At 65.7% G+C, this 57,133-nt stretch carries 56 protein-coding genes (2 of these 56 cut by a window edge); 44 read left to right on the top strand and 12 right to left on the bottom strand.

From position 1 onward, the window contains the following. Window positions 1-606, top strand: partial view of a DNA adenine methylase gene (locus tag BM357_RS04425; protein WP_074950040.1) — the 3' portion only. 219 nt of this gene lie to the left of the window's left edge; 606 of the gene's 825 nt are visible here — the last part of the coding sequence; its start codon lies beyond the left edge, outside the window; it ends in the stop codon at window positions 604-606. Window positions 607-712: 106 nt separating this feature from the next. Further along, entirely contained in the window at window positions 713-1,906 is a 1,194-nt protein-coding gene (locus BM357_RS04420) for an iron-containing alcohol dehydrogenase (RefSeq protein WP_074950039.1), read from the top strand. Window positions 1,907-2,015: 109 nt separating this feature from the next. On the opposite strand, the gene BM357_RS04415 is transcribed toward BM357_RS04420, so the two are convergent. The 6 genes from BM357_RS04415 to BM357_RS04390 all read right to left on the bottom strand — a co-directional run bounded on the left by BM357_RS04415 (window position 2,016) and on the right by BM357_RS04390 (window position 7,826). Further along, complete coding sequence (locus BM357_RS04415; RefSeq protein WP_074950038.1) at window positions 2,016-2,456, bottom strand: DinB family protein; 441 nt, start codon at window positions 2,454-2,456, stop codon at window positions 2,016-2,018. Between the two features lie 124 nt (window positions 2,457-2,580). Continuing rightward, entirely contained in the window at window positions 2,581-3,483 is a 903-nt protein-coding gene (locus BM357_RS04410; protein ID WP_083430174.1) for a fumarylacetoacetate hydrolase family protein, read from the bottom strand. Window positions 3,484-3,558: 75 nt separating this feature from the next. Further along, complete coding sequence (locus BM357_RS04405) at window positions 3,559-4,995, bottom strand: aldehyde dehydrogenase family protein (protein ID WP_074950037.1); 1,437 nt, start codon at window positions 4,993-4,995, stop codon at window positions 3,559-3,561. A gap of 332 nt (window positions 4,996-5,327) precedes the next feature. Further along, entirely contained in the window at window positions 5,328-6,263 is a 936-nt protein-coding gene (locus tag BM357_RS04400) for a UxaA family hydrolase (RefSeq protein ID WP_074950036.1), read from the bottom strand. Next, window positions 6,260-6,607 carry a UxaA family hydrolase gene (locus tag BM357_RS04395; protein WP_074950035.1) on the bottom strand — a complete coding sequence of 116 codons (348 nt, stop codon included), beginning with the start codon at window positions 6,605-6,607 and terminating at the stop codon, window positions 6,260-6,262. The genes BM357_RS04400 and BM357_RS04395 overlap by 4 nt, the downstream gene beginning before the upstream one ends. Before the next feature lie 61 nt (window positions 6,608-6,668). Further along, window positions 6,669-7,826 (bottom strand): UxaA family hydrolase, encoded by a 1,158-nt coding sequence (locus BM357_RS04390; protein ID WP_074950034.1) that lies wholly within the window; start codon window positions 7,824-7,826, stop codon window positions 6,669-6,671. Window positions 7,827-7,979: 153 nt separating this feature from the next. On the opposite strand from BM357_RS04390, the gene BM357_RS04385 reads away from it, so the two are divergent. From BM357_RS04385 to BM357_RS19210, 33 genes are all read left to right on the top strand, one after another. Beyond that, window positions 7,980-9,926 carry a sigma 54-interacting transcriptional regulator gene (locus tag BM357_RS04385; protein ID WP_074950032.1) on the top strand — a complete coding sequence of 649 codons (1,947 nt, stop codon included), beginning with the start codon at window positions 7,980-7,982 and terminating at the stop codon, window positions 9,924-9,926. Between the two features lie 66 nt (window positions 9,927-9,992). Further along, window positions 9,993-10,766, top strand: coding sequence for an SDR family NAD(P)-dependent oxidoreductase (locus BM357_RS04380; RefSeq protein WP_074950030.1), 774 nt, complete (start codon window positions 9,993-9,995; stop codon window positions 10,764-10,766). Between the two features lie 14 nt (window positions 10,767-10,780). Next, a complete protein-coding gene (locus tag BM357_RS04375) occupies window positions 10,781-12,097 on the top strand; it encodes a nickel pincer cofactor-dependent isomerase, group 22 (RefSeq protein ID WP_074950028.1) in 1,317 nt (438 codons plus the stop codon). Continuing rightward, window positions 12,094-12,981 carry a fumarylacetoacetate hydrolase family protein gene (locus tag BM357_RS04370; protein ID WP_074950026.1) on the top strand — a complete coding sequence of 296 codons (888 nt, stop codon included), beginning with the start codon at window positions 12,094-12,096 and terminating at the stop codon, window positions 12,979-12,981. The genes BM357_RS04375 and BM357_RS04370 overlap by 4 nt, the downstream gene beginning before the upstream one ends. 12 nt (window positions 12,982-12,993) lie before the next feature. Continuing rightward, window positions 12,994-14,001 carry a zinc-dependent alcohol dehydrogenase gene (locus BM357_RS04365; RefSeq protein WP_074950024.1) on the top strand — a complete coding sequence of 336 codons (1,008 nt, stop codon included), beginning with the start codon at window positions 12,994-12,996 and terminating at the stop codon, window positions 13,999-14,001. 478 nt (window positions 14,002-14,479) lie between these two features. Next, entirely contained in the window at window positions 14,480-15,691 is a 1,212-nt protein-coding gene (locus tag BM357_RS04360; RefSeq protein ID WP_217647665.1) for an ABC transporter substrate-binding protein, read from the top strand. 136 nt (window positions 15,692-15,827) lie between these two features. Continuing rightward, window positions 15,828-16,706: a branched-chain amino acid ABC transporter permease gene (locus tag BM357_RS04355; protein WP_074950022.1), complete on the top strand. Its 879-nt coding sequence runs from the start codon at window positions 15,828-15,830 to the stop codon at window positions 16,704-16,706. A gap of 36 nt (window positions 16,707-16,742) precedes the next feature. After that, window positions 16,743-18,554, top strand: coding sequence for a branched-chain amino acid ABC transporter ATP-binding protein/permease (locus BM357_RS04350; protein WP_074950020.1), 1,812 nt, complete (start codon window positions 16,743-16,745; stop codon window positions 18,552-18,554). After that, entirely contained in the window at window positions 18,547-19,266 is a 720-nt protein-coding gene (locus BM357_RS04345) for an ABC transporter ATP-binding protein (RefSeq protein WP_074950018.1), read from the top strand. The genes BM357_RS04350 and BM357_RS04345 overlap by 8 nt, the downstream gene beginning before the upstream one ends. Before the next feature lie 47 nt (window positions 19,267-19,313). Beyond that, the gene (locus BM357_RS04340; RefSeq protein ID WP_245783831.1) at window positions 19,314-20,669 is read left to right on the top strand and encodes an MFS transporter; all 1,356 of its coding nucleotides are present in this window, start codon (window positions 19,314-19,316) and stop codon (window positions 20,667-20,669) included. After that, complete coding sequence (locus tag BM357_RS04335) at window positions 20,666-21,442, top strand: SDR family NAD(P)-dependent oxidoreductase (RefSeq protein ID WP_074950016.1); 777 nt, start codon at window positions 20,666-20,668, stop codon at window positions 21,440-21,442. The genes BM357_RS04340 and BM357_RS04335 overlap by 4 nt, the downstream gene beginning before the upstream one ends. Window positions 21,443-21,484: 42 nt before the next feature. Next, on the top strand, window positions 21,485-22,429 hold the full coding sequence (locus tag BM357_RS04330; RefSeq protein WP_074950014.1) for an alpha/beta hydrolase: 945 nt from the start codon (window positions 21,485-21,487) through the stop codon (window positions 22,427-22,429). 625 nt (window positions 22,430-23,054) lie between these two features. Further along, complete coding sequence (locus tag BM357_RS04325; RefSeq protein WP_074950012.1) at window positions 23,055-24,548, top strand: solute symporter family protein; 1,494 nt, start codon at window positions 23,055-23,057, stop codon at window positions 24,546-24,548. 1 nt (window position 24,549) lies between these two features. Further along, on the top strand, window positions 24,550-26,304 hold the full coding sequence (locus BM357_RS04320) for a histidine kinase (protein WP_074950010.1): 1,755 nt from the start codon (window positions 24,550-24,552) through the stop codon (window positions 26,302-26,304). Continuing rightward, entirely contained in the window at window positions 26,301-27,146 is an 846-nt protein-coding gene (locus BM357_RS04315) for a LytR/AlgR family response regulator transcription factor (protein WP_074950008.1), read from the top strand. Before BM357_RS04320 ends, BM357_RS04315 begins: the two co-directional genes overlap by 4 nt. 207 nt (window positions 27,147-27,353) lie before the next feature. Further along, window positions 27,354-27,581: a hypothetical protein gene (locus tag BM357_RS20175; protein ID WP_245783830.1), complete on the top strand. Its 228-nt coding sequence runs from the start codon at window positions 27,354-27,356 to the stop codon at window positions 27,579-27,581. Next, a complete protein-coding gene (gene acs / locus BM357_RS04310; RefSeq protein ID WP_074950006.1) occupies window positions 27,529-29,481 on the top strand; it encodes an acetate--CoA ligase in 1,953 nt (650 codons plus the stop codon). The genes BM357_RS20175 and acs overlap by 53 nt, the downstream gene beginning before the upstream one ends. 58 nt (window positions 29,482-29,539) lie before the next feature. Beyond that, window positions 29,540-30,124, top strand: a complete 585-nt coding sequence (locus BM357_RS04305) for an acetate uptake transporter (RefSeq protein WP_074950004.1) — start codon at window positions 29,540-29,542, stop codon at window positions 30,122-30,124. Between the two features lie 156 nt (window positions 30,125-30,280). Beyond that, window positions 30,281-31,138: a BglG family transcription antiterminator gene (locus BM357_RS04300; RefSeq protein WP_074950002.1), complete on the top strand. Its 858-nt coding sequence runs from the start codon at window positions 30,281-30,283 to the stop codon at window positions 31,136-31,138. Between the two features lie 188 nt (window positions 31,139-31,326). Continuing rightward, complete coding sequence (gene nagE, locus BM357_RS04295) at window positions 31,327-32,787, top strand: N-acetylglucosamine-specific PTS transporter subunit IIBC (RefSeq protein WP_074950000.1); 1,461 nt, start codon at window positions 31,327-31,329, stop codon at window positions 32,785-32,787. Window positions 32,788-32,859: 72 nt separating this feature from the next. Then, the gene (locus BM357_RS04290; RefSeq protein WP_074949998.1) at window positions 32,860-33,774 is read left to right on the top strand and encodes a DUF7916 family protein; all 915 of its coding nucleotides are present in this window, start codon (window positions 32,860-32,862) and stop codon (window positions 33,772-33,774) included. Window positions 33,775-33,885: 111 nt separating this feature from the next. After that, window positions 33,886-34,152 (top strand): HPr family phosphocarrier protein, encoded by a 267-nt coding sequence (locus BM357_RS04285; protein WP_074949996.1) that lies wholly within the window; start codon window positions 33,886-33,888, stop codon window positions 34,150-34,152. Beyond that, window positions 34,152-35,858, top strand: coding sequence for a phosphoenolpyruvate--protein phosphotransferase (gene ptsP / locus BM357_RS04280; protein ID WP_074949994.1), 1,707 nt, complete (start codon window positions 34,152-34,154; stop codon window positions 35,856-35,858). The genes BM357_RS04285 and ptsP overlap by 1 nt, the downstream gene beginning before the upstream one ends. A gap of 18 nt (window positions 35,859-35,876) precedes the next feature. Further along, the gene (locus BM357_RS04275; protein WP_074949992.1) at window positions 35,877-36,407 is read left to right on the top strand and encodes a PTS sugar transporter subunit IIA; all 531 of its coding nucleotides are present in this window, start codon (window positions 35,877-35,879) and stop codon (window positions 36,405-36,407) included. Next, window positions 36,404-37,594, top strand: coding sequence for an N-acetylglucosamine-6-phosphate deacetylase (gene nagA, locus BM357_RS04270; RefSeq protein WP_083430169.1), 1,191 nt, complete (start codon window positions 36,404-36,406; stop codon window positions 37,592-37,594). Before BM357_RS04275 ends, nagA begins: the two co-directional genes overlap by 4 nt. A gap of 808 nt (window positions 37,595-38,402) precedes the next feature. Continuing rightward, a complete protein-coding gene (locus BM357_RS04265) occupies window positions 38,403-39,332 on the top strand; it encodes a PhzF family phenazine biosynthesis protein (protein WP_074949990.1) in 930 nt (309 codons plus the stop codon). A 168-nt stretch (window positions 39,333-39,500) separates the two neighbouring features. Continuing rightward, the gene (locus BM357_RS04260) at window positions 39,501-41,123 is read left to right on the top strand and encodes a long-chain fatty acid--CoA ligase (RefSeq protein WP_074949988.1); all 1,623 of its coding nucleotides are present in this window, start codon (window positions 39,501-39,503) and stop codon (window positions 41,121-41,123) included. Between the two features lie 37 nt (window positions 41,124-41,160). Further along, window positions 41,161-41,595, top strand: coding sequence for a MaoC family dehydratase N-terminal domain-containing protein (locus tag BM357_RS04255; RefSeq protein WP_074949986.1), 435 nt, complete (start codon window positions 41,161-41,163; stop codon window positions 41,593-41,595). Next, window positions 41,595-42,053, top strand: a complete 459-nt coding sequence (locus tag BM357_RS04250; protein ID WP_074949984.1) for a MaoC/PaaZ C-terminal domain-containing protein — start codon at window positions 41,595-41,597, stop codon at window positions 42,051-42,053. Before BM357_RS04255 ends, BM357_RS04250 begins: the two co-directional genes overlap by 1 nt. Further along, window positions 42,050-42,823, top strand: coding sequence for an SDR family oxidoreductase (locus BM357_RS04245; RefSeq protein WP_074949982.1), 774 nt, complete (start codon window positions 42,050-42,052; stop codon window positions 42,821-42,823). The genes BM357_RS04250 and BM357_RS04245 overlap by 4 nt, the downstream gene beginning before the upstream one ends. 145 nt (window positions 42,824-42,968) lie before the next feature. Next, on the top strand, window positions 42,969-43,700 hold the full coding sequence (locus BM357_RS04240) for a beta-ketoacyl-ACP reductase (RefSeq protein WP_245783836.1): 732 nt from the start codon (window positions 42,969-42,971) through the stop codon (window positions 43,698-43,700). A gap of 252 nt (window positions 43,701-43,952) precedes the next feature. Next, on the top strand, window positions 43,953-44,228 hold the full coding sequence (locus tag BM357_RS04235; protein ID WP_074949977.1) for an ATP-binding cassette domain-containing protein: 276 nt from the start codon (window positions 43,953-43,955) through the stop codon (window positions 44,226-44,228). A 315-nt stretch (window positions 44,229-44,543) separates the two neighbouring features. After that, window positions 44,544-44,780 carry a hypothetical protein gene (locus tag BM357_RS19210; RefSeq protein WP_139234555.1) on the top strand — a complete coding sequence of 79 codons (237 nt, stop codon included), beginning with the start codon at window positions 44,544-44,546 and terminating at the stop codon, window positions 44,778-44,780. On the opposite strand, the gene BM357_RS20635 is transcribed toward BM357_RS19210, so the two are convergent. From BM357_RS20635 to tenA, 4 genes are read right to left on the bottom strand one after another with little or no spacing between them, the layout of a single operon-like run. Then, the gene (locus tag BM357_RS20635; protein WP_425426510.1) at window positions 44,763-44,972 is read right to left on the bottom strand and encodes a Spo0B domain-containing protein; all 210 of its coding nucleotides are present in this window, start codon (window positions 44,970-44,972) and stop codon (window positions 44,763-44,765) included. The genes BM357_RS19210 and BM357_RS20635 overlap by 18 nt on opposite strands. Window positions 44,973-44,976: 4 nt before the next feature. Continuing rightward, window positions 44,977-45,498 carry a sensor histidine kinase gene (locus BM357_RS04225; protein ID WP_074949973.1) on the bottom strand — a complete coding sequence of 174 codons (522 nt, stop codon included), beginning with the start codon at window positions 45,496-45,498 and terminating at the stop codon, window positions 44,977-44,979. A 4-nt stretch (window positions 45,499-45,502) separates the two neighbouring features. Next, a complete protein-coding gene (locus BM357_RS04220; RefSeq protein WP_083430167.1) occupies window positions 45,503-46,486 on the bottom strand; it encodes a DMT family transporter in 984 nt (327 codons plus the stop codon). Window positions 46,487-46,492: 6 nt separating this feature from the next. Beyond that, window positions 46,493-47,161, bottom strand: a complete 669-nt coding sequence (gene tenA, locus BM357_RS04215; protein WP_074949971.1) for a thiaminase II — start codon at window positions 47,159-47,161, stop codon at window positions 46,493-46,495. 239 nt (window positions 47,162-47,400) lie between these two features. Between tenA and BM357_RS04210 the strand changes: the two genes are divergently transcribed. The 6 genes from BM357_RS04210 to BM357_RS04185 all read left to right on the top strand — a co-directional run bounded on the left by BM357_RS04210 (window position 47,401) and on the right by BM357_RS04185 (window position 52,088). Then, complete coding sequence (locus tag BM357_RS04210) at window positions 47,401-48,480, top strand: class I SAM-dependent methyltransferase (RefSeq protein WP_074950107.1); 1,080 nt, start codon at window positions 47,401-47,403, stop codon at window positions 48,478-48,480. A 454-nt stretch (window positions 48,481-48,934) separates the two neighbouring features. Next, window positions 48,935-49,525 (top strand): TetR/AcrR family transcriptional regulator, encoded by a 591-nt coding sequence (locus BM357_RS04205; RefSeq protein WP_074949968.1) that lies wholly within the window; start codon window positions 48,935-48,937, stop codon window positions 49,523-49,525. Window positions 49,526-49,593: 68 nt separating this feature from the next. Further along, the gene (locus BM357_RS04200) at window positions 49,594-50,268 is read left to right on the top strand and encodes a DUF2306 domain-containing protein (protein ID WP_074949967.1); all 675 of its coding nucleotides are present in this window, start codon (window positions 49,594-49,596) and stop codon (window positions 50,266-50,268) included. Between the two features lie 27 nt (window positions 50,269-50,295). Next, the gene (locus BM357_RS04195) at window positions 50,296-50,910 is read left to right on the top strand and encodes a VC0807 family protein (protein ID WP_074949965.1); all 615 of its coding nucleotides are present in this window, start codon (window positions 50,296-50,298) and stop codon (window positions 50,908-50,910) included. Between the two features lie 14 nt (window positions 50,911-50,924). Beyond that, window positions 50,925-51,428: a GNAT family N-acetyltransferase gene (locus tag BM357_RS04190; protein WP_074949963.1), complete on the top strand. Its 504-nt coding sequence runs from the start codon at window positions 50,925-50,927 to the stop codon at window positions 51,426-51,428. Between the two features lie 231 nt (window positions 51,429-51,659). Next, the gene (locus BM357_RS04185; RefSeq protein ID WP_074949961.1) at window positions 51,660-52,088 is read left to right on the top strand and encodes a hypothetical protein; all 429 of its coding nucleotides are present in this window, start codon (window positions 51,660-51,662) and stop codon (window positions 52,086-52,088) included. 205 nt (window positions 52,089-52,293) lie between these two features. Here BM357_RS04185 and BM357_RS04180 read toward each other — a convergent pair whose 3' ends face one another. Further along, window positions 52,294-53,559, bottom strand: a complete 1,266-nt coding sequence (locus BM357_RS04180; RefSeq protein WP_074949959.1) for an adenylosuccinate synthase — start codon at window positions 53,557-53,559, stop codon at window positions 52,294-52,296. 163 nt (window positions 53,560-53,722) lie between these two features. Here BM357_RS04180 and BM357_RS04175 point away from each other — a divergent pair, with 163 nt between their 5' ends. From BM357_RS04175 to BM357_RS04165, 3 genes are all read left to right on the top strand, one after another. Beyond that, a complete protein-coding gene (locus tag BM357_RS04175) occupies window positions 53,723-54,649 on the top strand; it encodes a LysR family transcriptional regulator (RefSeq protein ID WP_175511437.1) in 927 nt (308 codons plus the stop codon). An 89-nt stretch (window positions 54,650-54,738) separates the two neighbouring features. After that, window positions 54,739-55,713, top strand: coding sequence for a threonine ammonia-lyase (locus BM357_RS04170; RefSeq protein WP_074949955.1), 975 nt, complete (start codon window positions 54,739-54,741; stop codon window positions 55,711-55,713). Window positions 55,714-55,782: 69 nt separating this feature from the next. Next, complete coding sequence (locus BM357_RS04165; protein WP_245783829.1) at window positions 55,783-56,577, top strand: lipoate--protein ligase family protein; 795 nt, start codon at window positions 55,783-55,785, stop codon at window positions 56,575-56,577. Window positions 56,578-56,606: 29 nt separating this feature from the next. On the opposite strand, the gene BM357_RS04160 is transcribed toward BM357_RS04165, so the two are convergent. Beyond that, a protein-coding gene (locus BM357_RS04160; protein WP_074949953.1) for a sensor histidine kinase crosses the window boundary here: on the bottom strand, window positions 56,607-57,133 show its end. 706 nt of this gene lie beyond the right edge of the window; only the last 527 of its 1,233 coding nucleotides appear in the window; its start codon lies off the right edge, out of view; its stop codon occupies window positions 56,607-56,609.

Genomic DNA, 57,133 nt, shown 5'->3' with positions numbered 1-57,133 from the left:
GAACACGTGGTGCACTTCCACGACTGGGTGCGGCGCGGCCTGCGGATCGTCATCGAGATGGAGAACGACGCGGAATTGTACTACCGGCACCGGGATCGGTTCAACGCGCTCATCGCCGAAGGGCGGCAGGACAGCGCGGAGGCCGCGTCCCTCTTCTATTATCTCAATCGTACGGGGTACAACGGGCTGTGCCGGTTCAACCGCGACGGGTTGTTCAACGTGCCGTTCGGGCGCTACAAGACCATCGGGTACCGCCGGACGTTCGAGGAGTACCAGCCGGTGCTGGCGGACTGGACGTTCACGAGCGGGGACTTCGCGGCCATGACGGTGCGACCGGGAGACTTCGTCTACGCCGACCCGCCCTACGACGTGGAGTTCCGCCAGTACTCGGCAGGCGGATTCACGTGGGCGGATCAGGTCCGTCTCGCCGAATGGCTGGCGGAGCTCGACGGCCCCGTGGTCGCGTCCAACCAAGCCACCGACCGAATCGTCCACCTCTACCGTTCTCTCGGCTTCCGCATCGTGTTCGTCGACGCGCCGCGCCGCATCAGTTGCACGGGGGACCGTCGTCCGGCCCGGGAGATGCTCGCGTACAAAGGATTGTAAATCGTCCATCGTGGCGTCGCAGCTCCGGGCTCGGGAGCGACATCGGGGTGAAATCCGGTTCGCTTTGCATTATTCTGATTCATAGGGAAGAGAGGAGGAGAACCGGGTGAACCCATTTGCCACGTTTCGGTTGCCGCAGGTGGTGCACTACGGGCGGGACGCGTTTCAGAAGGCCGGCGAAGAGGCGGCTGTGCGCGGAAAGAAAGCGCTTGTGGTGAGCGACAGCGTGATGGAGAAGCTGGGGAATGTGGCGCGCTGCCAGGCCATCTTGAGCGACGCTGGCGTCTCGAGCGTGGTCTATTCGCGCGTCGACACCGAGCCCACGGACACGTACGTCGCCGAGGCGCTGGCGGTGCTGCAGGAGGAAGGATGCGATCTTCTCGTGGCCATCGGCGGGGGGAGCTGCATCGACACGGCCAAGGCGGTCGCCGTGGTCGCCACCAACGGGGGATACATCGGCGATTACATGGGCGGCCGGAAGCCGATCCCGCATGCGCCGATCCCCGTGATCGCCATCCCCACCACGGCCGGGACCGGGTCCGAGGTGACGGATGCGACCGTGATTACGAACACGGCCGAGGACATCAAGATGATGATCAAGCATCCGGCGTTCCTGCCGGCGGTCGCCGTCGTCGATCCGCTGCTGACCCTGTCCTCGCCGCCCAGCGTGACGGCCGCGACGGGGGTGGACGCGCTCTGCCACGCCATCGAGGCGTACATCTCACGCCGGGCGCAGCCCATGACCGATACCCTGGCGCTCACCGCGATCGACGACATCGTGAAACACCTGCGGCGGGCATACCAGGACGGGCAGGATGTGGAGGCCCGCGAACGGATGGCCGTGGCGGCGATGCTGGCCGGGGCGGCCTTCTCGAACGCATCGGTCTGCTTGGTGCACGGCATGTCGCGCCCCATCGGGGCGGTGTTCCACGTCCCGCACGGGGTCTCGAACGCGATGCTGTTGCCCGCGGTGTTGGAGTACACGCTGGACGCCGCTGTCGGGCGCTTGGCGGTGATCGCCCGCATCGTCAACCCGACATTGGCGGACGTGTCCGACCGGGACGCGGCGGTGGCGCTGGTGGCCGACGTGAAACGCCTGTGCCGGGAGTTGAACATCCCCAACCTGCGTGGATGGGGCATCGACAAGACGGCGTTCGACGAGGTGGTGGCGAAGATGGCCCGTGACGCCATCGCCAGCGGAAGCCCGGGGAACAACCCCCGCGTGCCCACCGCCGAGGAGATTGAGGCGCTGTATCAGGTGGCGTACGATTACGATTTCTCGGCTGAGGTGAAGGCGTAGGGGGCAGGGACGGGGGCCTATGCAAAGAAAGGAGGGGCACCGCAGCGCCGATGGCCGCCGCGGTGCCCCTGGTTTTGGTCACGCACCGACCCGGATCCGCCTGCTCGGGTCAGGCCTGGATCAGCCGCTTCAAAATCGGGATCTGGCCCCGGTGATGGGCGGTGTGCGCGATCATGTAGGCAATCAACTGGCGCTTGTTCAATTCGCCGACGCCGAGTTTGAGTCCGGGCTGCGTGAGTTGCTCAGCGGTCAGCCCGGAGAGAACCTGCTCACCGTACGCCAAGACGTCGTTCCACAGCGCCTTGACCTTGGCCGCATCCCAGGACGAAGCTTCGTACGGCGCCTGTACGTCGATGTCCTCCACCTGGCCGGAGAGGGCCGAGAGGAACTTGCGTTCCACCAGGGCGGTGTGTTCCAGGACCGCCGCAATGGCGTTGTTATTCTCGGGCTTTCGGGTCAACTGTTCGTCGGTAAGGTCCGCGATCATCTTGTCCATGGATGCCCGTACCGACTTCCACAGCGACAACAGGTCCGCGACTTCAGGAAGCATCCGGAAAACCTCCTTCTGGGTATGTAGCGGCAGCATATGCCCGCATTCATTATAGCGCAGTGCCAGAAGGGGGACGGGGCGCGGGCGTGCCGGCCAGCGGTGCCGGCCGGCACAAGAAGGGGTCTCACTTCCCCAGGGGGGCTGCGATGGGGTTGCGGAGCACGCCGATCTCGGGCAGCTCGATGTCGACCGTGTCCCCCGGCTGGAGGGTGAACTCGTCCGGCGGGACAATGCCGGTACCGGTCATGAGGACCGTGCCATCCAGGACGGGGTTGTCGCGCCGCAGGTATGCGACGAGCTCCTCGAACGGGCGGCGCAGCTGCTGCAACGACACGGAGCCCTGGAAGGCGATGTCCCCGCCGCGCCGGATGGTCAGCGTCAGGGTCCACCCGGCCGGGACCTCGGCGCCGGTGTTCCAGAGCAGGACGGGCCCGAAGGAGCAACTGCGCGAGAACACCTTGGCCTGGGGCAGGTAGAGCGGATTCTCGCCCTCGATGTCGCGGGAGCTCAGGTCGTCCCCGAGTGTCCAGCCGACGATGTCCCCGGCTGCGGTGAGGACGAGGGACAGCTCCGGTTCCGGCACCATCCAGGCGGAGTCGGACCGCAGGCCGAGGGGTTGGCCGGGGGCGATCACGCGCTCGCGCGTCGCCTTGAAAAAGATTTCAGGGCGCGCCGCCTCGTAGACGCGGTCGTACACGCTGTCCTGGAGTTTTGTCTCCGCGTTGCGCGCCTGCCGGCTGCGCTCGTAGGTGACGCCGGCTGCCCAGACCTCCCGGGCGTCCACGGGCGGCAGAAGCGCGGACTGGGCCGCCAGTTCCTCGTAGGACGCCATCGGCTGCACACCGTCGACCAGGCGTGCGAACCCCTCTTCCACTGACAGGTCCAGCGCCCGGAACGTGTACCACACCGGAAGCGGATCGGTGAAGGCCGGGACGCGGCGAGTGATGCTGTACACCTGGCCATCGCGCAGGAGGCCGAGGTGCACGGCGTGCGTTTCAGGATCCCAATAGCGAACGGTGCGAATCATCCAGTTGTGTCCTCCTCCGTGCACCGAATGAAAAGGGTGCAGCAGGACGGCCGGGCCGCCGCTGCACCCGCCGGATCAACCGCCGTAGTAGACGGCGCAGGTCTTCACCTGGCTGTAGAAGTCGAGCGCCGCCTGGCCTTGTTCACGGGTGTGCGAACTCGACCACTTCATGCCGCCGAACGGCGCCTGGTACTCGACGCCCGCGGTCTCCAGGTTGACGCGCACCATACCCGCCTCGGCCTCCTCGAGGAAGCGGATGGCGTTGGACAGGTCCTGCGTGAAGATGGCTGCGCTCAAGCCGTAGACGGTCTTGTTGCACAGCTCGATGGCCTCGTCCACGCCGCGCGCCGGCAGCAGCGCCGTGACGGGGCCGAAGATCTCCTCCTGGACGAGCGGGTGATCCACGCCGACGCCGGCGACGACGGTCGGCAGCACGTAGTGGCCGCTCGCTGGGTCGACCTGAGCCGTGCCGCGGGCGACGACCTCCGCCTGGTCGGCCATCCGGACGTAGGAGGACACCTTCTCGAACTGGGCCTTGGATGCCACCGGGCCGAGGTACGACTTCGGATCGAGGGCGTGTCCCACGTACAGGTCCTTCACCGCGTCGCGCAGGGCCGCGGCGAGCTGGTCATACACCGATTCCTCGACGATGATGCGGCTCGTCGCCGTGCACTTCTGGCCGGCGGAGCGGAACGCGCCGCTGACGAGCGCCGGGATGGTGGTCTTGAAGTCGGCGTCGGCGAGGACAATCGCGGCGTTCTTGCCGCCCATCTCCGTCTGGTACTTGATGTTGCGCGACGCGCAAATGGCCGCAACGTGCTTGCCGGTGGCGGTCGATCCGGTGAAGCTCACGCCGTCCAGCTCCACCTGCTCGATGAGGGCGCTGCCGGCGGTGCTCCCCGTACCGATCACCAGGTTCAACACGCCGCCCGGCAGGCCCGCTTCCGCGAACAGCTCGACGAGGCGGGTGGCCGTCAGCGACGCGGTCTCCGCCGGTTTCCAGACGACGGTGTTGCCACAGATGAGAGCGGGGGCGATTTTCCAAATCGGGATGGCCACCGGGAAGTTCCACGGGGTGATGATGCCGACCACGCCGAGGGGCACGCGCTTGGTGTATTGCAGCACCTGCGATTGGGTGGAAGGGATCACCTGGCCGATGGCCCGCACACCCTCCGCCGCGTAGTAGCGCAGCAGGTGGATGCCGCGGGTCACCTCGCCGCGCATCTCGCTGATGGGCTTGCCCATCTCCGTGGATGCCAAGGTGGCGATCTCGTCGGCGTGCGCCTCGAGCGCCGCGGCCAAGCGGTACAGGTGTTCGCCGCGCTGCGCCCAGGTCAGCCCGGCCCAGCCCGGCAGCGCCCGCCGGGCGGCGTCTCCCGCCTGCAGCACATCGTCCGCCTGCGACAGGTGCAGGACGCCGACCTCCTGCTTCGTGTCAGACGGATTGTATACGGTCATCTCCCCGCCTTTGGGGGTGGACCACTCGCCACCGATCCAGTTGCGGCTCTCCATCGTGACATCCCTCCAGGTCAAAATGCCAAGGTTCGTCGGGCCGAAACGCGTGAAGCGGCGGCCGGAGTCCGGCCCGTGTCTCTCCGGCCGCCTTCATGTCCTCCGCTCCGCGTATCCGCGGGGCGGAGGACGTGTCCAAATTCAGCATGCACCGATTTTGCTTGAGACGCAAGGTTCGCAAGCGGGGACGCGTCGCTCCGCGGCTGGCGCTGGTGGAAACCGCGAGCCATCGCCTCACGCCTACCGTGGTCGGGGGGACGTGTCGCGGAGCGGCTCGCTTTAGCGCAGGAGCGGAGCGACACGTCCCAACGTCCAACATCAAACCGTCGAACTCAGACCGTCGGTCCGATGCGGTAGAGCGCGAAGTCGTCCATGCCCATCTGCTCGGCGGCCGTCTCCTGGCCACTGATGACCCGGGAGAGCTGTTCCATCAGCCGCGGCACGTCCAGCTCGTCGACCAGTTGCCCGTCGAAGTCGTCGTAGAAGCGGTTGTACACCTGTTCGTTGATGGACCAGCGCACCACGGGCGCCAGCGGGGTGCCGAAACCGTGCGGCCGGTCCGCCAGGTGCACAATCAGATGGGCGCCGGCCGCGGTCAACCCGGTGGCCGTCTCGAGGGCGTTGGAGCCTTCCTCCATCACCCACGCCCGCGCACCGCTGCCGTCGCCCCAGGCGCTGTGCGGGGCATCGTCGGCGACGCGGCGGAGCGCGTCGGCATGCCGGGCGGGGACGACCAGGCGCGCCCCGAGGTCCGACAGGGCCTGCAGGATGGACGTCATGACGGCACCGCGCCCGGCCAGGTCGGCATCGCCCATGACGCCGACGGTGATGTCGCTCCAGGCCACCGGTTCCCGCACCAAGGCGTCCGCCTCCTGGATCCGCTGCTGCAGCCACGCTTCGACCTGCTGTTCCGCCGCCAGGGTGCCTCCGGCGTCCTGGATGACGACCAATTCCAGCGGCTTGTGGGCGTTCTTCTGGGTGTCCGCGACCAGCTTCTTGGCGACGACGGCCTCGCAGCCGAGGCTGACGAACATGCTGGCATACACATTGGGATGCAGGGCGAGACGGGCGAACACTCGCCGCGTCTGCAGCAGGTCCGCGCCAATTTGGGCACAGCCGTGCTGATGCTCGATGTACTTCAACCGGGGCAACCGGCGCGCCACGTCGATGGCGACCTGGTTTGCGCAGACCACGGCCGGCAGCGTGAACAGGTGATTGCGCACCCCGACCTGGCCGTCCGCGCGCCGATAGGCGGCGAGGGTGTTCATTGGGCCTCCTCCTTTCCCTGTCCGCCCTGCGCCGCGGCCAAGAGGTCGCCGCGGGCGCGCAGGCTGTCGACGTTGTGCACGTGCACGTGCTCACCCGGCTCGATGTCGGCGGTCGCGCCGCCGATGACCTGGCCGTACTTGTGCACGGGCGCACCTTTGCATACGCGCCGGATGGCGAACTTGTGGCCGAACGGGATGGGCTGCCGGATGACGACGGAGAACGATCCGTCCTCCGCCGCCACCTCGGTCCCAGGGGCAAGCGGCGTCAGAGCCACCGCGACATCGTCCTTGGGATGCATCACCACCCATTGGCGGCGTCCAGTGCCCAGATGGGATTCGCTCATCAACAACACCTCCAGTCCTCGCCGGCCGGGCCGGCAGAAGCCGCGCGGGGGCGGCGGAAGATCAGAGACTCTGCCCGATGCGATAGATGCCGAACTCGCGGTGGCCGAGGATCTCGGCCTTCGTCTGCGCGCCGTTCAAGACCTCCAGCATCAATTGGAACAACCGGCGACCGGCCTGCTCCACCGTCTCTTCTCCGTCGATCACGGTGCCGGCGTTGAAGTCGATGTTGTCCTTCATGCGCTGGTAGGTGAACGTGTTGGTCGCCACCTTGATGACCGGCGCGATGGGGCAGCCCGTCGGCGTCCCGCGGCCGGTGGTGAAGATGACAATCTGCGCGCCGCCGGCCACCATGCCGGTCAACTGCTCGATGTCGTGGCCCGGGGTGTCCATGATGACCAGCCCCTTCTCGCTCGGCCGCTCGGCATACTCGACCACCTCGCGGATGGGCGCTGTCCCCGCCTTGTGGATGCACCCGAGGCTCTTCTCCTCAATCGTCGTGATGCCGCCCTCGATGTTGCCGGGGGCTGGCTGCGCGCCGCGGATGTCGACGCCCATCTTCATGGCGTTCTCCTCGATGCGCCGCACGATGAAGAGGATCCGCTCGGCGACCTCCGGGCTGACCGCGCGCTCTGCGAGCAGATGCTCGGCGCCGATGAGCTCCGTGGTCTCGGAGAGGATGGATGTGCCGCCGGTGGCCACCAACAGGTCGCTGACCACGCCGAGGGCCGGGTTGCCGGAGATGCCCGAGCAGGCGTCCGAGCCGCCACATTCCGTGCCGAGGATGATGCTGGAGAGCGGCACCGGCTGGCGCTGCGCCTTGCCGCGCTCGGCGACGAAGCGCTGGGCCGCGAGGACACCGCGCTCGATGGCGCGGCGCATGCCGCCGACCTGCTCGATGGTGACGAGTTCCACCTGTTTGCCCGCCGCCTCGGCCCGGGCGGCGAGGGACGGGAGATCATACGGCTCGTGCCCCCAGCCCAGGATGACCACGCCGAACACGTTCGGGTGAGTGGCGAACCCTTCGTACACCCGCAGGGTCTGCTCCAGGTCGGCACCGGTCTGGTCGATGCCGTGCTGGTTGCGGAACGTCACCGCCTCCGGCACCTGCCGGACAATCCTGTCCGCAATCTGATTGACTTCGTATGACACAGGCAGAATGAGTACATGGTTGCGGACGCCCACGCGTCCGTCCGCCCGGACATAGGCTTGGATTTCCACGCGATCGCCTCCCGTCTGTGGGGTCCCACTCCTCAACCGTTCTGTTAGCAATTCACATGCCAAGTCTATCCGTCGGCCTCTTTCGCCTTCGAAATCTTTCTCGTTACGAATTGAAACGCACATGTTACAATTTTGGTCGGGAGGGGGCCGGAGATGCCGATGAAAATCGTGCTGATTGCACCGTATGAGAATCTGGCCCGGGACGCGGAAGAGGTGTGCCGCGCTTACGGCGAACGGGTGGAGATCCTGCTCGGCCGGATGGAGGAAGGCGTGCGGCTGGGCCGGCGCGCGGTCGCAGAAGGCGCGGCGGTGCTCATCAGCCGCGGCGGCACGTGCCTGCGGTTGGCGGAGCAGGCCGGCGTTCCGGTCGTCGAGATCGCGGTCACGGCCTACGACGTGTTGCGCGCCTTGACGCGCGCCGCGGAGCGGGGCAAGCGCATCGGGGTGGCCGGGTTTACCAATGTCATCGACGGATTGGCGGAACTGCGTCCCATCCTGCGCGTTCCCGTGGTGCCCATCGAGATCACCGGCGAGGATGAGGAGAGCCGAAGGCGGTTGGAGGCGGCGGTGCGGGACGAGGGCGTCGACTGCCTGGTGGGAGACACGAGCGTCGTCATGCAGGGGGCGAATCTCGGCGTCCCGTGCGTCCTGATTGAATCCGGCAAGACGGCCATCTGGTCGGCCATCCAGGAGGCCAAGCGCATCGTCGCGGCCCGGATGGCGGAGCGGCGCGTGCAGACCACGCTGCGCACCGCCATTGACCGCGCGAACCAGGGGCTGCTCGTCCTGGACGGCGGGACGGTGGCGTTCGCCAACCGGACCCTGCTCGCCTGGATTGGCCGTGATACCTGCGCGGGGCTGCCCGCCCGCCAGTGCTTGCCGCCTTCGCTGTGCGATTTCGCGGACGCCGCGCCGGAGGGGCACCGCTCCGACGTCATCCGCGTCGGCGGTCAACTGTGCTTCGCGGAGCGGCACTGCCTCGGCGAGGAGGGGCGCGTGATGGTCGTCCTCAGCCGCGTCGAGGAGATTGAGTCGGCCGAGCGGCAGGTGCGCCAGAAGCGGGCGATGGGCGGCCACGTGGCGCACTACACCTTCGACGACCTGTACGGCCCGTCGCGCGCAATGCGCGCGGTGGTGGCGCGCGCCATCCACTTCGCGCAGACGGACTCGTCGGTGCTCATCGTCGGCGAGACGGGGACCGGCAAGGAGGTCCTGGCCCAGTCCATCCACAACGCCAGCCCGCGCGCCCGCGGCCCGTTCGTCGCGGTCAACTGCGCCGCGCTGCCGGACCAGTTGTTGGAGAGCGAACTGTTCGGATACGAGGACGGCGCGTTCACGGGGGCGCGCCGGGGCGGAAAACCGGGGTTGTTCGAGCTGGCCCACGGGGGGACCATCTTCCTCGACGAGATCGGCGAGACGCCGTTGCACGTGCAGCAGCGCCTGCTGCGCGTGCTGCAGGAGCGCCAGGTGATGCGCATCGGCGGCGAGCGCGTGATCCCGGTGGACGTGCGGGTGATTGCGGCGACCAACCAACCGCTGTGGCAGTTTGTGCAGGAGGGCAAGTTCCGCAAGGACCTGTTCTTCCGCATCGACGTCCTGCGCCTGCACACCGTGCCGCTGCGCGAGCGGCGCGAGGACATTCCGGAGCTGACAGAGCGGCTGCTGCATCAGTTGTGGTACAAGCGCAAGGGGGTCGGGGCGCGCCCGCGGATCGATCCCGCCATCTACCCCATCCTCCAGGACTACCACTGGCCGGGCAACGTGCGCGAGTTGCAGAACATGTGCGATTACCTGGTGGCCACCGCGGGCAGCGGACGGATTGGGATGGCGGAGATCCTCGACTGGCTGGAGCACAAGGCGCTCCCGGACACGGCGCCGAAGGAGGCGCCGGCCGCTCCTGGTACCGGGGAGGTGCCGCCGGTCGACGCCACCCTGGAGGACGTGGAGCGGTGGGCGGTGGAGCGAATGCTGCAGCACACGGGCGGCGATCTCACGCGAGCGGCGCAGACGCTCGGCATCAGCCGGACGACACTGTGGCGCAAGTTGAAGCAGTGGCAGGCGGACGCGGGATCTGCCGGACATGGCACGAATCTTGCATGAGGGCTTTGGGACGGACGGATCACCCAGGGGCGGGTCTCGCCCGCCCGCGGGAGAGGAGGCCCGGCTGTGCGGTTGCAGGACAAGGTGTGTCTGATCACCGGCGGCGGCAAGGGCATCGGCGAGGCCACGGCGCGCGCCTTCGCGGCGGAGGGCGCGCTCGTGGAGATCGGCGATGTGGACCTCGCCGCCGCCGAAGCGGTGGCGGCGGATATCCAGGCGTCGGGCGGCCGGGCGGTCGCGCGGCGGATGGATGTGACCGACGAGGCGAGCGTGGCGGCCTGGAAGGACGATGTGCTGGCGCGCCACCGGCGGATCGACGTGTTGTTCAACAACGCGGGCATCAGCGCGGTGGGGCAGTTGCACGAGGTGGACCGGGCGCTGTGGGACCGGGTGATGGCGGTCAACGTGACGGGGGTGTACCTCGTCTCGAAGGCGGTGGTCCCGGTGATGATGGCGCAGAAGTCGGGCGTCATCATCAATATGTCGTCGTGTATCGCCGAAATGGGCCTGATGCGCCGGGCGGCGTACGCGGCGACCAAGGGCGCGGTGCTGGCGCTGACCAAGTCGATGCAGGTGGACTACGCGCCGTACAACATCCGGGTCAACGCCCTGCTGCCGGGGACCATCTACACCCCCTTCGTCGAGGATTACCTGCGCCGTTCCTATGACGATCCGCAGGCTGCCATCGAGCAACTCAAGCGCCGTCAGTTGGGCGGCGAACTGGGGCGGCCGGAGGACGTGGCGATGGCGGCGGTGTACCTGGCGTCGGACGAATCCCGCTACGTCATGGGCGCCGGATTGGTCGTGGACGGCGGTGTGACGGCGGGCAAGTTCAGTTGAGCGAGGTGTCTGAATTGAACGTGGTGCATGAACTGTTGGCCGGCGTGCCGCTGCCGCCGATGGTGCGCATCCGCCAGCGTTTCCCCAGTCCCCGCGTGGGGGACATCGGGCAGGCGGTGGAGGACGGGTTTGCCGGCGCGGGCAGCCAGATCCGGTGGCCGGCACCGGGCGGCGAGGTGGCGGTCGTCGTCGGAAGCCGCGGGATTGCGGACATCCACCGGGTGGCGCGGGCGGTCGTGGCGCACCTGAAGGCGCGCGGATACCGGCCGTTTGTCGTGCCGGGCATGGGCAGCCACGGCGGCGCGACGCCGGAGGGGCAGCGCGAGGTGCTGGAGAGCCTTGGCGTGACGGAAGCGTTCGTCGGGGCGCCCATCCGCTCGTCGATGGAGGTCGTGCAACTGGGTTCGCTGCCCAACGGCCTGCCCGTCTACATGGACAAACTGGCGCACGCGGCGGACGGGATTGTCGTCATCAACCGGATCAAGCCGCACACCGCCTTCCGGGGGCCGTACGAGAGCGGGATTGTCAAGATGATTGCCATCGGCCTCGGCAAGCAAAAGGGGGCCGAATCGTGCCACAAGCTCGGGTTCGGCCACATGGCGGAACACATTGTGCAGGTGGCCGAGGTGGCGCTCGCGACGGGCAAGATCCTGTGCGGCGTGGCGGTGATTGAAAACGCGTACGACCAGGTGGCGGAAATCCACGTGCTGCCGGCGGACCGCATCCTGCCGGATGAGCCGCCGCTGCTGCTCAAGGCCAAGTCGCTGATGCCGCGCATTCTGGCTGACGACATCGACGTGCTGGTGGTCGACGAGATTGGCAAGGACATCTCCGGCGACGGGATGGATCCGAACATCACCGGCCGCTATGCCACCCCGTACGCCACCGGCGGACCGCGCGTGACGCGCATCTGTGTGCGCCGCCTGACGGAGCGCACGCACGGCAACGCCAACGGCCTCGGCGTCGCGGACACGACGACGCGCCAGGTCTTCGAGGCGATTGACTTCTTGAAGACGTACCCGAACGCCCTGACGTCGACCGTGATTGAGCCGGTCAAGCTGCCGATGGTGCTCGACAACGACCGGCTGGCCATCCAGGCGGCCATCAAGACGGCCAACGTCCTGCGCGAGGAGGACGTGCGCCTGGTGCACATCCGCACGACGCTGCGGATGGATGTTATCCGGGTGTCGGCGTCCCTCCTGCCGGAGTTGCGCGAGCGCGACGACGTGGACGTGCTGTCGGAGCCGGAGCCCTGGATCTTCGATGAGACGGGGGCGCTCGATACGGCGGCGGCTTGGGGCGCCGAGGAAGAAGGAGGACATCACGGATGAAGCTGTTGACGATGCGCAAATCCACGGGGTACGCCCTCGGGGTGAAGACGGACCAAGGTGTGTTGGATATCGCCGCGGCTGCCGCGAGGTACGGGGTGTCGGTGCCGCCGACGGTGGACGCCGTGATTGCGGCGGGCGAAGCCGGCAAGAAGGCGGTGGCGGAACTCGTTCAGCGGGCGCTGGCGGAGGGCCAGGGGACAGGGCTGTTCACGCCGGAGGCCGAGGTGGTCTTCGGCCCGTGCGTGGCGCAGCCGGAGAAGATCCTGTGCGTCGGTACCAATTACCGCAAGCACGCCATCGAGTCGAACCTGCCCATCCCGACCTCCCCGGTGCTGTTCAGCAAGTTCAACAACGCCCTGGCGGGCCACAACGAGGCCGTGAAGCTGCCGGCGGCCGAGCAGATTGACTACGAGGTCGAATTGGTCATCGTGATTGGCCGCGAAGCGAAGGACGTGGCGAAGGAGGACGCGCTGTCGTACGTGTTCGGGTATGCGACGGGCAACGACCTGTCGGCGCGGGACCTCCAGTTCCGCACCGGCCAGTGGCTGCTCGGCAAGACGCTGGACGGGTTCGCGCCGGTCGGACCGTATTTGGTGACCGCGGACGAGGTCCCGAATCCGAATGCGCTGCGCCTGGAGCTGCGCCTGAACGGGGAGGTGCGCCAGTCGTCCAATACGGCCGACATGATCTTCGACTGCGCTGAACTCATCCACTACGCGTCCCGCTACATGACCCTCAAGCCGGGCGATCTCATCTTCACCGGCACGCCAGAAGGCGTGATCCTCGGGTATCCGGAGGACAAGCGCGTGTGGCTGAAAGCGGGCGATGAGTTGGTGGCCTCCGTGGAGGGGCTCGGCGAACTGCGGACGGTGCTGGTCGGCTGAGGGGGCGATGGCGTGCAGGCGTATGTGTGGACAGGGCCGCGGCGTTTTGAGACGCGGGAGATGGCACGCCCGGAACCGGGGCCCGGCGAGGTGCTGCTGCGGGTGCTCTACAGCGGCATCTGCGGGTCGGAGCTGTCCGGGTATCTCGGGGAGAACAGCCTGCGCAAGCCGCCGCTGGTGATGGGGCACGAGTTCACCGGCGAGGTCGCGGCCCTCGGCGACGGGGCGAAAGGGGTTTCGGTCGGCGACGTGGTGGCCGTCAATCCGCTCATCGCCTGCGGACGGTGCCCGGACTGCCTGCGCGGGATGCCGCAGTACTGCCCGGAGAAAGCCATCATTGGCATTCACCGGCCCGGTTCCTTCGCCGAGTACGTGGTGGTCCCGGCGGATCGCTGCCACCGGGTGCAGGACGCGCTCGCGGGCGCGCTGGTGGAGCCGCTCGCTTGCGGCCTGCGCGCGGCCGCGCAGGCGCAGGTGTCGCTGGGCGACAGCGTCGTCGTGTACGGCGCCGGGATCATCGGTTTGTTCTCGCTGCTCGCGGCGAAGCTGCGCGGGGCCGCGCCGCTGGTGTTGGTCGACACGAACGACGAGCGCTTGGCGCTGGGGGTCGCGTTCGGTGCGACGCACACGGCCAATCCTCGGCGCGAGGATGTGGTTCAGGTGGTGCGCCGCCTGACCGGGGCCGGAGCGGACCGGGCCATCGACGCGGTGGGTTTGACGGCCACGCGCCAGGGGTGCGTGGACGTGCTCCGCAGCGGCGGGCGCATGGCGTGGATTGGCCTGCACGAGGACGACACGCGCGTGCAGGGTAACGTGGTGGTGCGCAAGGAGCTGGAGGTCGCCGGCTGCTTCTGTTACACGGAGGACGACTTCCGCTTGGCGCACCGGCTGGTGGACAGCGGCGTGGTGCGGCCCGACGAGGCGTGGCTCGACGTGCGGCCGATGGGGGCCATCCAGGAGGCGTTCGATGAACAGATTGACGGTCCGGCCCGCTATCCCAAGCTGGTCCTTGTGCCATAAGGCTCCGGCGGCGGAGCGGGACGGGCAGATGGGCGCAGTTATGCAACCGCGTGTTGCAAATTGAATCACCGAGAAGACGGTTCGTGAAAAATTGCAACGATTCAAACCCGGAGGCGGCCCCGGCGTGGCGGTTGGGGCCGCGAGCGGGCTTGGCACACGACTTGCTTACACCACGTGGTGACACCGCCGCACGGGTCAGGTTTTCTCCAGGCCACCTTCCCTGGGCCACCTGATCCCACCGCGACGGCCGAACTCCGCGCCAACGGTGTGCCTGGCAAAGAAAACGCTTTCTTTTTGTGCCGAAAATTGACAGACTCTTGACAACGTTGCGCGACGAGGGAACATTGGCACCTGTGTTTCGGCAAGCGGGCGGGTGTGGCGACGGCCAGGTTCGGTAATGGGCAGGCGCGGCAGAGGCAGAAACGCCCGGCGGCGGGAGAGACCCAATTTGGACACGCAAGAAAAGGGGGACGTTGTGATGAGCAAATGGCGGAAATGGAGTGCAGGGCTGGCCGCGATGGCCCTGATGGCGGGGGTGACGGCGTGTGGCAGCGGCGGCGCGGGCAGTGGCGGCCCCGGCAACAGTGGAGGTGGCAACGCGGCGTCCGGCGGAGGCGGCAACGGGTCCGGAGGGCAGATTGTCATCGGGTTGTCGGAGGAAATTACCGGGCCGGCGGCCCTGTCCGGCCTGCACGGCAAGCGCGGGGCGGAACTGGCCGTCGAACAGATCAATGCGGCGGGCGGTATCAACGGCAAACAGGTCGTGCTGAAGATTGAGGACAACCAGGGCACCAACCAGGGAGGCGTTGCGGCTTTTCAAAAACTGGCCTCGGATCCGAATGTGGTCGCCATCATCAACTCGGTGCGCAGCACCATCGTCCAAGCCACGCTGCCGTACGTGGCACAGCAGAAGATCCCGAACATGATTGGCGGCACCAACCCCAAACTGACGAACATGGGCAACCAGTGGGTGTTCCGCTTCCGGCCCAATGATACGTACGCTTCGGCCGCGATGGAGCAGTTCGCGGTGCAGGATCTGCACGCGAAGAAGGTCGCCATCCTGTACGACACCGACGCGTTCGGATCGGGCGGCAACGATCTGTTAAAGCAGGCGTTCGCCAAGGACAACATCCCGGTGGTGGCCGACGAAGGCTACACCACCGCGACCAAGGACTACACCTCTTATCTTGAAAAGATCAAATCTTCCGGCGCGGATACCTTGATGACCTACATGACCAACGCCGAAGACGAAGCGCAGATGTTGCGCCAGTTCCGCCAGCTCGGTCTGAAGATGAACGTCGTCGGCTCCCCGTCCATCGCCACCGACGTGTGCATCCAACTGGCGGGAGACGCGGTCAACGGCACCTACGGGGTCTCCGACTTCGTGACGGACGCCAACGACGCGGCCAAGCAGTTCACGAAAGACTACGAGGCCAAGTACCATGAGACGCCCGATCTGTTCGCCGGATGGGTGTACGACGCCATCATGGTGCTCAAGGACGTCATCGCGAAGAATGGCACGGACCCGAACGCCATCCGCCAGGGGCTGTTGCAGGTCCAAAACCGGCCAGGCGTCGAGGGTACCTACAGCTTTGACCAGAATGGCGATGGCCTGCACGGCTACACGGTCGTCAAAATTGACAATCAGAAGGTGCACACCATCAAGTATGTCGACTTCAGCAAACACTGACTCTGCCGGCATGAGGCCTGTGCCGAAAGGGGGCGGAAAGACGCCCCCTCCGGCGCACCGTCGGCGAAAGCTCACCGAAGGGGCCTGGTCCCCAGTGGGGACCGTATAGGCCCGCGAAGCGAGGAGGGAATGGCGCTTGCAAGTCATCCAATTGCTTGTCACCGGACTCGCGGTCGGCAGCATCTACGCTCTCGTGGCGCTCGGTTTTGTGCTCGTGTACACAGCGGTCAACGTGGTCAACTTCGCCCAAGGCGATTTCTCCATGGTGGCGGCGTTCTTCATGGTCAGCCTGGTGGTGAGCGCGCACTTGCCGTACGCACTGGGCTTCGTCGTCAGCGTCATCCTGGCCGGCGTGGCAGGGTATCTGTTCCAACTGGGCGTGTATCAGCCGGTGAAAAACCGGCCGCGCAACTTCCTTCCGGTGATGATCGCCACCGTGGGCGGGTCCATCTTTCTCCAGCACCTGTTTCTCATCCTGTACGGGCCGGTGCCGCTGCAGCTGCCCAGCGTGTTTTCGCAGCAGACGGTCGATCTCGGCGGCGTGCACGTGTATCCGCAGTATCTGTTGATCATCGTAGTAACGGCGGTGATGGTGGCGCTGCTCAACTGGTTTTTTGAGCGTACCAAGCTCGGCAAACAGATGCAGGCCACCGCGCAGGATCCGACCACGGCCCGGCTGATGGGCATCAACACGGCGCGCATGAACGCGTTGACGTTCGCGCTCAGCACCGCCCTCGGCGGTTTGGCGGGCATCCTGGTGGCCCCGGTGTACATGGTCACGACCACCATGGGCTCTCTCATCGGGCTCAAGGCGTTCGCCGCCTCCATCGTCGGCGGCTTCAGCAGTGTCAAAGGCGCCATCATCGGCGGCCTGGCCATCGGGATCATCGAAACGTTCGGCGGAACCTACATCTCCGGTGCGTATCGGGACGCGTTCGCCTTCATCGTGCTCGTCCTGTTCCTGATCTTCCGCCCGTACGGTCTGTTCGGCGAAAAGGTGTCGCAGAAGGTCTGAATCCGGGCGGTCATGCCAACGGAAGGGAGGACGCGCATGGCAAGACAGATCCTGAAGTTCATCCCCGTGATCGCGCTGCTGGCCATCGTTCCGTTTCTGCTGCCCGGCGGGCGGCTCGGGACGTACTATCTGACCCTGACCATCTTGTCCGTCTCCTACGCCATCGCCTGCCTCGGCTTGACGGTGGTGCTCGGGTACTCCGGCCAGGTATCCCTGGCCCAGGCGGCGTTTTACGGCCTCGGTTCGTACACCCTGGCCATCCTGACCGTCAAGCACCATTGGCCGTTTTGGCCCTCCGCACTGCTCGGCGTCATCGTGCCGACCTTGTTCGGCCTGGTTTTGGGCGCCATCTCCCTGCGGCTGACGACGCACTACCTGGCTCTGGTGACCATCGGCTTCCAGGTGATCATCTCGCTCGTGCTGAACAACTGGGCAACCGTCACCGGCGGCGCCGACGGCATCTCCAACATTCCCCGGCCGACCATCGGCCCGCTGTCGTTCGTCGACGACCGCAGCTACTACTGGCTGATGCTGGTCTTCCTGTGTCTCGCGGTGTACGTGGTGTACCGTCTGCGCCACTCGCGCCTCGGCAATGCCCTTCTGGCGCTGCGCGAGGACGAGATCGCCGCCTCCAGCGCCGGCATCAACCTCTTCTGGGCGAAGGTGCTGGCCTTCTCCGTGAGCGCGGCCCTCGGCGGGTTGGCGGGTGTGCTGTATGCGGCGGGGGCGCTGTACATCAGCCCAAACATTTACATCTTCGATCAGTCGGTGTTGTTCTTCTCCATGACGCTGGTCGGCGGCCAGGAGTCCATCATCGGCACCCTCCTCGGCGCCGGGCTGCTGACGTTCCTACCCGAGTGGCTGCGCTTCCTGAAGGATTACTACATTGCGGTGTACGGGCTCCTGGTCATCGTCGTCGTGCTGTTCTTGCCGGACGGCCTGTGGGGCCTGGTCCAACGCGGCGTGCGCGCCATCCTGCGGCTGGTGAAAAAGGAAACGCCCGTCCAGCCGGCCGCTGTCGTCGAGACGCTCATGCAGCGCGCCGAGCCGATCCATCGACCGACACCGGGCGAGCAGGTGTTGCTCGAAGTGAAGGACCTGCACAAGCACTTCGGCGGCGTCAAAGCCGTCAACGGCGTCAGCTTCACGGTCCGCAAGGGCGACGTCGCCGTCCTCATCGGCCCCAATGGATCGGGCAAGACGACGGTCCTGAACGTGCTCAGCGGCATCTACGAGCCGACCGCCGGGGAGGTGTGGTTCGACGGCCGCAACATCTCCGGGCTGAAACCGCACGTGATCAACCGCCTCGGCATCGCGCGCACGTTCCAGAACATCCGGTTGTTCCCGGAACTGACCGCGCTGGAGAACGTGATCGTCGGGTATTACCCGAAAGGCACGGTCGGTCTGGCGGGTACGTTGTTGTCGACACCGCGCGGGTATCTGGAGGAACGCATCGCGCGCGAGCGCGCCGAGGAGACGCTGCGCCTGCTCGGGTTCACGCGCATCCATGAGAAGGCGAAGAATCTGCCTTACGGCCAGCAGCGCATCGTCGAGATCGCGCGGGCGATGGTCTGTGAGCCGCAGTTGTTGTTGCTCGACGAGCCGGCGGCGGGGATGAACACGGAGGAGACGAAGGAACTCTCGCATCTCGTCTACCGGCTGCATGAACTCGGGTTCACCATCCTGCTCATCGAGCACGACATGTCGTTCGTGTCCCAGGTCGCGACGCAAGCGTACGTGATGGATTTCGGGTCGAAGATCGCGGAGGGCTCGGTGGACGAGGTGCTGCGCAATCCGGCGGTGATCAAGGCATACCTGGGGGATGATGCCGAGTATGACTATGCTTAAGGTCCATCACATCGAATCCCGCTACGGCGAGGTGGTGGGGCTGCACGATATTTCCCTGGAAGTGAACGAAGGGGAGATCGTCGCGCTGCTCGGGGTCAACGGGGCCGGCAAGTCGACGACGCTGAAGACCATCTCCGGACTCCTGCACCCGACAAAGGGCACCATCGAGTATCTGGGCGAGCGGATTGACCGGCTGCCGCCGGAGACCATCGTGCGCAAGGGCATTGTGCACGTCCCCGAGGGCCGGCGCATCTTTCCCGGCCTAACGGTGAAAGAAAACCTCATCATGGGAACCTCCAATCGCAAGGTCTCCAAAGCGGAGGTGGAGCAGGGCATCGAGCGCGTGCTCACCATCTTCCCGGACCTCAAGCGGCTGATGAACCAGCTCGGCTGGTCGCTCAGCGGCGGCCAGCAGCAGATGCTGGCCATCGGGCGCGGGCTGATGGCGAACCCGAAGATCCTCATGCTTGACGAACCCTCGCTCGGTCTGGCGCCGGTCATCGTCAAGCAGGTCTTTCAGACCATCCGCGAGATCAACGAACAAGGGGTGACGGTGCTGCTGGTGGAGCAAAACGCCAGCATGAGCCTGCGCATCGCGCACCGCGCCTACCTGCTGGAGACCGGCCGGGTGGTGCGGACGGATACCGCGGCGAACCTGCTCGCGGACGACGCGGTGCGCACGACGCTGTTGACCGCCCACGGGCGGGGATGACGGGATCCGGCGCAGGCGCGCCGGACGGACCGTGAGGCCCGCTGCACTTGAGGCGGCGGGTGGTGCGGCGGGATCGATACGGGGGTGAGACGATGCGTGCCGACATCCAGACGGAGATGGGACCGGGCCTGCGCTCCCCGGGGAGTGTGCGCTGGACGGTGATCATCTGGCTGCTCATCGGCGGAATCATCAATTATTTGGACCGGACCAACCTCAGCATCGCGGCCAAGCCGATGATGGATGAACTGCACCTGAGCAACACCGACATCGGCCTGATGGGCACGGTGTTCTCGTGGACGTACGCGTTGATGCAACTGCCGGCCGGATGGCTGGTGGACCGGTTCGGCGCCAAGCGGATGTATTCCATCGCGGTGCTGTGGTGGAGCCTGGCGACGCTCCTCATGGGTGCCTGCAACAAGATGAGCCAGTTCATCCCGGCACGTTTCCTGCTCGGGATGGGCGAGGCGCCCTGCTTTCCCACATCGGCCAAGGTGACGGCCGCCTGGTTCCCGCGCAAAGAGCGCGGACTGGCGACGGGCATCTGGGACTCGTCGTCCAAATGGGGACCGGCCTTGGCGCCGCCCATCCTCGTCGCCATCCTGATGGCGACCAACTGGCGCATGCTCTTCTATGTCACCGGCTTGATTGGCGTCGTCTTCATCGTGTTCTGGATGCTGTTCTACCGCAGCCCGGAGCACAGCCGCCGGCTGACGCCGGAGGAGCGGGCGTACATCCAGGCGGACGGAGCGGGTGAGGAACAGCAGATCGGCCAGGCGCGCATCCGCTGGGGGACCCTGTTCACGTACCGGACCATGTGGGGGATGATCCTCGGGTTCTTCTGCACCATCTGGATCTGGAACATCTTTTTGAACTTCCTGCCGCTGTACCTGCAGAAGACGTACCACGTGACACTGTCCGCCCTCGGCGTGTACGCCAGCATCCCGTGGGTCGGCGGAATCATCGGGGACATCCTCGGCGGCTACATCACCAAGCGCATCGCCGACGCGGGCGTGGCTTCGCCCATGAACGCCAAGCGGGCGATGATCACCGTGTGCGCCATCCTGGCGGCCGTCTCTGTCATCCTGGTGCCGTTGGTGCATTCACTGGCGTTCACGATCACGCTGCTCACTCTGGCCCTGGCCTTTATCTCGGCCATCACGGGCAGCGCGTGGGCCCTGGCCGGGGACGTCGCGCCGGGCCCGATGGTGGCGTCCGTGGGTGCCATCCAGAATTTCGGCGGCTACTTCGGCGGCGCCTTTTCGCCGGTGATCACCGGGATGATTGCGGACAGCACCGGGTCGTATTCGCTGGCGTTCATCAGCGGTGGGATCATCGCCGGGTGCGCGGCGCTGTGCTACTGGTTCATCGTGAAAAAACCGATTTCGGACGAGGTGCGAGGATGAGAGGGCTTCAGAATCAGGTCGTCGTGGTGGCGGGCGGCGGACGCGGCATCGGCCGGGCCGTCGCCGAAAAGTTTGCGGAGTACGGGGCGCGGGTCGTCATCGGGAGCCGCACCGGCACGGAGGTGGAGGCGGCCGCGGCGGCCATCCGCGAGCGCGGCGGGCAGGCGGCGGGCTATCTCCTCGACGTGACCGAGGGCGCCAGCGTCGACGCGTTTGTCGAGCGGGTGGTGACGGATTTCGGGCGCATCGACAGCCTCGTGTATTGCGCGGGAATCAACGCCCGGGTGCCCGCGGAGGATTACCCGGAGGAAGCCTGGGTGCGCGTGTTGAATACCAATTTGACGGGCGCGTACCGGACCTGCCAGGCGGTCGGCCGGCGCATGATCCAGCAGGGCGGCGGCAGCATCGTGACCATCACATCCATGATGTCGCATGTGACCACGCCGAACCAGAGCGCGTACGCCGCGGCCAAAGGAGGACTCCTGCAGTATACCCGGGTGCTCGCGGTGGAGTGGGCGAAACACAACATCCGCGTCAACGCGGTCAGCCCGGGGTACATCCGCACGGAGATGACAGCACGTGCGCTGGAGGAGCCATCGTTCCGCGACAACATCCTGCTCAAGACGCCCCAGGGACGGCTCGGACAGCCGGAGGAGATTGCGGAAGCGGTGTGCTTTTTGGCCTCCCCGGCGGCCTCGTTCATCACCGGCATCGCGCTGCCGGTAGACGGGGGCTTCCTCGCAGGACACCCGCAGATTGTGCCGCGCGGCTGAGCGGGGGTTCGGTGGCGCCCGGACGGAGAGGAGGAGCCGACGATGACCCTCGACCCACGCGTGAAAGAACTGTTGGCTGCCATCGATCCCGCTGCTCCGGCGCCGGGCCCTGGCGCGGACCCGGTGGCCCTGCGGGCCGTACGCCGCCAGGCACTGAAGGACCTGAACCTGCCGCCTAGGCCGGTCGGCGGGGTGATGGACACGACCCTCCCCGGCCCGGGCGGGTCCATCCCCATCCGGGTGTACCGCCCGCAGCAGACAGGGCCCCACCCGCTGTTGGTGTACTTCCACGGCGGCGGCTGGGTCCTGGGGGACCTCGACACGGTGGACGATGTCTGCCGGGCGTTGTGCGAGGTGTGCCAGCGGGTGGTGGTCTCGGTGGATTACCGGCTGGCGCCGGAGCATAAGTTCCCTGCGGCGACCGACGACGCGCTGGCGGCGGTCCGTTGGGCTGCGGTCCATGCGGAGACGCTGGGCGGCCGGGCGGAAGGGCTCGCCGTGGCGGGGGACAGCGCCGGCGGCAACCTGGCGACGGTGACGGCGTTGCGGGTACGCGACGAGGGCGGCCCCGCCATCGCGGCGCAGGTGTTGGTGTATCCCATCACCGACCATGACTTCGACACGCCGTCCTACCGGCTGCACGAGACCGGTTACTCACTGACGCGCGCCGGGATGATGTGGTTCTGGGAACAGTACCTCGCCCGGCCGGAGGACGCCGACCACCCGTGGGCGTCCCCGTTGCGCACAGCGGACCTCACCGGGCTGCCCCCGGCGCTCGTGTTGACGGCCGAGCACGATCCGCTCCGTGACGAAGGCGAGCGCTACGCGGACCGCCTCCGGGAGGCGGGGGTGCCGGTGCGGTTGGTGCGCTTCGACGGGATGGTGCACGGATTCTTCGCAAATGCCGCCTGGGACCTGCCGCAGCGGTGGACGGCGTATGAAACGGTGGCGGCGTTTTTGCGGGACACGGGTGAAGTGACACCGTGACAGACATGGGCGTAAGAAGGGCACCCCCGGGCCGTAGGGGCTTGGCGGGTGCCCCTGCGCCGCGTCGGTGGTGTTTGGGTTACCATCCTTGAAAATCAACTTGAATCCTTAAATTCTCTTGATTGTATTTCGATGGTTCCGCGGGTCGGCAAAGGGCGTCTCACGGCATAAATTGTTGCAGGGGTTCTTTATTTTGCAATGCATAAGGCGAAAGCGGAGCAGATATTGTCTTACCTATGTAGCCGGATCTACGATTTAGACTCCGCCAACCTGGCGTGGCTGATAAACAGCTTGCGAGTCTTTCGGCGCTGTTGACTTGGGATCTGCGACCTCTCCTTCCTCTTGCCCCGGGTATTCGCGCTCCTTCATTTCGTTCTCTCCGATGGACATACTTGTGGTGGCTCCCCTGCGGAGTCTGGTGTGGAGACGGCAATCAATCTTTCCTCGCAGGCCGATGCAACGGCAGGAAAAGGACAGGAAGTCGAAGAATTTTCATATAATATTCATAGATCGCTGGATTCCGCGGGTGCGGACGACGGAATGGGGGCGCGCTGGGCGCTGCCACCCTGCCGTTCCGTCCCGGAATTCCCGAGACCCGTGACGGACGTCGGACAGGGGTGACCGCATGGCTGCCGACGATTTGCTGTTTCTGTTGACGGTGCTCGCCGGGACGCTGATGATCAGTTACTGGTCTGCACGCAGCCGCCACGACACGGACCGTTTCTACGCCGCGTCGCGGGGTCTCACGGGGGTCCAGAACGGGTTGGCCATCTCCGGGGACTTCATCAGCGCCGCCTCGTTTCTCGGCGTCAGCAGCACGGTTGCGCGTTGGGGATTTGACGGGTTTCTGTACGGGGCGTCCTTTTTCGCGTCCTATTTGCTGTTGTGGACGGTCGCCGAGTCGGTTCACCGACTGGGCCGCTACACGCTGGCCGACGCGCTGGACTCCCATTTTCGCCGCTCCTGGCTACGTTTCGCGACTGCGGTCAACACGCTGATCATCTCCGTCGCCTATCTCATCCCGCAACTGGTGGCAGCGGGGGAATTGGCGCAGTCCCTGCTGGGTTGGCCGCGGACCTGGGCGGTCTGGTGGATTGGCCTCCTGATGACCCTGTACGTCGCGGTGGGCGGAATGGTGTCCACATCGTGGGTTCAGATTGTCAAGAGTGTGCTTCTGCTGTCCACGGCGGCGTTAATGGCATTGATTGTAGGGGCGCGAACGGGCTGGAACCCGGCTCACCTTTGGCGGGCAGCGGTGGCGCCCGACGGCGGTGCGCTCCTGGCGCCGGGGCGGCTGTATGACACTGCGTGGGCGTCCCTGTCGGTGAATGTTCCGCTGGTACTCGGCACGATGGGAATGCCTCATATTCTGGTACGATTTCTGACCGTTCGCGGGCCGACGGAGGTACGGCGGTCGCTGACAACAGCCACCTCGGCACTGGGGCTGTTTTACCTATTGGTGCTCGTCTTGGGTTTTGCCGCCGCGGCGTTTGGGGCATCGGGGGCGTCTGCGGGGTCGGACGGAAGCCTGGCAGTGATAGTGCTGGCACGGCGGTTGGGCGGGCCGTTTCTCGCCGCCTTCGTGAGTGCGGTCGCCTTCGCGACCGTGTTGGCGGTGGTGACGGGCTTGCTGATCACGGCGACCGGCGCATTGGCCCACGACCTCCTGCACCGGACCTTCGCTTGGCCGCCAGGGGATCACAGGGATCCGTTGACGTTGGCCCGCGTCTGCGCGGTGCTTCTGGGGCTTGTCGCCACCATGGCAGCGTTGTTGGTGCACGGCCCGAGCATCACTGCCCTGGTGTCGTTGGTGTTCGTGTGGGCGGCGGCCACAAATGTGCCCGTTTTGCTGTGTACCTTTTACTGGCGGCGGTTCACCGCGGCAGGTGCCCTGGCAGGCATGGCATCCGGGGCTGGGGTGACGGCGGGGTGGCTGTTGCTTCATGCCTGTGCGAAGGCCGGCGGCGTTTCTCCAGGGCTGTGGGCCATCGGCGCCGGAGCAGCGGGGTGCCTGGCAGGCAGCCTGTTGTGGCCCGGCCGGTCGCATGCGCAACCGGAAAGGGAGCCGCAGGCGGATGCCGCAAAACCATACCCTACGCCCCCGGTAGGAGATGGATGAGATGGGCGCACTGACCTTCGTAATCCTGCAGCGCAGCGCTCTCTTGCTCGTGGCGGTGTTTGCTTTAACCCGCATTCGCGTCTTCCGGCATCTGCTGGATCCCGCCGATGGCATTCGCCTGCGCTGGTTGGACGCCCTGGTGTTCGCGGTGTTCGCGGCGGCGGGATCGGAATTGGGGCTGGATGTCTCACTGTCCGGACAGGTGTCGCACGTTTGGCACTGGCGGCCCGCAGCAGACGCCCTGCGCATCGGCCCGGACGTGGTGGCCATTGTGATTGCAGGCTTGCTTGGCGGTCCAGCCGTCGGTTTGTTGGCCGGGGTGCTCACCGGAGGATGGCTGTTGGTCATGGGTGGCGCCGATCCGTGGGCTGGGGTCTTGACGCAGATATTGGCCGGCGGGCTGGCGGGGCTCACGGCCCATTTCTTCGCGGACGAACGGGTGCTGGCACCGCACAAAGCGGTATTCGTCGGGCTCTTCGCTCCCGTCCTGTACACCGGGATGCTGCTCGTGTTTACACCGCCCGGTCAGGTGGAGCAGGGGATCGCGGTGGTAAACCAGATTGGTCCGCCGTTGGTGATCGCTGACAGTTTGGCCGTGGGGGTGTTCAGCGCCATCGTGCACGTGGCGCGAGCTGAGGAAGAACAGGCCACAGCTCGTGAGATGCAGCGTGCCCTGACCCTGGTCGAGCGGGCCTTATCGCATCTGCGCTGGCAATTGGATGAGCCGTCAGCGCAAAAGCTGGCCGAGCTGTTGATGCGCGAACTTCGCACGGCGGCCGTAACGGTGTGTGACCGGCAGCGGTTGTTGGCACATGTCGGAAAAGGGGCAGATCACCATCGCCCGGGCGACCCGGTGCCCGAACCGGCCCTTCGGATGCTGCTTCAGTCTGGGGAACTTCGGACGGTCGCCGACCGAGTGTCGTTAGGCTGTTCGAGACCTGATTGTCCTCTTCGCGGGGCGGTGGTGGTTCCGCTGCACCAATCGGGTGAGATCGCGGGCGGTGTCATCCTATATGTCAGCCGGGCGCGCGGCATTCGCTCCGCCGACATCGAACTGGCCAGGGGCTTGGGGAAGCTCATCTCTCGTGAGCTGGACGTGGCCGCGGCGGAGATGCTGCGGCGCACGATACAGGACATGCGCCTGCGAAACCTGCAGGCCCAGGTGCATCCGCACTTTCTCTTCAATACGCTCAACCTGATCTCGGGGTTGGTGCGGATCGATCCGGATCGGGCCCGCCGCCTGATTGTCCGCCTGGGGCAATTCTTGCGCGCAAGCCTGCGAGCTTCGGAGCAACGGTTGGTGCCGCTGGCGGAGGAGCTGGAGATGGCGTTTGCCTACACCGACATTGTCAAGGCGCGGTTCGACGACCGGATTGTGTTTGATTGGCGGATAGACGAAAACCTGCCGTCCGTGCTCATCCCTCCGGGCACGCTGCAGCCGTTGGTCGAGAACAGCGTGAAACACGGGTTGTCCGTCCGGCCCGAGGGGGGACGGATTCAGGTGCAGATCCGGCACGCAGGGACGGGCGTGCAGGTGGAGGTTCGGGATGATGGGCCGGGATTTCCGCCTGATGTGCTGTACTCTGCCGGCTGCACCGATGGAGAGATCCCGGGGGGCGTGGGGCTGTCCATCGTGCGCCAACGGCTGGTGGCGCTGCTGGGCGCAGAGTCCACCCTGCGGCTGGCCAACGGCCCGCACGGGGGTGCCGTCGTCTGGTTCCATTTACCCGCAAGGGCGAAGGAGGGAGTTGGTTGAGCATACGTGTGTTGATCGCGGAGGATGAATGGGTGGCTCGGGAAGAACTGGCTTATCTCATTTCCCGGAACCATGATTTTGAACTCTGCCGACCGGCGCGCAACGGGCCGGAAGCGTACGAACGCTGGCGAAGCGAGCGCCCGGATGTGGTGTTCCTCGATATCCACATGCCCGTGTGCTCGGGCATGGAGGTGGCGCGTCGGATAGCGGCCGAGCGGCCTGTCGGAGGATTGCCGCTGATTGTGTTCACCACCGCCTATGACGAGCACGCCGTCGAGGCGTTTTCCGTGGAGGCCATTGATTACGTGATGAAGCCGTACGATCCCGTTCGTGTGCAAGCGACACTGAATCGGGTCCGGCATCATTGGACACTGGCTCGGAGCGGCGGTGACCCCGCGGACAAAGCGGCATCGGCCGGCGTTCCCATCCTGCAGAGTCCTGCAGCCGGAAATGCCGGGACGAGCGTATCCTTGGCCGACGGACCGGGCCGCCCTGCGGGGCAGATCCGGCTGCTGTTGCACCACGGTGGCGGCATGGTCTTCATCGATCCGACCCGTATCTGTTACGCCACCCGCGTGGCGCGATGGGTCGAGGTGCACACGGATGACGGGCCGGTCTGCGTTCGCACCACCCTGAATGAACTGGGAGAACGGTTGGCGGGATTGCCATTCTTCCGCACGCACAAGAGCTGTCTCGTCAACCTGAGCCGGGTGCGTGAGGTCCGGCCCTGGGTGCACGGTGCCTACACGGTCGTGATGGACGATGCGCAACGTTCGGAGGTTCCGGTTAGCCGCAATGCGGCGAAGGCATTGCTACGAAGGCTGCGACATCTTGCGCGCTGAAACCGACATGTTGCGCCAAGCCCCTGTCGTTACGGGCAGGGTCGTTTGTATCATGGAGATGGGCAAGGTTCCGAAAGTTCTGCGTTCGATGGGGGCGGAACGCCAGTGCAACATCGGCGACAGCATGTTCCGGCCAGAGCTCGAGAAAGCGCTTGCATTTCCCGTCGGAACCCGCCTTTACGGCGGTCGGCGAATCGGAGGCGTTGGGTGCCCGCAGGATTGGCAGTCCTGTACCTGGCCGTGGTCGCAGCGGCCGCCTCGGGCGTCTTCACGCCGGGCGCTGTGGCGGCCGCTTGGCTCGGCATCCTGTCGGTGTTTCCGCTGGGTGTGCTGGCTGCCGCCTGGTGCGGACGCGGAGGGGACCTGGAAGGAGGAGACAATTTTGAGCGAAACGCAGCGTCTCGACACCCTGTTGAGGGAGAGCCGCCGGTTTGAGCCGCCGCCACAGTTCCGGACGACCGCCAATTACGCCGATCCAGAGATCTATGAGAGGGCGGCAGCCGACCCGGAGGGGTACTGGGCTCAGGAGGCCTGTCATCTGGACTGGTTTGAACCGTTTCACACGGTGCTGGAGTGGGAACCTCCGCATGCCAAGTGGTTCTTGGGTGGCAAGCTCAACGCCGCGTACAACGCAGTCGATCGGCACCGGCAAGGAGCGCGAAAAAACAAGGTGGCGTTTATCTGGGAGGGCGAACCGGGTGACACTCGCGTATACACGTACGACCAGCTCGGACGCGAGGTCGACCGGGCGGCGCACGTGCTGGCCAAACTCGGTGTGAAACGGGGAGACCGGGTCACCATCTACCTGCCGATGATCCCGGAACTGCCCGTCGCGATGCTGGCGTGCGCGAAGATTGGCGCCATCCATTCCGTGGTGTTTGGTGGTTTTTCGGCCAACGCCCTGCGTGAGCGCATCCTCGACGCGAACTCACGGCTCTTGATCACAGCGGACGGAGGATGGCGGCGGGGCAACGTCGTCCCGCTCAAGCAGAACGCGGACGCCGCCGTGGAGGGCACGCTCGTCGAGCGGGTCCTGGTGGTGCACCGGGTCGGTGAGGCAAGCGGTGCGGCCTGGGTGCCGGGAAGAGATGTTTCGTGGGAGGACGAGATGGCGGCGGCGCCGTCCGCCCCATATCCGGCGGTGCCGATGGACGCCGAAGACGTCCTGTTCCTCCTGTACACATCGGGGACGACTGGGAAGCCCAAGGGAATCGTGCACACCACCGGGGGTTATCTGACCGGGTGCAATACCTCGATGCGTACCGTTTTCGACATCAAGGATGACGACGTGTATTTCTGCACCGCCGATATCGGATGGGTGACCGGGCACACGTATGTGGTGTACGGCCCCCTGTCGGCTGGGGCGACCGTGGTCATGTATGAGGGGGCACCGGACTATCCAGACCGCGATCGATTCTGGACGCTGGTGGACAAGTATCAAGTGACCATCTTTTACTCCGCGCCCACGTTGATCCGGTCGTTCATGAAATGGGGCACATCGTATGTCCAGAAGCACGATCTGTCCTCGCTGCGCCTGCTCGGTACGGTGGGCGAACCCATCAACCCTGAGGCCTGGATGTGGTTCCACGAGCACGTTGGCCATGGCCGCTGCCCGATTGTGGACACGTGGTGGCAGACCGAGACCGGGTGCGCGATGATTGCGCCGCTGCCGGGCCTGGTCGCGACCAAGCCGGGGTCGGCCACCCGCCCGGTGCCGGGGATTGTGGCGGACGTGGTGGACGAGGAAGGTCGGCCAGTGCCTGCCGGTCAGGGCGGCTACCTGGTCATCCGGAAGCCGTGGCCTTCCATGCTGAGGACCATCTGGGGGGATGACGAACGGTTCCGCAATACGTATTTCGGTAAGTTCCCGGGCGTCTATCTCCCGGGGGACGGAGCCCATGTGGACGAGGACGGGTACTTCTGGATACTCGGCCGCATCGACGACGTGATCAACGTGTCCGGCCATCGGATCGGCACCATGGAGGTGGAAAGTGCTCTGGTCTCCCACCCGGCCGTAGCGGAGGCGGCGGTCATCGGCCGCCACCATGACATCAAAGGCCAGGCGGTCACCGCGTTCGTCACCGTGAAAGAGGGTGTGACGCCGGATCAGTCGCTGGCGGACGAGCTGAAGCAGCACGTGGTCGAGCAGATTGGGGCACTGGCACGGCCGGAGGAGATCTTGTTCACCGCGGAGCTGCCGAAGACCCGCAGCGCGAAGATCATGCGTCGGTTGCTGCGTGACATTGCGGAAGGCAGGGTTTTGGGCGATACCACCACGCTCGCGGATCCGGGGGTGATACAGGAGCTGAAGGAGAAGTACGCACACCGCGAGTGACGGTCGGGCTGGCAAAGGGGTCACGGGTTCAATCCATGACACGATAGGGGGATTCCGCATGTCTGATTCCGTAAAAATCGGTGATCCGGGACCGCTGGGCCTCGCCGGATTCGGCATCACCACGTGCATCCTGAGTCTGATCAACGCGGGGGTCGCCTCGGGTGACGGGATGCCCGTCGTGCTCGGGCTCGCATTGGCGTACGGCGGCGGCGCCCAACTGCTGGCCGGGATGTGGGAGTTTCGAAAAGGAAACACGTTTGGGGGCACGGCGTTCAGTTCGTACGGCGCGTTCTGGATTGCGTTCTATTTCATCGTCCACGCGGCACCGAAGGCAGGCGTCGGACTGTTCCTGTTTTTCTTCGGCGTCCTGACGTTCTACCTGTGGATTGGCAGCTTCTATTTGAACCGAGCCCTGTTTTTCGTTTTTCTCACGTTAACCATCACCTTCTTCCTGTTGGCGCTGCACGAATTCGGCGTCATTGGATCTTCCGCGCCCGGTGGTTGGGTGGGTGAATTGTGCGGTTTGCTGGCCCTGTACACGTCTGCGGCGGGTGTCATCAACAGCGTTGCGGGGCACGAGGTGCTGCCCGTCGGCAGACCGATGGTGCAACCGGTTTCGAAAAGTTCCTCCGTTTCGGCGTAATGGCCGGGCAGAGTACCGTCCGGCTTTCCAGAATCCCCGGAGTCCAGGCAGGCGTGGTTCGCCTGCCTGGCGCCCCGACCGCGACGCGGCGTTGACAGGCCCTGCCGGGTCCGCGTACCATTCCGCTGGAACCACCACGCCTTGGGGGGGAGCGCGTTGGCAGGTTACGTGGTGAAGCGGGCGCTCAACAACAACGTCGTCATCGTCAAGCCGGACGGGGGCGAGGGCGAGGAGATCTGGGTCGGCCGCGGCGTTGGGTTCGGCGTCCGGCCGGGGCTCCCCCTGGCGCAGGACGATCCGCGCGTCGAACAGCGGTACGCGCTCGTTCACGAGGAGCATCGCTCCCGCTTTCGCCAACTGTTCACCGTCGTCGCCCCCGAGGTCATGGGGGTGGCGGAGGAGATCATCGCGCGGGCTGAGCGCTCCTTCGGCCATCCCCTGCACGAGCACATCCACGTCGCCCTGCCGGATCACATTGGCTTCGCGTTGGAGCGGCTGCGGGGAGGGCTGGAGATTGACAACCCGTTCGTGGACGAGCTGCGCGCCTTGTACCCCAAGCACTGGGAGGTCGCGGCGGAAGGCGCTGCGCTGATTGCCGACCGTTTCGGCGTCCCCATTCCGGAGTCGGAGGTGGGGTTTCTGACCCTGCACCTGCACGCGGCTTCCCAGGCCGGCGGGTTGTCGGCGTCCGTCCGCGTCGCCGACGGCGTGAAGACGGCGGTGGACCGCCTCGAGGCGTGTCTCGGGCGGAAGCTGGAGCGCGGCAGCATCGACTACCAACGCCTCGTCACCCACCTGCGCTTCGCCATCCAGCGCGGCCTGAAGCGGATGGCTACGGAGAATCCTCTGGCCGACGCCATCCGCGAGCGGCTGCCGGAGAGTTACCGGATGGCGGTCGAGGTGGCGCAGGCGGTCGAGCAGCGGCTGCAGATGGAATTCCCCAAAGACGAGGTGGCGTATCTCGCGCTGCACATCGAGCGCATCTGCGCCGCGCGGCAGGATCGGCCCGGTTGATTCCGGGTGTGCCCCGTGCTATCATGCGCATGTAAGCGTGTTACTGTCGATTGAGGGACAGGCATGAGCTGACCAGGCTCGTCCTGTCCCTTTTTCGCTTTGCCCGGCAAAGGGCGGGCGAGGACGGGTAAGCGTTTACGGATTCATCACGCTCGACATTCTAGAAGTATCACAAAGGAGGGGTTTGAATGCTGGGGCAACTGCAACGCATCGGCAAGGCGTTGATGCTGCCGGTGGCGGTTCTGCCCGCGGCGGCCCTGTTGCTGCGTTTCGGGCAGCCGGATCTGCTCAACATCCCGTTCATTGCGCAGGCGGGCAACGCCATCTTCGCCAACCTGGCGGTCATCTTCGCCATCGGTGTGGCCATCGGCCTCGCCAAGGGCAACCACGGCGCGGCGGGCCTCGCCGGATTCATCGGGTACGAGGTGTTGACGCAGGGCGCACAGGCCATCAACAAGGACATCAACATGGGCGTGCTCGGCGGCATCATCGCCGGGATTTTGGCCGGGTGGCTGTACAACCGGTTCCATCAGACGAGGCTGCCGGACTGGCTCGGCTTCTTCGGCGGACGGCGGTTCGTGCCCATCGTCACGGCCGGTGCCGCCGTCGTGCTCGCGGCCGTCTTCGGCTACGTGTGGCCGTATGTCCAGGACGGGCTGGACGCGTTCGGCCATACGCTGACGACCATGGGGGCGTTTGGCGCGGCCATCTACGGATTCCTCAACCGTCTTCTCATCCCGTTTGGTCTTCATCACGTGCTCAACGCCTACATCTGGTTTGTGTACGGCACGTTCCACGGCAAGACGGGCGATCTCAACCGCTTCTTCGCGGGCGATCCGACGGCGGGCGGCTACATGGCCGGCTTCTATCCCATCTTCATGTTCGGCCTGCCGGCGGCCTGCCTGGCGATGATCCTGGCCGCCAAGAAAGAGCGGCGGGCGGCCGTCGCGGGTGTCTTGCTGAGCGCCGCCTTCGCGTCGTTCCTGACGGGGATCACGGAGCCGATTGAGTTTTCGTTCATGTTCCTGGCTCCCGCACTCTACGCGCTGCACGCCGTGCTGACGGGGGTGAGCATGGGGGTCGCGTACGCGCTCGGCATCAAGCACGGATTCGGGTTCTCGGCCGGCGCCATCGACTACTTCCTCAACATGCACCTGGCGACCCACGGCTGGTGGTTGCTGCCGCTGGGCCTGGTGTTTGGCGTGGTGTACTTCGTCCTCTTCTACGTGTGCATCCGGGCCTTCAATATCAAGACGCCGGGACGTGAGGACGAGGGCGACGCGCAGGCCGGAGGATTTGCCCTGTTTGACGAAAACCAACTCCGTCCGGCCGCAGCGGAAGCGGCGGCTGCCAGCGGCGCCGCGGTGGCTGCGCGTGCGGCCGGTCCCGGGGGAACGGCCGATGCGACGCTGGCGGACAAGGCGGCCGCCTACGTGGTGGCGCTCGGCGGCCCCGACAACATCCGAGAACTGGAGGGGTGCGTCACCCGGCTGCGGTTGACGGTGGTCAGCGCGGATCGGCTGGATGAACCGGCACTCCGGAGGCTCGGCGCCTCGGGCGTGATGAAGCTCGACCCGCAGCACGTGCAGGTGGTCGTCGGGACCATCGCCGACATGCTGGCGGAGGAAATTCAAAAGCGCTTGCGGTAAACTTCTCGGCGAGGCAGCGGAGACGGGGCCCTGCGGGGCTCCGCCGCGCCTCGCGCGCTTTGGGGGATGGCGATGAAACGCATCTTGGATTGTCAGGCCAGTGACTTCGCGGCCATGCGCGGCCGGGCTCTGAAACAGGCCATCCGCGCCGGCGAGGGCCGGACGCTTCTCGCCGAAGTGATCCTCAGCTGGCCCCCGTTGCTCGGGGATGTCTCGAACGCGGAGTTGGCGCGGGCCTTCGGGGCGGATCTGATTCTGCTGAACTTCTTCGATATGGACCATCCGCGGGCGGAAGGTCTTCCGGAGCCGGCGGGAGACGGCGTCGTGGCGGCGTTGCGCCGGCTGACCGGACGGCCGGTCGGTGTGAATTTGGAACCGGTCGATCCCGCTGCCGACATGGCGGAAGACCGGGTGGACATCCCGCCCGGGCGCAGGCTCACGGCGCACACCGCCGCGCGCCTGTGCGATCTCGGATTCGACTTCGTCTGCCTCACCGGCAACCCGAAGACGGGGGTGAGCCACCCGGAGATTGCCCGGGGCATCAGGATGGTGCGGGAGGTGTGCGGCGAAGACGTGCTGGTCATCGCCGGGAAGATGCACGCGGCGGGGACCAAGGAGCCGTTTGATGAAGACACACTGCTGGACCTGGGGACCCGGTTCGTCGAGTCCGGGGCGGATGTGGTCCTGTTCCCGGCGCCGGGGACGGTCCCGGGGGTCACCCGGGAGATGCTGCGGCCCGCCATCGCCGAGGTCCACCGCCGCGGGGGCCTGGTGATGCTGGCGGTGGGCACGTCGCAGGAGGGCTCCGACGAGGCGACGGTGCGCCAGTTGGCATTGGAGAGCAAGATGGCGGGGGCCGACATCTTCCACCTGGGGGACGCCGGGTATCCGGGCGTGACGCTGCCGGAGAACCTGCTCGCTGCCTCCATTGCCTTGCGCGGCCGGCGCCACGCGTACCGGCGCATGGCGGCCTCCGTGCTGCGCTGAGGCGTCACAGCACCCTTCACCAGAACCGCGGGCGGATGGACGTCCGCATGACTTGTGCCGTGAGGCGGGAGACTGCCTGCCACAGGTCCGAGAGAAAGGAGAGAATCACCCATGGTAGAACAGACCGTGACCCTGAACAACCGCAGCGGCTTGCACGCGCGGCCTGCGACACTGCTCGTGCGGGAGGCGGGCAAACACCCGTGCAATGTCTGGATCCGCAAGGGAGACAAAGAGGTGGACGCGAAGAGCATCCTCGGCGTCATGTCGCTGGCTGTGGGCCGCGGCGAGACCATTACTGTGCGGGCCGATGGCAGCGGAGAGGAGGCCGCCTTGAAGGCGCTGGTGGAGCTGATTGAGAGCGGTCTGGGTGAAGCATGATGACCGCCCGGATACTCCACGGCATCGGGGTATCCCCGGGGCTGGCTGTGGGCGCGGCCGTCTGGCTGCGGCGAGCCACCGCGGAGGTCCCGGTGCGTACCTTGGCAGAGAACGAGGTGGCCGGCGAGCAGGCGCGCCTCCGGGACGCAGTGGCGACGGCGCGGGCGGAGATCTCGGCGCTGCGCGAGCGCGTGGCGAAGGACGTGGGCGAGGCGGAGGCCCAGGTGTTCGACGCGCACCTGGCGTTCTTGGACGATCCCGCTTATACCGGCGAGATGGAGCGCAAAATCGCGGCCGAGCGGGTGAACGCCGAGGCGGCCTGCCGTGACGTGACCGAGGCGATGCGGACGATGCTGGCGAGCCTGCCGGACGAGTACCTGGCGGCGCGGGCGGACGACATCCTCGATGTCGGCGGGCGGCTCGTGCGGCTGCTGCAGGGGACGGCCGGGCTGGACCTGGCGCACCTGCCGGGACCGGCGGTGCTGGTGGCAGACGAACTGTTGCCCTCCGATCTGTCCGGTCTCCCGGCCCAGGTGGTCGGCTTCGCGGCGGCTCGCGGCAGCAGGACGGCGCACACCGCCATCCTCGCGCGCACGATGCGCCTGCCGGCGGTGTACGGATTGGGCGAGTCCATCGAGGCCATCGCGGACGGGCGGACATTGGTGGTGGACGGAGACGCCGGGCTCGTCACGGTGGACCCCAGTGCGGAGGAGGTGGAGCGGGTCCAGCGGGATCGACAGGCTCAGGCGGAGCTGCGCGCGCGGGCGGAGGCGAGGGCGCACGAGGCGGCCGTGACGCGGGACGGTCGGCGCATCGAGGTGTTCGCCAACGTCGGCAAGCCGGAGGACGCCGCGGCCGCGGTGGCGGCGGGAGCGGACGGCGTGGGCCTGTTCCGGACGGAGTTTCTTTATTTGGAGAACGACCACTGGCCGACGGAAGAGGAGCAATATGACGCCTACCGGCAGGTGCTGGAGGCGTTCGGGGACAAGCCGGTGATCATCCGCACGCTCGACATCGGCGGCGACAAACAATTGCCGTACGCGAAGCTGCCGGCGGAGGAAAACCCGTTTTTGGGCCTTCGCGCCATCCGCTGGTGCCTGGCGGAGCCGGAGGTGTTCCGCACGCAGCTGCGGGCGCTGTTGCGGGCGAGCCGGCACGGGAATCTGTGGATCATGTTCCCGATGGTGGAGAGCGTGACGGAGCTTCGCGAGGCGAAGGCGTGGGTGGCCCGCTGCCGTGAGGAACTGGTGCAGGAAGGCGTCGAGGTCCGGGCGGATATCCCGCTCGGCGTGATGGTGGAGACGCCGGCGGCGGCGCTGACGGCGGACGTCCTGGCGCGCGAGGCCGACTTTTTCAGCATCGGCACCAACGATCTGACGCAGTACACCCTGGCGGCCGACCGCGGGAACGCGGACGTGGCGCATCTGTACGATCCGCTCCACCCCGCCATCCTTCGCCTCATCCGCATGACCTGTGACGCGGCCGCCAAGGCGGGCATCCAGGTCGGGATGTGCGGCGAGATGGCGGGCGACGCGGCGTTGACGGAGCTGCTGATTGGGCTCGGGCTGCAGGAGTTGTCGATGTCGTCGGCGTTCGTACCGATGGTCAAGGAGCAAGTCCGCGGCGTGGATACGGCGGCGGCACGGGTGAAGGCGGACGCGGCCGCGGGGGCGGAGAGCCCCGATGCGGCGCGGACGGTGCTGTGACAAGAGGAGGATGAGGCGATGTTTTGGAACCGGCGAAAGACGCGCGTTGTGGAGCAGGAGAGCGCGCCGGTGTGGGTGGAGGTGTTGGCGCCTTTCTCCGGCCGCGCCCTGACCTTGGCGGACGTGCCGGACCCGGTGTTCGCGCAGAAGATGGTGGGGGACGGCGCCGCGGTGGATCCCGCGTCCGACACGCTCGTCGCTCCGGTGTCGGGGACGCTGACCAACCTGTTCCCCACGGGCCACGCGGCGGGCATCACGACGGATGAAGGTTTGGAGATCCTGATTCACATCGGCATGGACACGGTGGAGCTGAAGGGCGAGGGGTTCACGCCGGTCGCCCGGCAGGGGGACCGCGTGACCGCGGGGCAGCCGATCATCCGCATGGATCTGGAACGCCTGCGCAGCGTGGCCAAATCGCTGGTGACGCCGGTGGTGTTGACGAATCCGGCGCGAGTCGCGGCCCTGGAACCGGTGGCCAGCGGAGACGTGGTGGCCGGCCGGGACGTGCTCTTCCGCGTGCAGGTGCGCCGGGAGGCGGACGAGCGGTGAGCGGCCGGTGGGAGGCGTCCGGGGTGCTGTGGCTGCACGGCGGGCGCGTGGTGCGGCCGAGCGGCGTGATCGAAGCCGGTTGGGTGAAGGTGGAAGGCGGCCGGGTGCGCGAGGTGGGCGATGGGCCGCTGCCGGCGGACGCCGCCGGGGCGGAGGTGGTGGACCTTCGCGGCGGTTGGCTGGTGCCGGGGTTCGTGGATCTGCACGTGCACGGCGGCGACGGCGCGGACGTGATGGATGGCCGCGCCCGGTCCATCCACACCATCGCCCGCTTTCACGCGAGCCACGGCACGACGGGCTGGCTGCCGACGACGCTGACGGCGCCGTACGAGCGCCTCGAGGCGGCGCTGCGGGCGGTGGCGGAGGCGATAGCGGCGGACGAGCCGGGGGCACAGGTGCTCGGCGTGCACGTGGAGGGGCCGTATCTGTCGCGCGATCGCGTCGGCGCCCAAAACCCGGACTTCGTCCGACCGCCGGATCCGGCGGAGTACGAGCGGCTGCTCGACGTGGTGCCGGGCCTGGTGAAGAAGATGACGTTGGCGCCGGAGCTGCCGGGGGCTGAGCGGTTGATGGCGTGCCTGCGGGATCGCGGGGCCATCCCGTCGCTCGGCCACACGGACGCGACGTTTGACGAGATGGCGCGTGCGCTCGCGGGCGGGCACTGCCACGGGACGCACCTGTTCAACGGCATGCGCGGGCTACACCACCGCGATCCGGGCGCGGCGGGGGCGCTCTTGATGAGCGAGGACGCGGTGTGTGAACTCATCGCCGACGGGGTGCACGTGCACGACGTGGCCATGCGGATGGCGGTGCGGCTGCTGGGGCCGGACAGGGTGTGCCTGATCACGGACGCGATGGCGGCGGCGGGCCGCCCGGACGGCCAGTACCATCTCGGTGGCCTCTCGGTCACGGTGGAAGACGGCGTGGCCTATCTGACGCACGGGCACAACCTGGCCGGCAGCACGCTGACGATGGACCGGGCGTTCGCGAACGCGATGGCGCGCATCGGCGTCACGCCGCCGGAGGCGGTGCGGATGGCGAGCACGACGCCGGCGCGCGAACTGGGCCTCTCGGGCCGAAAGGGCGACATCGCGCCGGGGTGTGACGCGGACTTGGTGTGGCTCGATGAGGCGCTGGCGGTGCAGGCGACCTGGGTCGGCGGCAGGCGGGTGTTCGCGCGCGGGTGAGCGGTGACGGGGGCGGTGCGGTTGTGGCGGTGGCTGTGGCTGTGGGAGGCCGTGGCGGTGCGGGGGCCGGGGGGCCCCTGTGGGGCGTCATCCGTGTGACGCGCAGCCGTGCGGACTGTTCCATGGCCCTGTAGGGCCGGGCATAGCCGTGGCGAGAGGGAATAAATGCAGTTTTTGCGTTATTGTCGGGTCCACAGGAAGTGTTTATAGCAATCTCATGCTTATTCATCTTCGATCCGGTCTGTATCATCAAAAATGATACCTTAATCGCCTGGCCGCCATCCCGTCGGCGGACTGATGGCGGACTGATAAAGACATACCGCCATCTTATTGATGCCTGGATGCCGAGCGTAGATGAAAATCTGCCGCTATCGTTTCTCCGACTGGTCGAATGAGTGCAATTTTCGCATTTAAGACGCCTGGCCCACGGCCGTCGCAGGGCCCGCTCCCGCCCTGCTCCCGTTCTCTCACAGCCTGCCCGCCCAGCCGTTCCTCACCCAGGTCTCCCTCATCTCTTCCGCATAGATTCTCTCCCATCCCTCATGGCCAAGTCTTGGATGATGTAGTACGATCACGCTGATCCCCCGGTGAGGTGCCAGCCACGGATGAGCAGCTCTTGGGCGAGCTGGTCCCGTACGCCACGTGGTTGAAGCGCGCAGACACCATGGAAGAGAAACGGGAAGCGGTCCACGACATGGAACCGCATGGGCTGCTGCAACGCCAACCCGGGCCGTGATGTGAAATCGAGCCGTGTACAAAACGCGTGTACAAGACACCGGGAGACGTCCATCCCATAGGAGAGATGAAGATGCCAGAGTTGTCCGTATTCCATGTCGATGCCTTCACCGACCGGCCCTTCGGCGGCAATCCGGCGGGGGTGGTGCCGGACGCCCGGGGACTGGCCGATGCCCAGATGCAGGCCATCGCGCGGGAGCTCAACCTGTCGGAGACGGCGTTTCTCGTGCCCGGAGAGGGCGAGGCCGACTTTTCGATCCGTTACTTCACGCCGGCCGCGGAAGTCGCGTTTTGCGGGCACGCCACGTTGGGTGCGGCCTGGCTGCTGGCGACGGAATACGGATGGGCGGAGCGGGCCGGCCAAGTGGTGTTTCGTACGCCGGCCGGGATCGTGCCCGTCCGGTGGGAGAAGGGCGCGGACGGCCGGGTGAAAGCGGCGTTCATGGAGCAGGTCCGGCCCAAGGTCAGGCCGACGCAGACGGATGTCCGCGCCATGGCTCGCCTCCTCGGCCTCCGGGACGAGGACATGGATCCTCGCTATCCCCTTCGGCTCGCCTACACCGGCAACTGGGACCTGCTTGTGCCCGTGCGTACCCGGGCCGCGGTGGACCGGGCCCGCCCCGATTTTCCGGCACTGGCGGAGGCCAACCGGCGCGAAGGGGTCATTTCCACGCACCTGTTTACATTCGACGCGGACGATCCCGCAGGCCATCCCGCGGACAAGCCCGCCTGGGACCTGTACACGCGCGACTTCTCGCCGGCGGTGGGCGTGGCGGAGGATCCGGTGACCGGATCGGCCAGCGGTGCCTTGGGCGGGTATCTCGTGTTGGAAGGGGTGCTCGATCCGGCACGACCCCATGAGCTCGTGATGGCCCAGGGGGACGCGGTGGGGAGGCCGGGACGCGTGATCGTGCGCATCCAACCGGGCACCGACGGCCCTCGCGTCGAGGTGGGCGGCGGCGCCGTGGTGACGGTGGCCGGCCGGCTGAGGCTCCCGGACTGAGGCGCCCCGTTGGCGAATCGTTGTCGAATCCGTACCACCAACAGAATTGGGAATCGTGTAATATGTAAGATAGAGAGAGCGGTCCGCCAGGCGGTGGCCTGTGGCCGCAGGTGGGGAGAGTCGTTCACGCACCCGGTTACCTCATGCGCAAAGGAGTGCGTGAAGGGCATGATGGACTATCCGTTGTTATTGAAAACCATCCTGTACCGGGCGGTGACGGTGTTTCCCGACCAGGAGATTGTCTCGCGCGATTTCTCCGGGATGCACCGCTACACCTACCGGGACCTGGACGAGCGCGTGCGCCGCCTCGCCAACGCCTTGGCGAGTCTCGGGGTGGCGCCGGGCGAGCGGGTGGCGTCATTCGCGTGGAACAACCACCGCCACCTGGAGCTGTACTTTGCGGTCCCGTGTTCCCAGCGCGTGCTGCACACGGTGAACATCCGGCTCTTCCGGGAGCAGATTGTCTACACCGTCAACCACGCCGAGGACAAGGTGATGTTCGTCGACGAGGACCTGGTGCCGCTGATTGCGTCGTTGGCGCCGGAGTTGAAGACCGTTCGGCAGTACGTGATCATGACCGACAAACGGGAGCTGCCGGACGTGCCCCTGCCGGGCGCCATCCTGTACGAAGACCTGCTTTCGCAGCACAGCCCCGACTACGAATTTCCCGAGTTCGACGAGCGCAGCCCCGCCGTCATGGCGTACACGTCGGCGACGACGGGCGATCCGAAAGGTGTCGTGTATTCGCACCGCGGCCTGTTCCTGCACTGTCTGACGTGCCTGACCGGCGAACTCGGCGTCGACGACGACGACGTCACCATGCCGATTGTGCCGATGTTCCACGTCAACGCCTGGGGCCGTCCGTACACCGACACGTGGGCGGGCTGCAAGCAGGTCTACCCCGGGGCGCGGCCGACGCCCGAGGTGCTGTGCGATCTCATTCAGGAGGAGAAGGTCACCTTCAGCGCGGGCGTGCCGACCATCTGGATGGGCGTCTTGCAGCACGTGCTCGCGAATCCCGGCAAGTACGACTTCAGCCACGTGCGTTACTTCATGTCGGGGGGCGCGGCGATGCCGGCGGCGTTGACCCAGCAGTTCCAGGAGAAGCTCGGTGTGCGGTTGCTCCAGGGTTACGGCCAGACGGAGACGACCCCGGTGACGTTCATCAATTCGCTGAAGGCCAAGCACCGCCGCCTCACCGGTCCGGAACTGTACAGACTGCGGACGAAGACGGGACTGCTGCTGCCGGGCCTGGAGATGCGGGTCGTGGATGCGGAGGGCCGTGAGGTACCTCACGACGGGAAGTCGATGGGCGAGTTGTTGCTGCGCGGGCCCTGGGTCATCGATGCGTACTACAAATTGCCGGAGAAATCCGAGGAGGCGTTCGTCGACGGGTGGTTCCGCACCGGGGACGTGGTGACGGTGGACGAGGACGGCTATCTGCAGGTGGTGGACCGCACGAAAGACCTCATCAAGAGCGGCGGAGAGTGGATCTCTTCGGTCGATCTCGAAAACGCCATCATGGCGCACCCGGATGTGGCGGAGGCGGCGGTCATCGGAATTGCCAGTGAGAAGTGGCAGGAGCGCCCCCTGGCGTGCGTGGTGCTCAAACCGTCGGCGCGCGGGAAGGTGACCAAGGAGGACCTGCGGCGGTTTCTTGAGGACAAGGTGGCGAAGTGGTGGATCCCGGACGACTTCGTGTTCATCGACGAGATCCCGAAGACGAGCGTCGGCAAATTCTACAAGCGAGCGCTGCGCACGCAGTATGAGCAAGGCCGGTTGACGTCTTGAGCCAACCAACCGGCCGGTGCAACGGGAGGGGTCTGTCGTGTCCTTGGAGTCATTCCGCGCGTGCATCGGGCGCGCGTCCGAACCGGTGAAAAACGAGATCGAAAAAGGGGCCATTCGCAAGTTTGCGGAGGCCATCGGGGACCCGAACCCCCTGTACCGGGACGAGGCGGCGGCGGGCGGGCGGCTGGTGGCGCCGCCGACCTTTTCCCGCACGTTGGATTACGGCCGGGTGCCCGGGCTGGAACTCCCCAGGGCGGGCCTGATCCACGCCGGACAGGAGTTTGAATACTTTCGCCCCATCTATTCTGGAGATGTGTTGTACTGCCACACCCGGTTGGTCGATGTGTTTGAAAAGCAAGGGAAACTCGGGCGGATGGTGTTTCTGGTGTTCGAGATGGAGGCGCGGGACCAAGACGGGAATCCGGTCGTGCGGCAGAAGTCGACGGTGATCTGCCGGGAGGCGGGGGACTGATGGCAAGCGTACGGCGTTTTCAGGTCGGAGATGTGTTGGGACCCTTGGTGAGACCGCCGGTGACGAAGACGCAACTGGTGATGTACTCCGGCGCCTCCGGGGACTTCAATCCCATCCACACCGTCGACGAGTACGCCCGGGAGGCGGGGCTCGGCGGCGTGATCGCCCACGGCATGCTGACGATGGCGTTCGTCGGCCAGTTGTTGACGGAGACGGCCGGGGCGGGGGGCGCGCTCAAGCGGTTTGGCGTGCGCTTCGTGGAAATGGTGCGCCCCGGCGACACCATCGTCTGCGAGGGCAGGGTCACCGGCGTGGCGGAACAGGGCGGACAGCAGGTGGTGACCTGCGACGTGTGGGCGGCCATTGAAGGCAGCGGCAAGCATGCGGTCATTGGGCAGGCGGTCTTCACGGCGCCGTTGCAGGAGGAAGAGACGCCGTCACAGGAGGATGGGCCATGAGCGTGTTGGACCTGTTTCGATTGGATGGCAAGGTCGCCATCGTCACCGGCGGGGGCCGGGGTCTGGGGCGGCAGATCGCCCAGGCGTACGCCGAGGTGGGCGCGAAGCTCGTCCTGTGTTCACGGCGGGTGGAGAACTGCGAACAGGTGAAGGCCGAGGTGGAGGCCATGGGCGCGGAGGCCGTGGCGCTCCCCCTCGATCTCACCGATCCCGCCTCCGTCCAGCGCGTGGCCGACGAGACCGTGGCGCGGTTCGGACGGATTGACATCCTCGTCAACAACGGCGGCGCGAGCTGGGGGGCTCCGGCGCTCGAGATGCCGTACGAGGCGTGGATGAAGGTCATCCAGACCAACCTCACCGGCACGTTCCTCATGTCGCAGGCCGCCGCGCGCCATATGAAGGAACAGGGCGGCGGCAAGATCATCAACATCGCTTCGGTGGCGGGCCTGGGCGGCACCGCGCCGGAGGTGCTCGACGCCGTCGGGTACAACGCCAGCAAGGGCGGCGTGATCACGCTCACCAAGGACCTGGCGGTGAAGTGGGCCCGCTATGGCATCTACGTCAACGCCATCGCGCCCGGCTTCTTCCCGACCAAGATGACGAAGGCGGTCCTGGAGAAGAGCGGAGACCTGATCCGGCGCGCGACACCGCTCGGCCGCGTGGGCGGCCCGCGGGACCTGCAGGGGGCGGCGCTGTACTTCGCGTCGGCAGCGTCCGACTACACCACCGGGCAGGTGTTGGCGGTCGACGGAGGGCAGAGCGCGGGATGATTCAGACCGTCCCGGCTGAAGGCGGACCCAGGGCCCTGGGATGACAGGGCCGCGGGGCGCCTTTGGCGGGCATGGCACATCACAGGCCGGTTGGAGCCGGCCAGGAGGAGGGAACACCGTGGGAAAATTGGACGGACGTGTGGCGATGGTGACCGGGGCGGCGCGCGGCATTGGCGCAGCGACCGCCATCCGGCTGGCGGAAGAGGGTGCGAAGGTCGGCGTGATCGATCTCGATGCCGCCTCCTGCGAGGGCACGGTGGCGGCCATCCGCGACGCGGGCGGTGAGGCCATCGCCATCGGTTGCGACGTGGCGGACAACCGGCAGGTGGAGGCGGCCGTCGAACAGATGGTTTCCAGCTTCGGACGGCTCGACATCCTCGTGAACAATGCGGGCGTCATCCGCGACAACCTGCTGTTCAAGATGTCGGAAGAGGACTGGGATGTGGTGATGAACGTCCACCTGAAGGGCCACTTCTTGTGCAGCCGGGCCGCTCAGAAGTACATGGTGCAGCAGCGGTACGGCAAGATTGTCAACGTCAGCAGCACGTCGGCCCTCGGCAATCGCGGGCAGGCGAACTACTCCGCGGCCAAGGCGGGCATCCAAGGGTTCACGAAGACGCTGGCCATTGAACTGGGGCCCTTCAACATCAACGTCAACGCGGTCGCGCCAGGGTTCATCGACACCGACATGACGCGGGCGACGGCGCAGCGCGTGGGCATGGACCCGGAGCAGTTCAAGCAGGCGGCCATTGAGCGGATCCCACTTCGGCGGGTCGGCCAGCCGCGGGACGTGGCGAACGTCATCGCCTTCCTCGCCAGCGACGACGCGTCGTACGTCTCGGGCCAGGTGATCTACGTCCATGGCGGTCGCGCGTAACCGAAGACCAGTTCAGTGCCGCGCCTTCGGCGCCGGTCATCGATAGAAGCAGCGTGCAGGCGGGCGGGTGGCCCGCCTGCGGCGATCATCCGCCTGATCTCCTTCCAAGGAATCCCCATCCGCTGTGAAAATCGAAAAAATCGATTCAAACGAATCTATTGAATCATTCCCATCAACCCTTCTTCTCCCCGGATGTCCTCGCTAGCATGAGGGATGAAAGCGCTTCACACATCGTGACAAGGGGGGCGTCCGGTGGAGTCCGTGCGTTACGAGGCGCCGTCGGTGCAGACGGTGCCGGTGATTGAACTGCGAGGGGTCTCCAAGCAGTTCCTGAAACCGACGGGAGAGCTGCACACGGTCCTGCAAAATATCAACCTGCGCATCGAAAAAGGGCAGTTCGTCTCGTTGGTCGGGCCGACCGGATGCGGGAAATCGACCACCCTCAACCTGGTGGCCGGCTTCGAGCAGCCGACGGCTGGGAGCGTCTTGTCCCTAAGAAGCGCCGGGACGACCTGGCGCTTGAAATGAAGCCGAGGCGTGTTTTCGCGCGCCCATAATGTAGCTTAAACGGTCCCCTTTCGCGTATTGAGTTTCCTGGGACCATGATAATCCCTGACTGGGTAAGAGAGGCAAAACCAATCGTACAGTGTATTTAGAACAGCAACCACAGGGCACTTGGTTAGGTACACTCTTCTGTGCCATAATGTAATCAAACGTTTGGTCGAGGTGCATACTTTGAAGTGAACGGCAATATAGATCCGGGGGTTCCTCGTGCGATGCAAGGATGTGTGTGCCATGGTAGCTTTATATTCGAAGCACTGTAATCGTGAGGAGGGTCACAAAGTGATTGCATTGAAGGGCGGCACGGCCGCAGTTACATGGGCAATCTGTGGAATTTTAATGTTGATATTTATTCCGGTATTAGGTATTCCTCTGGGTATATCATCTAGCCTTGTGGCTCTTTATGTCGGAATAGTGGGATTACTTGATGGACATAGAGGTAATGTGCTCGGGGTTATTCTATCGGTCATCGGACTGATTTTATCCACCATCTACACAGGACTATTTCGAGTAATATAGGGTCTGCTGAACGAACGGAAAGTCCTTTACCGGCCGGGATTTTTGGATCCTGGACTCGAACTTATGTGCAAGGATATTTTGTAGACTGGTACGCAGATCGTACTCCTGCAGCCGGATCAACCCGGCGATGATGTGCAGCCGGTTCATGAATTCGTGCCGTTGACCGCGCAGGGCTTCCGCATGCCGTTCCAGATCCTCAAGGCAAGCGCCTCCAGATGGAGCTGACCAGGTACCCGACCGAGACGACGCCGATCTGCCGTCCGTGATCGAAGATCGGCGCCTTGCCGCGCACCGACAGGCCGAGCGAGCCGACCGCCTCGCTGATGGACGGCTTTCCCTGAAGTACCTCGGCGTTGTCATCGCCCACCATGTGCTTGCCAATCTGCTCCGGATTGGGGTGGCTGTACCGGATGAGCTGCATGTTGCCGACGACGACGAACTGCGCGCCTGTCTTTTTTCGCACGGATTCCGCGATCGGCTGGATGACGGCCGCCGGATCCTTCGTGTGAAAGGCCGCGATGACCTGCGGCATGGTGGCGACCACTTCCGCCACATCCAGCGCCTGCTGGCCCACGTGTTGAAACTCGCTCTGGATGGTCAGGTACACATAACCGGACGTGACGAAGGCCAGCCCCACGAAGGCGTTGAGTACGGTGAACCCGTTGAGCTTGGCCCGCAGGCTCATCGGCTTGCGCGCCTTCCCCGACTGGGTGCTCATCCGCTCATCTTCCGCCTCCCGCAGACCGGTTTCCTCTGGCGAGCACGGCCACCGTCGCCACGATGCACAGACCGCCGGCGATCTCCCCCAGGCTGAGCGGGGTGTGCAGCCACACGACGGCCGCCAGCGCAGCGGAGAGAGGTTCGGCGCACGCGAGCAGGCTGGTCTCCGCCGGGGAGATGTACCGTTGGCTGGTGAGGTAGAGATAAAAGGCCACCAGGGTGCCCCCGATCACCACGAACGCCACCAGGACGCCTGCCCACACGGACCAAATCTGCCCGTCCAGATCCCAGGGCGTGCGCCCAATCGCGCAGGCCAGGCTGCCGATGGTCATCCCCCACCCGATGACCGTCGCCGGTCCCCACCGGGCCATCAGGGGTCCGGGATAAATGGTATAAATGGCGAGGGTGACAGCTGACAGGAATCCCCAGATGGCTGCGGCCGGCGATACGGACAACCGCGCGGTCGATCCGCCGGTCACCAACAGAAATGTCCCGAAGACGGCGAGCAGGGTGGCCAGCGACTCTCGCCGATTGGGCGGGCGGCGCTGGCGCAGGGCGCCGTACAGGACGACCAGGACGGGCCCCAGGTACTGCAGAAAGGTCGCCGTGGCGGCATTGCCGGCCTGGATGGCCGCGAAATACGTGTACTGCACGGACGCCAAACCGAACAGGGCGAAGACGACGATTTGCCAGCGGCCGCGCGGATCGGTCCAGATGGAGAATACGCGCCGGGTCCCGCCGGCGGCCAGGCTCAGCAATAGCAAGATCACGCCGGAGACGCCCATGCGCACGGTGACGAGCCAACCGGGGGTGAACCCTTCCGATTGGAACAGTTGCTGCGCCGCGGTGCCCGACACGCCCCAAAGGGTGGCGGCGATGAGGACCCTGGCGATCCCGCTCGTCCTCCGCCCCCTGATCCCTTTCGCCGGCGCCGAGGTGGGCAGGGCGGCGGTCGTTTGTCCGATGGTCTGTCCCGTGTCCCGCATTTTCTGTCACCGTGTTTCTTCGAAGGGCCAGTGTTCGAGCGTGTACGCCATGTTCCAAAACTCCAGCTCATACGTGCTGGAGATGAGGAAATGCCGTCGCATCCGGAACCTCTCCGCTTCCGGGGCCGCATCCGCCAAGGCATCGAGCCGCTCGATCTGCTCGTTGACCAATGTCCCGTACCACTCGTCACCGTACGTCTGGATCCACTGGTCGTAAATCGGATGGTTGGGGCGGCTGTCTTTGTACCGCAGGCCGATCTCCCAGTAGAGCCAATAACACGGCAGGATGGCGGCGATGATCTCCCCGACCGTCCCGCGGTGGGCCACGGTCAACAGATGCGTGGTGTAGCGGTGGTTGGTCGGGGCGGGCAGAAACAGGGGATCGCGCTCGATGCCGAGCAGGCCGAAAAACGTCTGATGCAGGGCGAGTTCCGCCTCGACCGTGGCCTGCGCGTGGGCGGCGAGGCGGCCGAGCGCCGCGAGGTCTCCCGATTTGGCGGCGGCCATGGCCTGAACTTGCGCGAACACCTGCAGGTAATAGGCATCATTCTGTACGTAGTGGGCGAACTTCTCCACCGGCAGGGTGCCGGCGGCCAGCTCGGTCACGAACGGGTGGCGGAAGCTCTGCTCCCAGAGGCTATCCGCCGCCTGGCGGAGGGATGCGGTGAATGACACGAGAGATTCGCTCCTTTCGTCGCGGTCCGATGAGTCAGACGGGAAGTCCGCCCAGAGGAGGCTGGCCCGAGCGGTCTGGAAGCCGAACGCGTCTGGCGTGCGCCCTCCCCCCAGCAATCTGCACTTAATTATAAAGGCAGGACCGCGGAATGGGCAGAGATTCGAAATGTTCCGTCTCATGGCGACTCCAGTCTGATACAATAGGACCAAACGTTCGTTTGAAGGGGAGCGGGATGACCATGGCCATTCGCGAGCCGAAGAGGCCGGAGTTGTGGGAGGAGACGCATTCGAGCGACGGCCATCCGTACGATGAGCGGCACTTTGGGCAGACGTTTGTCCATTCGAACTACCGCGCGGACCTTCGGGCGCCGCGGCCGCAGGATTGGCCGCGGTTCATCGAAACCGGACAGGTACGGGATTGGTCGGTGTTGACGTGGAAAGATGTGGGCCGGCCCTTCCGCGTGGAGAACTACGCGAGCGGAAAGCGGCTGTGGGAGGAGCAAAACGGCGACCGGATGCCGGTGCGGACCTCCTGGCAGATGTTCAATCGGTCGTTTCACCGGCTGTTCATGCAGGATGTGCCTGAGGAGCGGCGGAGGCTGCGGCGGAAGTTATGGGAGAGGGCCATCCGGTTCCAGTGGGCGGGCGTCGGAGAGCTGTTGGAGGAGTACGAGCAACTGGCGCTATGGAATTTCACCCACCGTGTGCAGGACGCCATCTGGGATCCGCGCGGCAAGCGGGGGCTGTTCGAGGGACTCGGCTTGGAGAGGCCGCGCATCCTGTTCCTCGGGGCCGCGGACGGGTACGAGGCGATGCAGTTGTACGCCATGTATCCCGGGGGCGAGGCGGTGTTGGTGGACTACGACGAGTTCTGCGCCACGGATCGCTTCGGGAAGTTTCCGGAGCACTATCCGTTCCTCGGCTTCAACCTGGCCACGGGGAGCCCGCGGGTGTGGTACAAGGACCAGATGAACCTGTCCTTCGTCGTGGAGGACATCCGCAACCTGCCGTTCGGGCGGGAGTTTGACGTGGTCCTGAGCGTCGGGCTGCTGGAGCATTTTCCGGACGAATTCAAGCCGGAGTGCATCGATTTTCACCGCAGGTTTTTGAAGCCCGGCGGGATCGCCATCCTCACCACGCCGCGGCTGCAGTGGAAGTCCCGCCTGTTCTACCACGTGATGGCGGAAGCGATGAACTACACCTACCGCGAGCTGATGACCGTGCAGCAGATGGGCCTCTACCTGTACGAGAACGGCTTCGAGATCCTGCGGCACGGGATCATCAAGGCGCACAACGGCATCGTGGCGCGGCCACGGTGAGGTTTTGACCTGACCGTGCAGGGTTACGGCCGCAGCGTGGCAAGGCGGCTGCGGCGTGGCGGTGCGCGATTGGGCTGGCCGTGGCGGGGCCGGGCTGCGGCATGTGATCGCGGCCCGGCGGCTGCACGAATGGGTTGCGAACGGAGGGTGAATGGAGGGATGGGTGCACCCGCCAGCACCCCGGTCAAGGTGGTTGTGAACGTATTGTGCCGATTCGACCGACCTCGCAGGTGGATAGTCCGATTATGCCATTCTTGAGCGCCCAAGGGGATGCCTTGTCTCATAATCCGATTTTGCGGTTTGGCGCGACCCCCGGGACCTAAGTCTGCCTCCCTACCGAGGCATGCCCTGACACAAAAGCTTCAAAAACGTCTCGTTGACAAACCGACCGTCGGTCTGTAAGATGGGCAATGTTGGTTGAACACCGTTCATGATGGCTTCTGGAGGAGAAAGTATGGCACATACAGATCAGAAAAATTCAACGTTCGAGTTGATTCTAGATACGACCGAGCAGTTGATTCAGGAAAAGGGATGCCGCCAAACCACCATGCAAGACATCATCGACAAATCCGGACTGTCAAAAGGGGCGATCTACCACTATGTGTCCGGTAAGGACGAGCTGCTGGGGCTGATTCTGAAGGCCCGGGTTGAAAAGTTGAATGAACGTTTTTACGGCGTTGCAAGGAGCCCTGCGAACAAGGGGATCGAAAATCCCTTGAAACTGATTGCGGAGACGGTGATGAGGGACACAAATCCGCACGATGTGTCATCCAAGATTTTTGTTTACCTGCTCGGCCAGACGGACAACCCGAAGGCGGCGTCGCTGCTGCAGGAGGTGTATCACTTCACGGTGGATACCTGTTGCAAGTGGATTGAGTTCGGACAGCAAAGCGGTGTCATTCCGCGCGAAGTAGAAACAGAGAAACTGGCTTTGGTGTTTCTCACTTTCATGTACGGCATGCGTGTTCAAAATACGATTTTGCAATCGACGGGCAAGATTGGAGTGGAGGATGTGTTCCGCGTCATGCTCCGATCCTTACAGTGAGACTCGCAGAACAAGACGGCCGCGGCGGGTAACTCACGCCGGGCGGTGACGAGTGGGGAGGGTAACCTTTGAAACACAAAAAGGGACGGATTGCCATTGGTATCATGTACGTCATCATCTTGTTTTCGGCCGTGTACGTCACGTTGATGTACCTGACACACGACCCAGTGAATGCACCCGTAGTGAAAAATAAGCTGGATCAGCCGGGTTTCTCCCTGACAGCCTGGAAAGTCGCGTTCTATCCACACATCGTGCTGGGAACCGTTGCTTTGGCCATTGGCCCTGTTCAGTTTCTGAATCGAAGGCGGGGAAAACGCCAGGGGCATCGGATACTTGGCCGAATCTACGCTGCAGCCATAGGGATCAACATCTTGGTTGTGCCCTATATGGCCATCTTTGCAACGGGCGGTAAAGGGTCCACGGTAGCATTTCTGGTGCTCGATGCGGCGTGGCTTTGGACGACGGCCATGGGCGTGTGGCGAATATGGCAGCGAAACGTCGCGGCGCACAGAAAGTGGATGGTGCGCAGTTATGCTGTGACGTGGGGCTTTGTTTCGTTTCGACTCATTGTTGCCGTCATCTCGCTGCTGACACACGCACCAACCAGCGTTGCGTTCCCAGTGGGTGTATACGTATCACTGGTTCTCAATCTGCTGGTGGCAGAGTGGCTGCTGCGTGGCCGGAAAGCCAAGCCGGTCAGCGGCTCTCGTCCTTTGCGTGAAGCTGTGCAGGCTATTGATTAAAGAAAAATGGGAAGGGTTGTTGAATTCATGTCAAAGCGTACATACGTTATTGTTACGTTGTTGATCAACGGTGCGCTGCCTTGGCTGCTTTACGTGTGGCTTTCCAACTACATGTCCAGTTTGTCGGCACTGTCCATTGCGACCATCATTCCGCTAGTGGACACCCTCTATCACTTATTGAGGCACCGAAAGTTTGACGCGTTTGGCAGTCTGATGCTGTTCACGTTGGTCCTGACCATCGCCGTGGTCGCCCTAGGCGGCAGTGAAAAGCTGCTGCTCATTCGTGAGTCACTCATCACCGGCGCTGTCGGTTTGGTCTTCCTGTTGTCGCTGTTGTTTGCACGACCCATTATGTTCTACTTGGCCATGCGCTTCGCCGGAAGCCCGGACTTCGCGGGCAACTGGCAGTTTGGCTACTTTCGCTTCGTGCTTCGGCTCATGACGCTGGTGTGGGGTGTCATTCTGGTGGCCGAAGCTGCGGTTAAGGTGTTCCTCGTCTTCCAGCTGTCCACGGCGCAGTTCCTTGCTGTGTCGAACTTCATCCTTTACGGGTTTATTGGTGCAGCCATCCTCTGGACCGTCGCGTACCGGAGAAAATCTGCTAAGCGGCTGGCCGAGATTAAACTGGCGGCGCAGGCCTGACGGAGGGGACTGACATGGAGATGCGTCCATTGCAGGCAAGCGACGAGAAGTCGCTGCGCGCCTTGTACCGCGTAGTGACGCGGGACTTGCGGAGGAGCGGGGTGGACCAGTGGGACTGGGCGTACCCGAACCGATTCACCATCCGTGCTGATGTGAAGAGCGGCCGGGCGTACGGAATTTCGGAGAACGGCACCGTCATTGGCGCTGTGGTTGTCAACGATCAATGGAGCCGCAAGTACGCATCCATCGAGTGGACGGACCGGGAAGGGCGCCCGGCGGCGATTCACCGGCTGGCCGTGCGCCCCGACTTCCAGGGCAAGGGACTCGGCCGGCAACTCCTTCAGTTCGCCGAGCGCGTGGCGCAGGATGAGGGGTACACCAGCATCCGTCTGGACGTGTATTCAGGAAACCCCGACGCCGTCACAATGTACCAAAGGCACGGGTACGAACACCGGGGAGAAGTCCGCTATCCGATGCGCAAGCGGCCGTACTTCTGCTACGAAAAAGTTCTGAAGTGAACCCGTCCGCCGCCACCATCACTTTCCCATGACCGCGCGGCGGATGATGGCATCCAGCGTACGCGCGGGCAGTGCGCCGTTGACCAGGGGCAGCAGCTTGCCGTCCGGCACAAAAAAGCGCCTCCGGCGGTCGACTCCTTCCCAACGCTGTCCGTGGCGGTTCTGCGATTGGCGCGCAATCGACCCGTGGTATGATGGGATGGAACAGACAGACCTTGGGAGAGATGCTGCATGGGTTACACCGCCAGTTGGGTGGGCCACATCGTCGCGGGTTTGCTCGGAACGTTGCTCAGCGTATCCGTGTTTTACAAGACGTTGGAGCGGTGGTTTGCGGTCCACCGGAAGTTGGATCCCGGCCACGTGCAGCGCATCGTGGATCCGTTCGGGCGCGTCCTGTCCGCGGACGAGGTGGAAGCGTTCGTCCGGCAGTTCAACGAGGCGTCCTTTCTCGGGGTCAACCGGCACGATCCCGCGAGTCTCCCGGAGGCTTGGCGCGTCGAATTGGACGACGGCCAGACGGTGCTCGTCGCGCGGGGGGAGCGGTTCGTCGATGTGGTCCGGATGGGAAAGGGGAGGAAGCCGCGCCGGTACTGGCTGTTGGACTTGCCGATGGTGACGGGCCGCGGCGCCGCGGCGCAGGACCAACCTGAGCAGACGTGAGCCCGCGGTGCCGGGGGTGAGCCCGCGCTGCCGGGGCGCCGAAGGGATTCGGACGCCCGCACCGCTGGTCCCCCAAACCGTTCCGGACGCCCGCACCGGCCTCGAGACCACTCAGGAGCCCGCATCAGCGGCCTCCAGACCACTCCGCACGTCCGCGCCGCCGGCCTCCGCTCCAGACGCCCGCACCCCCGGCCCCCACATCGCCTCAGCGCACGATGGTCTGGTTCCGCTCCGGCCCCACCGACACGTACTTCACCGGGACGCCGACGGCCTGTTCCACGTACGCCACGTACTTTTGGGCCGCTTCGGGCAGTTCATCGAACGCGCGGCAGCCGGACAGGTCTTCGGTCCAACCGGGGAGCCACTCGTACCGCGGCGTCGCGCGCTCCAGTTGGTAGGTCGGCAGCGGCAGGTCGTACACCTGGCCGTCCAGCTCATAGCCCGTGCATACTGCCACTTTCTCCAGCCCGCTCAGCACATCGAGCTTCATCAGCGCCAGGTCCGTGTAGCCATTCAGCCACGCGCCGTACCGCAGCGCGGGCAGGTCCAGCCAGCCGCAGCGGCGCGGGCGGCCGGTGGTGGCGCCGTACTCGCCGCCTTGGTCCCGCAGGTGCTGTCCCACGGCGTCATGCAGCTCGGTCGGGAAGGGCCCTTCCCCGACGGCGGTGGCATACGCCTTGGTGATGCCGGTCACCCGTTGGATGGCCGTCGGCGGCACGCCGGCGCCGACGCTGGTGAACCCGCTGATGGGGTTGGAAGATGTGACGAACGGGTACACGCCCCAGTCGAGATCGCGCATCACGCCGAGTTGTCCCTCCAGGAGGACGTACTGGTTCGCCTCCACCGCTGCCCGGACGATGGGCAGCGTGTCCTGGATGTGCGGCAGCAGCACCTCCCGGGCGGCCATCAGCTCGTTCCACATCTCTTCAAACGATCCGCTCGTCTCCCGCATCCCCGGCATCTTCTCCAATTTGAGGCGGAACGCCTCCTCGAGTCGGCGGCGGAAGTGGGCGGTGTCGCGCATCTCACCCATCTGGATGCCGAAGCGGCCGGTCTTGTCCTGGTACGCCGGCCCGATGCCCTGGAGCGTCGTGCCCACCTTCGCCGACCGGACCTGCTCCTCGTACCGGTCCTGCCAGACGTGATAGGGCAGCACCAGGTGCGCCCGTTCGGAGATGATCAAGCGATCCGTGGAGATGCCCGAATCCTGCAGGGTTCGCAGTTCTTTGACCAGGTTCATCGGGTGGATGACGACGCCGGTGCCGAGCACGCACACGGTCTCCGGGTTGAAGATGCCGGAGGGGACCAGGTGCAGCGCGAATTTTCCGTACTCATTGACGATGGTGTGGCCGGCGTTGCCTCCGCCCTGGTAGCGGATCACCATGTCCGCCTGGACGGCGAAGTAGTCCACCATCTTCCCCTTGCCCTCGTCGCCAAACTGCGCTCCCACGACGACATGAACCACACACATTCCTCCTCCATGGGCGGCGCGCCGGAACGCCTCAGGATGGAGGTGCGCCGCCCTGCCAGACCTCCACGTCAGCAGTGTACGCCCGTGGTATTTATGTGTAAAATTGAAAACGTGCATACTCGCTATGCAAATTTCGTATAAACGGCGCCGGGAGGCCACCAGGTTGCATCCGTTGTACGAGGCGTTCGTGCAGGTCGTGGAACAGGAGACGATGGTCAAGGCGGCGGAGGCGCTGCACCTGACGCAGCCCACCTTGACCCGGCAGATCCGTCAGCTCGAGGCGCAGTTGGGGGTTCCGTTGTTCGATCGCATCGGCAAACGGCTGGTCCTCAACCGAGCGGGGGAGCTGGTGTACCGTTACGCCAAGCGCTCCCTGCGTGAAGACCGGCGGATGCGAGAAGAGCTCCGGACCCTGGCCGATCCGGAAGCCGGCACCGTCAGCATCGGCGCGGGCCTGACGCCGTCCATCTACCTCCTGCCACCCGTCCTGGCGGCATACCGCGCCCGGCACCCCCGCGTGCGGTTCGAGGTGCGAACCGGCTCCTCCCGGGAGGTGCTGGAGATGTTGGAAGCGCGGGAGATTGATCTCGCCTTCGTCACCACCGTCGAGGCCGGGCGCGAGGACCTGGAGACGCAGCCCTTGTGGCACGACGACCTGCTGCTGGTAGCGGCGCCGGACAGCGACGTCGCGCGGGCCGGGCGGCTCCGACTCGCCGATCTGGTGCGCTGGCCCGCGGTCCTGATGGGGAGCGGATCGGGCCTGCGGGACTGGGTGAACGAGCTGGCCGCCCGGCATGGGCTCCATCTCGACATCGCCATGGAGACCGACAGCCTCGAGAGCATCAGCCGCCTCGTGCAGTTGGGTGTCGGGTGGTCGGTGTTGCCGCGATCGTCGGCGGAGGGCGACGTCGCCGCCGGGCGGTTGGCGGTGGTGGAGCTCACGGATGTGGACCTCGGTGCGCGCACCGTCACGCTGGTGACCCGACGGGACAGCCTGCTGCCGGCGTGCGCGGCGCGGTTCGCGGCATCCCTGTCCGGGATGCGGGCAGGGGGCGGCGCCGCGGCAGGGCCGGAATGGGACGGCGTGTGAATGCGGGGATCGGGGGAGTGACGGGGTGGCCGGTGCCTGTGCGGCGCCGCGGGTGTGCGGGTGAAGACATCTGGAGAGGAGAAGCGGACATGACACAGCACCCGGAAGTGACATGGGAAGACATCGAGGCGGCCAGCCGGAGGATTGCGCCCTACGCGGTGCGCACACCGCTCTTGTATGCGCAAGCCTTGTCGCGGCAGGTGGGCACGGACGTGTACCTGAAGTGCGAGAACCTGCAGCGGACCGGGGCGTTCAAAGTCCGCGGGGCGTTGAACATGGTGTTGGCGCTCAAGGAGCAGCCGAATCCGCCGCGCGGGGTCATCACGGCGTCGTCGGGCAACCACGGGCAGGCGGTCGCGTACGCCGCGAGCCTGGTCGGCTTGCCGTGCACGGTGGTGGTGCCGGAGACGGTGGTGCCGGTGAAGGAGCGGGCCATCCAAAGTTACGGGGCGCGCGTGATCCGGTGCGGGACGATGTCGTCGCAGCGGATTGAACGGGCAGAACAGTTGGCCCGCGAGGAAGGGTTGGCGTTCGTCCCGCCGTATGATCACCCGCGGGTCGTCGCCGGCCAAGGGACGGTGGGTCTGGAGATTGCGGAGGACCTGCCCGGGGTGCGGACGGTGTTCGTGCCGGTGGGCGGGGGCGGCCTGGTATCGGGGGTGGCGACGGCGCTGAAGATGCGCATCCTGGGAGTGCGCGTGGTGGGCGTCGAACCGGAGCTGGCCAACGACACCTACCTATCGCTTCAGGCCGGACACCCGGTGGACATCGGGGAGACGAAGACCATCGCGGACGGGCTTCGCACCAATCACCCGGGACACTACACGTTCCCGATTGTGCAAAAGCGGGTGGATGCCATCGCGCTCGTCCCGGAGGACGGCATCCGCAACGCGGTCGTCCGGTTGCTGGATTCGTGCAAGATCCTCGTCGAGCCTTCCGGTGCCACTTCGGTGGCGGCCGTGATGGCGGCGGCGGAGCGCGGCGAGGCACTGCAGGGGCCTGTGGTGTGCGTGCTCAGCGGCGGGAACATGGAGCTGTCGATGTTGGCGAAATGGCTGGGATGAGCGGAGCGGGCCGGCACCATGGCCCGGTGCCGCAACCCTGGAGAATGAGCGTGCGGGAGGTGTCGGCAGGTGTCGGATGCGGCGTTGTGGCCGACGGGCGTCGAGGTCACATGGCTGGATGACATCGACGACGGGCAGCGCAACATGGACTTGGATGTCCTCCTCGGGGAGCAGGTGGGCCGGGGCGAGCGGCCGCCGATGGTGCGGATCTGGCGAGGGCCCGTGAAAACCGGCATCGGCTTGAGCAAGAAGGACGTGGCGACGGACGCTGGGCGCGCCGCCCAGGCAGCGCTTCAGGCCGAGGGGTGCACCGTGGTCGTGCGGCAGACCGGCGGCACCGCGGTCCCGCAGGGGCCCGGCGTGGTCCAGGTGTCCTACCTGTTCCGCCGTCCGGCAACTCCGGCCACGACGGACGCGTTTTACCGCCTGCTCTGCGATCCGCTGATGCAGTGGCTCCGGTCGCTCGGGCTCGCCGCGGAAACCGGCGAATTGCCCGGGAGCTATTGCGACGGCCGCTACAACGTCCTCGTCGGCGGGAAGAAACTGATTGGCACCGCGCAGGCATGGCGGGGCGGGCTGGCCGGAATGGCTTCGAGCCGGCCCGGGTACGTGCTGGCGCATGGGTGCATCGCCGTCGATGCCGACATGGACTGGATGGTGGCGCAGATGAACCGGTTCTATGAACTGGCCGGCAATCCGTACCGGGTGGATCGAGCGACGGCGGTCACGCTGCGCGATCTGCTGCCCGGTACGCTGGCGGGGATGGATGAACAGGCGGCCGGGACCTGGGCCGCCCAGTCGTTGGTGTCGTTTTTCCGGACGTGGCGTCCGTCGAGGGAGAATGAGGGGCCCGGACGGGGCTGACTTCGCGCACGCCGTCGCAGACCTTTCGGTCACCCGGCGGCGGGCAGTTGCACCGTGAAGGTGGTCCCTTCCCCCAGCCGGCTCGACACGGAGATCTTGCCGCGGTGGGCGTCGACAATCCACTTGGCGATGGACAAGCCGAGTCCGTGTCCGTGCGAGCCGTCGCGGGCGCGGGCGGGATCGGCCTGGAAGAAGCGGTCGAAGACCCGAGGCAGGTTTTCCTCGGCAATCCCGACGCCGGTATCGGACACCTCGAGCAGGACGGTGTGCTTTTGCCGCCGTGTGCGCAGGGTGACGGTGCCGCCTTCCGGGGTGAACTTGCAGGCGTTGTCGACGAGGATCACGAGCAATTGATGGAGCCGGTCGGGATCCCCCGTGACGATGGCGTCCGGCGCGCAGTCCGTCACCAGGCGGAGGCCGCGCGCGGCGGCGACGGGCTCGAACAGTTCGGCCACCTTCCCGACCAATTCGGTCACGGACACGCGCTGCAGGGACAGGGGCACCGCCTCGGCGTCGCCGCGGGCGAGGGTCAACAGGTCGCGCACCAGCTTGGACA

Origin of the sequence: Paenalicyclobacillus macrosporangiidus (genome assembly GCF_900116805.1) — a bacterium.
In the GTDB taxonomy this organism is placed as follows: Bacteria; Bacillota; Bacilli; order Alicyclobacillales; family Alicyclobacillaceae; genus Alicyclobacillus_H; species Alicyclobacillus_H macrosporangiidus.
This window is presented reverse-complemented; position numbering and strand designations above follow the sequence as displayed.

What these genes read in the sequence shown, in the direction of transcription:
- BM357_RS04415 (WP_074950038.1), bottom strand. Translation starts at nt 2,456, where the DNA reads ATGCTTCCTGAAGTCGCGGACCTGTTGTCGCTGTGGAAGTCGGTACGG.
- BM357_RS04410 (WP_083430174.1), bottom strand. Translation starts at nt 3,483, where the DNA reads ATGATTCGCACCGTTCGCTATTGGGATCCTGAAACGCACGCCGTGCAC.
- BM357_RS04405 (WP_074950037.1), bottom strand. Translation starts at nt 4,995, where the DNA reads ATGGAGAGCCGCAACTGGATCGGTGGCGAGTGGTCCACCCCCAAAGGC.
- BM357_RS04400 (WP_074950036.1), bottom strand. Translation starts at nt 6,263, where the DNA reads ATGAACACCCTCGCCGCCTATCGGCGCGCGGACGGCCAGGTCGGGGTG.
- BM357_RS04395 (WP_074950035.1), bottom strand. Translation starts at nt 6,607, where the DNA reads ATGAGCGAATCCCATCTGGGCACTGGACGCCGCCAATGGGTGGTGATG.
- BM357_RS04385 (WP_074950032.1), top strand. Translation starts at nt 7,980, where the DNA reads ATGCCGATGAAAATCGTGCTGATTGCACCGTATGAGAATCTGGCCCGG.
- BM357_RS04370 (WP_074950026.1), top strand. Translation starts at nt 12,094, where the DNA reads ATGAAGCTGTTGACGATGCGCAAATCCACGGGGTACGCCCTCGGGGTG.
- BM357_RS04360 (WP_217647665.1), top strand. Translation starts at nt 14,480, where the DNA reads ATGAGCAAATGGCGGAAATGGAGTGCAGGGCTGGCCGCGATGGCCCTG.
- BM357_RS04350 (WP_074950020.1), top strand. Translation starts at nt 16,743, where the DNA reads ATGGCAAGACAGATCCTGAAGTTCATCCCCGTGATCGCGCTGCTGGCC.
- BM357_RS04345 (WP_074950018.1), top strand. Translation starts at nt 18,547, where the DNA reads ATGCTTAAGGTCCATCACATCGAATCCCGCTACGGCGAGGTGGTGGGG.
- BM357_RS04335 (WP_074950016.1), top strand. Translation starts at nt 20,666, where the DNA reads ATGAGAGGGCTTCAGAATCAGGTCGTCGTGGTGGCGGGCGGCGGACGC.
- BM357_RS04330 (WP_074950014.1), top strand. Translation starts at nt 21,485, where the DNA reads ATGACCCTCGACCCACGCGTGAAAGAACTGTTGGCTGCCATCGATCCC.
- BM357_RS04325 (WP_074950012.1), top strand. Translation starts at nt 23,055, where the DNA reads ATGGCTGCCGACGATTTGCTGTTTCTGTTGACGGTGCTCGCCGGGACG.
- BM357_RS04320 (WP_074950010.1), top strand. Translation starts at nt 24,550, where the DNA reads ATGGGCGCACTGACCTTCGTAATCCTGCAGCGCAGCGCTCTCTTGCTC.
- BM357_RS04305 (WP_074950004.1), top strand. Translation starts at nt 29,540, where the DNA reads ATGTCTGATTCCGTAAAAATCGGTGATCCGGGACCGCTGGGCCTCGCC.
- nagE (WP_074950000.1), top strand. Translation starts at nt 31,327, where the DNA reads ATGCTGGGGCAACTGCAACGCATCGGCAAGGCGTTGATGCTGCCGGTG.
- BM357_RS04290 (WP_074949998.1), top strand. Translation starts at nt 32,860, where the DNA reads ATGAAACGCATCTTGGATTGTCAGGCCAGTGACTTCGCGGCCATGCGC.
- BM357_RS04285 (WP_074949996.1), top strand. Translation starts at nt 33,886, where the DNA reads ATGGTAGAACAGACCGTGACCCTGAACAACCGCAGCGGCTTGCACGCG.
- ptsP (WP_074949994.1), top strand. Translation starts at nt 34,152, where the DNA reads ATGACCGCCCGGATACTCCACGGCATCGGGGTATCCCCGGGGCTGGCT.
- BM357_RS04275 (WP_074949992.1), top strand. Translation starts at nt 35,877, where the DNA reads ATGTTTTGGAACCGGCGAAAGACGCGCGTTGTGGAGCAGGAGAGCGCG.
- BM357_RS04265 (WP_074949990.1), top strand. Translation starts at nt 38,403, where the DNA reads ATGCCAGAGTTGTCCGTATTCCATGTCGATGCCTTCACCGACCGGCCC.
- BM357_RS04260 (WP_074949988.1), top strand. Translation starts at nt 39,501, where the DNA reads ATGATGGACTATCCGTTGTTATTGAAAACCATCCTGTACCGGGCGGTG.
- BM357_RS04250 (WP_074949984.1), top strand. Translation starts at nt 41,595, where the DNA reads ATGGCAAGCGTACGGCGTTTTCAGGTCGGAGATGTGTTGGGACCCTTG.
- BM357_RS04245 (WP_074949982.1), top strand. Translation starts at nt 42,050, where the DNA reads ATGAGCGTGTTGGACCTGTTTCGATTGGATGGCAAGGTCGCCATCGTC.
- BM357_RS04240 (WP_245783836.1), top strand. Translation starts at nt 42,969, where the DNA reads ATGGTGACCGGGGCGGCGCGCGGCATTGGCGCAGCGACCGCCATCCGG.
- BM357_RS04225 (WP_074949973.1), bottom strand. Translation starts at nt 45,498, where the DNA reads ATGAGCACCCAGTCGGGGAAGGCGCGCAAGCCGATGAGCCTGCGGGCC.
- BM357_RS04220 (WP_083430167.1), bottom strand. Translation starts at nt 46,486, where the DNA reads ATGCGGGACACGGGACAGACCATCGGACAAACGACCGCCGCCCTGCCC.
- BM357_RS04210 (WP_074950107.1), top strand. Translation starts at nt 47,401, where the DNA reads ATGGCCATTCGCGAGCCGAAGAGGCCGGAGTTGTGGGAGGAGACGCAT.
- BM357_RS04205 (WP_074949968.1), top strand. Translation starts at nt 48,935, where the DNA reads ATGGCACATACAGATCAGAAAAATTCAACGTTCGAGTTGATTCTAGAT.
- BM357_RS04195 (WP_074949965.1), top strand. Translation starts at nt 50,296, where the DNA reads ATGTCAAAGCGTACATACGTTATTGTTACGTTGTTGATCAACGGTGCG.
- BM357_RS04190 (WP_074949963.1), top strand. Translation starts at nt 50,925, where the DNA reads ATGGAGATGCGTCCATTGCAGGCAAGCGACGAGAAGTCGCTGCGCGCC.
- BM357_RS04185 (WP_074949961.1), top strand. Translation starts at nt 51,660, where the DNA reads ATGGGTTACACCGCCAGTTGGGTGGGCCACATCGTCGCGGGTTTGCTC.
- BM357_RS04180 (WP_074949959.1), bottom strand. Translation starts at nt 53,559, where the DNA reads ATGTGTGTGGTTCATGTCGTCGTGGGAGCGCAGTTTGGCGACGAGGGC.
- BM357_RS04170 (WP_074949955.1), top strand. Translation starts at nt 54,739, where the DNA reads ATGACACAGCACCCGGAAGTGACATGGGAAGACATCGAGGCGGCCAGC.